The sequence below is a fragment of the Bradyrhizobium sp. 1200_D9_N1_1 genome (assembly GCF_052075915.1).
Classification (GTDB): domain Bacteria; phylum Pseudomonadota; class Alphaproteobacteria; order Rhizobiales; family Xanthobacteraceae; genus Bradyrhizobium; species Bradyrhizobium diazoefficiens.
The window spans coordinates 3,902,087-3,957,377 of the sequence record NZ_CP197226.1 but is presented as its reverse complement, the minus strand read 5'-3'; the positions used below and the strand labels follow the sequence as shown (position 1 = coordinate 3,957,377).

The 55,291-nt window shown below is 62.1% G+C and carries 57 protein-coding genes, 2 tRNA genes and 2 pseudogenes (2 of these 61 cut by a window edge); 31 read left to right on the top strand and 30 right to left on the bottom strand.

Going from position 1 to position 55,291, the window contains the following annotated elements:
• Positions 1-16, bottom strand: the beginning of a protein-coding gene (locus AB5K84_RS18975) for a hypothetical protein (RefSeq protein ID WP_027549099.1). 170 nt of this gene lie to the left of the window's left edge; only the first 16 of its 186 coding nucleotides appear in the window; the start codon lies at positions 14-16; its stop codon lies off the left edge, out of view.
• Positions 17-217: 201 nt separating this feature from the next.
• Between AB5K84_RS18975 and AB5K84_RS18970 the strand changes: the two genes are divergently transcribed.
• Entirely contained in the window at positions 218-592 is a 375-nt protein-coding gene (locus AB5K84_RS18970) for a YciI family protein (RefSeq protein ID WP_028176003.1), read from the top strand.
• Between the two features lie 15 nt (positions 593-607).
• Here AB5K84_RS18970 and AB5K84_RS18965 read toward each other — a convergent pair whose 3' ends face one another.
• Positions 608-1,198 (bottom strand): TMEM175 family protein, encoded by a 591-nt coding sequence (locus tag AB5K84_RS18965; RefSeq protein ID WP_097532322.1) that lies wholly within the window; start codon positions 1,196-1,198, stop codon positions 608-610.
• A gap of 128 nt (positions 1,199-1,326) precedes the next feature.
• Here AB5K84_RS18965 and AB5K84_RS18960 point away from each other — a divergent pair, with 128 nt between their 5' ends.
• Positions 1,327-3,384: an ATP-dependent helicase gene (locus tag AB5K84_RS18960; protein WP_110116417.1), complete on the top strand. Its 2,058-nt coding sequence runs from the start codon at positions 1,327-1,329 to the stop codon at positions 3,382-3,384.
• A 6-nt stretch (positions 3,385-3,390) separates the two neighbouring features.
• Here the strand turns inward: AB5K84_RS18960 and AB5K84_RS18955 are convergent, their stop codons facing one another.
• The 3 genes from AB5K84_RS18955 to AB5K84_RS18945 are packed head-to-tail and all read right to left on the bottom strand — an operon-like array spanning position 3,391 to position 6,510.
• The gene (locus AB5K84_RS18955; protein WP_110116418.1) at positions 3,391-4,638 is read right to left on the bottom strand and encodes a metal-dependent hydrolase family protein; all 1,248 of its coding nucleotides are present in this window, start codon (positions 4,636-4,638) and stop codon (positions 3,391-3,393) included.
• Between the two features lie 13 nt (positions 4,639-4,651).
• On the bottom strand, positions 4,652-5,155 hold the full coding sequence (locus AB5K84_RS18950) for a GAF domain-containing protein (protein ID WP_110116419.1): 504 nt from the start codon (positions 5,153-5,155) through the stop codon (positions 4,652-4,654).
• Positions 5,152-6,510, bottom strand: a complete 1,359-nt coding sequence (locus tag AB5K84_RS18945) for an MFS transporter (protein ID WP_110116420.1) — start codon at positions 6,508-6,510, stop codon at positions 5,152-5,154. The genes AB5K84_RS18950 and AB5K84_RS18945 overlap by 4 nt, the downstream gene beginning before the upstream one ends.
• A gap of 114 nt (positions 6,511-6,624) precedes the next feature.
• On the opposite strand from AB5K84_RS18945, the gene AB5K84_RS18940 reads away from it, so the two are divergent.
• The 18 genes from AB5K84_RS18940 (at position 6,625) to AB5K84_RS18855 (ending at position 22,430) form a co-directional block, all read left to right on the top strand.
• Positions 6,625-7,548, top strand: a complete 924-nt coding sequence (locus AB5K84_RS18940) for a LysR family transcriptional regulator (protein ID WP_110116421.1) — start codon at positions 6,625-6,627, stop codon at positions 7,546-7,548.
• Between the two features lie 140 nt (positions 7,549-7,688).
• Entirely contained in the window at positions 7,689-8,720 is a 1,032-nt protein-coding gene (locus tag AB5K84_RS18935) for an LLM class flavin-dependent oxidoreductase (RefSeq protein ID WP_110116422.1), read from the top strand.
• 343 nt (positions 8,721-9,063) lie between these two features.
• Complete coding sequence (locus AB5K84_RS18930) at positions 9,064-10,347, top strand: tyrosine-type recombinase/integrase (RefSeq protein WP_441232572.1); 1,284 nt, start codon at positions 9,064-9,066, stop codon at positions 10,345-10,347.
• 3 nt (positions 10,348-10,350) lie between these two features.
• Positions 10,351-10,806, top strand: coding sequence for a hypothetical protein (locus tag AB5K84_RS18925; RefSeq protein WP_441232571.1), 456 nt, complete (start codon positions 10,351-10,353; stop codon positions 10,804-10,806).
• Positions 10,807-10,917: 111 nt separating this feature from the next.
• Positions 10,918-11,118, top strand: coding sequence for a helix-turn-helix transcriptional regulator (locus AB5K84_RS18920; protein WP_158672275.1), 201 nt, complete (start codon positions 10,918-10,920; stop codon positions 11,116-11,118).
• Positions 11,119-11,126: 8 nt separating this feature from the next.
• Complete coding sequence (locus tag AB5K84_RS18915; RefSeq protein WP_155255840.1) at positions 11,127-11,288, top strand: hypothetical protein; 162 nt, start codon at positions 11,127-11,129, stop codon at positions 11,286-11,288.
• A gap of 183 nt (positions 11,289-11,471) precedes the next feature.
• Complete coding sequence (locus tag AB5K84_RS18910) at positions 11,472-11,669, top strand: hypothetical protein (protein WP_049826111.1); 198 nt, start codon at positions 11,472-11,474, stop codon at positions 11,667-11,669.
• Positions 11,670-11,727: 58 nt separating this feature from the next.
• Positions 11,728-12,069: a hypothetical protein gene (locus AB5K84_RS18905; protein WP_158672273.1), complete on the top strand. Its 342-nt coding sequence runs from the start codon at positions 11,728-11,730 to the stop codon at positions 12,067-12,069.
• Positions 12,062-13,069, top strand: coding sequence for a bifunctional DNA primase/polymerase (locus AB5K84_RS18900; RefSeq protein ID WP_158672272.1), 1,008 nt, complete (start codon positions 12,062-12,064; stop codon positions 13,067-13,069). Before AB5K84_RS18905 ends, AB5K84_RS18900 begins: the two co-directional genes overlap by 8 nt.
• A 3-nt stretch (positions 13,070-13,072) precedes the next feature.
• On the top strand, positions 13,073-14,236 hold the full coding sequence (locus AB5K84_RS18895; RefSeq protein ID WP_441232570.1) for an AAA family ATPase: 1,164 nt from the start codon (positions 13,073-13,075) through the stop codon (positions 14,234-14,236).
• 584 nt (positions 14,237-14,820) lie between these two features.
• Positions 14,821-15,255 carry a hypothetical protein gene (locus AB5K84_RS18890; protein WP_441232569.1) on the top strand — a complete coding sequence of 145 codons (435 nt, stop codon included), beginning with the start codon at positions 14,821-14,823 and terminating at the stop codon, positions 15,253-15,255.
• Between the two features lie 80 nt (positions 15,256-15,335).
• Positions 15,336-15,572: a hypothetical protein gene (locus AB5K84_RS18885; protein WP_441232568.1), complete on the top strand. Its 237-nt coding sequence runs from the start codon at positions 15,336-15,338 to the stop codon at positions 15,570-15,572.
• Between the two features lie 34 nt (positions 15,573-15,606).
• On the top strand, positions 15,607-16,587 hold the full coding sequence (locus AB5K84_RS18880; RefSeq protein ID WP_441232567.1) for a GTP pyrophosphokinase: 981 nt from the start codon (positions 15,607-15,609) through the stop codon (positions 16,585-16,587).
• 249 nt (positions 16,588-16,836) lie between these two features.
• On the top strand, positions 16,837-18,144 hold the full coding sequence (locus AB5K84_RS18875) for a hypothetical protein (protein WP_441232566.1): 1,308 nt from the start codon (positions 16,837-16,839) through the stop codon (positions 18,142-18,144).
• A 429-nt stretch (positions 18,145-18,573) separates the two neighbouring features.
• Complete coding sequence (locus tag AB5K84_RS18870; RefSeq protein ID WP_441232565.1) at positions 18,574-19,095, top strand: hypothetical protein; 522 nt, start codon at positions 18,574-18,576, stop codon at positions 19,093-19,095.
• 327 nt (positions 19,096-19,422) lie between these two features.
• A complete protein-coding gene (locus AB5K84_RS18865) occupies positions 19,423-19,623 on the top strand; it encodes a hypothetical protein (RefSeq protein WP_441232564.1) in 201 nt (66 codons plus the stop codon).
• A gap of 5 nt (positions 19,624-19,628) precedes the next feature.
• Entirely contained in the window at positions 19,629-20,474 is an 846-nt protein-coding gene (locus AB5K84_RS18860) for a hypothetical protein (protein ID WP_441232563.1), read from the top strand.
• Between the two features lie 342 nt (positions 20,475-20,816).
• Complete coding sequence (locus AB5K84_RS18855) at positions 20,817-22,430, top strand: reverse transcriptase domain-containing protein (RefSeq protein WP_441232562.1); 1,614 nt, start codon at positions 20,817-20,819, stop codon at positions 22,428-22,430.
• Between the two features lie 38 nt (positions 22,431-22,468).
• On the opposite strand, the gene AB5K84_RS18850 is transcribed toward AB5K84_RS18855, so the two are convergent.
• The 8 genes from AB5K84_RS18850 to AB5K84_RS18815 all read right to left on the bottom strand — a co-directional run bounded on the left by AB5K84_RS18850 (position 22,469) and on the right by AB5K84_RS18815 (position 33,431).
• Complete coding sequence (locus AB5K84_RS18850; RefSeq protein ID WP_441232561.1) at positions 22,469-23,095, bottom strand: AbiU2 domain-containing protein; 627 nt, start codon at positions 23,093-23,095, stop codon at positions 22,469-22,471.
• A gap of 309 nt (positions 23,096-23,404) precedes the next feature.
• A complete protein-coding gene (locus AB5K84_RS18845) occupies positions 23,405-24,739 on the bottom strand; it encodes a UvrD-helicase domain-containing protein (protein ID WP_441232560.1) in 1,335 nt (444 codons plus the stop codon).
• Positions 24,736-26,565, bottom strand: coding sequence for an ATP-dependent nuclease (locus AB5K84_RS18840; RefSeq protein ID WP_441232559.1), 1,830 nt, complete (start codon positions 26,563-26,565; stop codon positions 24,736-24,738). The genes AB5K84_RS18845 and AB5K84_RS18840 overlap by 4 nt, the downstream gene beginning before the upstream one ends.
• Positions 26,566-26,719: 154 nt before the next feature.
• Positions 26,720-27,409: a hypothetical protein gene (locus tag AB5K84_RS18835; protein ID WP_441232558.1), complete on the bottom strand. Its 690-nt coding sequence runs from the start codon at positions 27,407-27,409 to the stop codon at positions 26,720-26,722.
• Complete coding sequence (locus AB5K84_RS18830) at positions 27,406-29,097, bottom strand: restriction endonuclease subunit S (protein ID WP_441232557.1); 1,692 nt, start codon at positions 29,095-29,097, stop codon at positions 27,406-27,408. Before AB5K84_RS18830 ends, AB5K84_RS18835 begins: the two co-directional genes overlap by 4 nt.
• The gene (locus AB5K84_RS18825) at positions 29,094-30,548 is read right to left on the bottom strand and encodes a type I restriction-modification system subunit M (RefSeq protein WP_148777107.1); all 1,455 of its coding nucleotides are present in this window, start codon (positions 30,546-30,548) and stop codon (positions 29,094-29,096) included. Before AB5K84_RS18825 ends, AB5K84_RS18830 begins: the two co-directional genes overlap by 4 nt.
• A 3-nt stretch (positions 30,549-30,551) precedes the next feature.
• Positions 30,552-32,987 (bottom strand): EcoAI/FtnUII family type I restriction enzme subunit R, encoded by a 2,436-nt coding sequence (gene hsdR, locus AB5K84_RS18820; protein WP_441232556.1) that lies wholly within the window; start codon positions 32,985-32,987, stop codon positions 30,552-30,554.
• A 358-nt stretch (positions 32,988-33,345) separates the two neighbouring features.
• A tRNA-Tyr gene (locus AB5K84_RS18815) sits at positions 33,346-33,431 on the bottom strand.
• Positions 33,432-33,638: 207 nt separating this feature from the next.
• On the opposite strand from AB5K84_RS18815, the gene rlmB reads away from it, so the two are divergent.
• Positions 33,639-34,469 carry a 23S rRNA (guanosine(2251)-2'-O)-methyltransferase RlmB gene (rlmB, locus tag AB5K84_RS18810; protein ID WP_162603601.1) on the top strand — a complete coding sequence of 277 codons (831 nt, stop codon included), beginning with the start codon at positions 33,639-33,641 and terminating at the stop codon, positions 34,467-34,469.
• Positions 34,470-34,584: 115 nt separating this feature from the next.
• Here rlmB and AB5K84_RS18805 read toward each other — a convergent pair whose 3' ends face one another.
• Both AB5K84_RS18805 and AB5K84_RS18800 read right to left on the bottom strand, forming a co-directional pair.
• Positions 34,585-35,064 carry a hypothetical protein gene (locus AB5K84_RS18805; protein WP_028175994.1) on the bottom strand — a complete coding sequence of 160 codons (480 nt, stop codon included), beginning with the start codon at positions 35,062-35,064 and terminating at the stop codon, positions 34,585-34,587.
• 44 nt (positions 35,065-35,108) lie between these two features.
• Positions 35,109-35,594, bottom strand: coding sequence for a hypothetical protein (locus AB5K84_RS18800; protein ID WP_011088249.1), 486 nt, complete (start codon positions 35,592-35,594; stop codon positions 35,109-35,111).
• A 306-nt stretch (positions 35,595-35,900) separates the two neighbouring features.
• Here AB5K84_RS18800 and AB5K84_RS18795 point away from each other — a divergent pair, with 306 nt between their 5' ends.
• Both AB5K84_RS18795 and AB5K84_RS18790 read left to right on the top strand, forming a co-directional pair.
• Complete coding sequence (locus tag AB5K84_RS18795) at positions 35,901-36,353, top strand: hypothetical protein (protein ID WP_011088250.1); 453 nt, start codon at positions 35,901-35,903, stop codon at positions 36,351-36,353.
• Between the two features lie 163 nt (positions 36,354-36,516).
• Positions 36,517-36,591: transfer RNA gene (locus AB5K84_RS18790), tRNA-Thr, on the top strand.
• 19 nt (positions 36,592-36,610) lie between these two features.
• Here AB5K84_RS18790 and AB5K84_RS18785 read toward each other — a convergent pair.
• The 5 genes and pseudogenes from AB5K84_RS18785 to AB5K84_RS18765 form a co-directional block, all read right to left on the bottom strand.
• Positions 36,611-37,024, bottom strand: coding sequence for a GFA family protein (locus tag AB5K84_RS18785; RefSeq protein ID WP_038967514.1), 414 nt, complete (start codon positions 37,022-37,024; stop codon positions 36,611-36,613).
• 276 nt (positions 37,025-37,300) lie between these two features.
• Complete coding sequence (locus tag AB5K84_RS18780) at positions 37,301-39,136, bottom strand: outer membrane protein assembly factor BamB family protein (RefSeq protein WP_162603602.1); 1,836 nt, start codon at positions 39,134-39,136, stop codon at positions 37,301-37,303.
• Between the two features lie 102 nt (positions 39,137-39,238).
• On the bottom strand, positions 39,239-39,952 hold the full coding sequence (locus tag AB5K84_RS18775; RefSeq protein WP_110116425.1) for a class I SAM-dependent methyltransferase: 714 nt from the start codon (positions 39,950-39,952) through the stop codon (positions 39,239-39,241).
• Positions 39,953-40,032: 80 nt separating this feature from the next.
• A pseudogene (locus AB5K84_RS18770) lies at positions 40,033-40,753 on the bottom strand (class I SAM-dependent methyltransferase).
• Positions 40,754-40,998: 245 nt separating this feature from the next.
• Positions 40,999-41,343, bottom strand: a pseudogene (locus tag AB5K84_RS18765) (methyl-accepting chemotaxis protein); the annotation flags it as partial.
• A 213-nt stretch (positions 41,344-41,556) separates the two neighbouring features.
• On the opposite strand from AB5K84_RS18765, the gene AB5K84_RS18760 reads away from it, so the two are divergent.
• Positions 41,557-41,775 carry a hypothetical protein gene (locus tag AB5K84_RS18760; protein WP_038967516.1) on the top strand — a complete coding sequence of 73 codons (219 nt, stop codon included), beginning with the start codon at positions 41,557-41,559 and terminating at the stop codon, positions 41,773-41,775.
• Between the two features lie 3 nt (positions 41,776-41,778).
• Here the strand turns inward: AB5K84_RS18760 and AB5K84_RS18755 are convergent, their stop codons facing one another.
• The gene (locus AB5K84_RS18755; protein ID WP_028175886.1) at positions 41,779-41,958 is read right to left on the bottom strand and encodes a hypothetical protein; all 180 of its coding nucleotides are present in this window, start codon (positions 41,956-41,958) and stop codon (positions 41,779-41,781) included.
• A gap of 103 nt (positions 41,959-42,061) precedes the next feature.
• On the opposite strand from AB5K84_RS18755, the gene AB5K84_RS18750 reads away from it, so the two are divergent.
• A complete protein-coding gene (locus tag AB5K84_RS18750) occupies positions 42,062-42,451 on the top strand; it encodes a hypothetical protein (RefSeq protein WP_038967517.1) in 390 nt (129 codons plus the stop codon).
• Between the two features lie 306 nt (positions 42,452-42,757).
• The gene (locus tag AB5K84_RS18745) at positions 42,758-43,012 is read left to right on the top strand and encodes a hypothetical protein (RefSeq protein ID WP_011088256.1); all 255 of its coding nucleotides are present in this window, start codon (positions 42,758-42,760) and stop codon (positions 43,010-43,012) included.
• A 21-nt stretch (positions 43,013-43,033) separates the two neighbouring features.
• Here the strand turns inward: AB5K84_RS18745 and AB5K84_RS18740 are convergent, their stop codons facing one another.
• From AB5K84_RS18740 to AB5K84_RS18725, 4 genes are all read right to left on the bottom strand, one after another.
• A complete protein-coding gene (locus AB5K84_RS18740) occupies positions 43,034-43,276 on the bottom strand; it encodes a DUF6719 family protein (protein ID WP_011088257.1) in 243 nt (80 codons plus the stop codon).
• Positions 43,277-43,530: 254 nt separating this feature from the next.
• Positions 43,531-44,238 carry an outer membrane protein gene (locus AB5K84_RS18735; protein ID WP_441232555.1) on the bottom strand — a complete coding sequence of 236 codons (708 nt, stop codon included), beginning with the start codon at positions 44,236-44,238 and terminating at the stop codon, positions 43,531-43,533.
• A 286-nt stretch (positions 44,239-44,524) separates the two neighbouring features.
• On the bottom strand, positions 44,525-44,959 hold the full coding sequence (locus tag AB5K84_RS18730) for a hypothetical protein (RefSeq protein ID WP_171463780.1): 435 nt from the start codon (positions 44,957-44,959) through the stop codon (positions 44,525-44,527).
• A gap of 196 nt (positions 44,960-45,155) precedes the next feature.
• Positions 45,156-45,524, bottom strand: a complete 369-nt coding sequence (locus tag AB5K84_RS18725) for a His-rich protein BRANT (protein WP_162603604.1) — start codon at positions 45,522-45,524, stop codon at positions 45,156-45,158.
• Between the two features lie 252 nt (positions 45,525-45,776).
• Between AB5K84_RS18725 and AB5K84_RS18720 the strand changes: the two genes are divergently transcribed.
• Positions 45,777-46,319: a tetratricopeptide repeat protein gene (locus AB5K84_RS18720; protein WP_028175881.1), complete on the top strand. Its 543-nt coding sequence runs from the start codon at positions 45,777-45,779 to the stop codon at positions 46,317-46,319.
• A gap of 108 nt (positions 46,320-46,427) precedes the next feature.
• A complete protein-coding gene (locus AB5K84_RS18715; RefSeq protein WP_162603605.1) occupies positions 46,428-47,813 on the top strand; it encodes a serine hydrolase domain-containing protein in 1,386 nt (461 codons plus the stop codon).
• Here AB5K84_RS18715 and AB5K84_RS18710 read toward each other — a convergent pair.
• Complete coding sequence (locus tag AB5K84_RS18710; protein WP_028175879.1) at positions 47,803-49,365, bottom strand: S10 family peptidase; 1,563 nt, start codon at positions 49,363-49,365, stop codon at positions 47,803-47,805. The genes AB5K84_RS18715 and AB5K84_RS18710 overlap by 11 nt on opposite strands.
• A 247-nt stretch (positions 49,366-49,612) precedes the next feature.
• Between AB5K84_RS18710 and AB5K84_RS18705 the strand changes: the two genes are divergently transcribed.
• From AB5K84_RS18705 to AB5K84_RS18695, 3 genes are all read left to right on the top strand, one after another.
• Positions 49,613-50,392: an NAD kinase gene (locus tag AB5K84_RS18705; protein ID WP_038967522.1), complete on the top strand. Its 780-nt coding sequence runs from the start codon at positions 49,613-49,615 to the stop codon at positions 50,390-50,392.
• A gap of 109 nt (positions 50,393-50,501) precedes the next feature.
• Positions 50,502-51,047 carry a response regulator gene (locus AB5K84_RS18700; RefSeq protein ID WP_008549760.1) on the top strand — a complete coding sequence of 182 codons (546 nt, stop codon included), beginning with the start codon at positions 50,502-50,504 and terminating at the stop codon, positions 51,045-51,047.
• Positions 51,048-51,074: 27 nt separating this feature from the next.
• Positions 51,075-51,653, top strand: coding sequence for an Hpt domain-containing protein (locus AB5K84_RS18695; RefSeq protein WP_011088266.1), 579 nt, complete (start codon positions 51,075-51,077; stop codon positions 51,651-51,653).
• Between the two features lie 179 nt (positions 51,654-51,832).
• Here the strand turns inward: AB5K84_RS18695 and AB5K84_RS18690 are convergent, their stop codons facing one another.
• The 4 genes from AB5K84_RS18690 to folE form a co-directional block, all read right to left on the bottom strand.
• Positions 51,833-53,008, bottom strand: a complete 1,176-nt coding sequence (locus tag AB5K84_RS18690) for a DUF2336 domain-containing protein (protein WP_097532335.1) — start codon at positions 53,006-53,008, stop codon at positions 51,833-51,835.
• A gap of 171 nt (positions 53,009-53,179) precedes the next feature.
• A complete protein-coding gene (locus tag AB5K84_RS18685; protein ID WP_162603606.1) occupies positions 53,180-54,259 on the bottom strand; it encodes a lytic transglycosylase domain-containing protein in 1,080 nt (359 codons plus the stop codon).
• Between the two features lie 174 nt (positions 54,260-54,433).
• The gene (gene hisI / locus AB5K84_RS18680) at positions 54,434-54,856 is read right to left on the bottom strand and encodes a phosphoribosyl-AMP cyclohydrolase (protein ID WP_110116431.1); all 423 of its coding nucleotides are present in this window, start codon (positions 54,854-54,856) and stop codon (positions 54,434-54,436) included.
• Positions 54,857-54,883: 27 nt separating this feature from the next.
• Positions 54,884-55,291, bottom strand: partial view of a GTP cyclohydrolase I FolE gene (gene folE, locus AB5K84_RS18675; protein ID WP_110116432.1) — the 3' portion only. 282 nt of this gene lie beyond the right edge of the window; only the last 408 of its 690 coding nucleotides appear in the window; the start codon falls outside the window, past its right edge; the stop codon is at positions 54,884-54,886.

Sequence of the window (55,291 nt, the reverse complement as noted above, 5' to 3'; positions counted from 1 at the left end):
TGGTGTGACCCGACATTGCCGCCTCCGATGGCCTTCCGTGTTCTTGTGGCCATCAGTCGCCTCGGCTTTGGGCAGCGTTCACACCGCAAGGCGGTAATCGGGTTTCAGGACGGTTTCGTCGAGGCCTGCACGACGCAATATTCTGCGCTCGGGGATTGTCGGCGCGGGCCGTCGTGATACGTCCTTTGGACCCGCGCAGCAAAAAAACGAGGTGACGATGCTCTACGCCATCCTGGCCTATCACGTGGAAGACGAGATCTTGTCCTGGACTCCGGAGGAGGACGCCGCGGTCGTGGCCAAGGTCATCGAGGTTCAGGCGCCCCTCAGGGCAAGCGGACACCTTGGGCCGGCCGCCCGTCTGGACGAGACCCGAAAGGCCCGCACCTTGCGCGGCCCCGGCGCGGGCGTGGTGATGGACGGCCCGTTTGCCGAGACCAAGGAGCAGCTTCTGGGCTTCCACCTCGTGGAATACGACACGGATGACGAGGCGATCGCGGCGGCACGGAAGCTGCGTCAGGTCAATCCGAGTGCCGTCTACGAAATCCGCCCGGTCAAGCTTTATGTGCCGGCCGACGGGTTCGGCGCGACATAAGGGGAAGCGACCACCTTACGCATCCGGTTCGGCTTGCGCACTGTAGAAGCGCTGGATCAGCAGGCCGCCGAAGGCGATGAACCACACGAAGGGTGCGACGTGCGGCGCAAACGCCGCCACGATCGTGCCCGGGATGAACACGAGCAGCGGAAACAGCGATGCCATGATCTCATGGCGCCAGCCGCCCAGGATCGTCCACCACAGCCAGGCATTGAGGCCGGCGATCGCGGTTAGGTGCAAGCCGTAGAGCACGGCAACCGCGCTGCTCATGGCGTAGTTGGTATAGAGGCCGTTGGTCACCGGCAGCAGCACGATCGAGAGCAGGAAGAACAGGTTGAGGATCACCGCGCCGCGGCTGCCCACCGGCTGGCGCGCCAGCCGCCGGTGATGGCTGATCCAGAACACCCCGGCGATGATGAAGCTGAGCGCAAAGCCGGCAAGCTTGCCGGAATAGACATGGGCGAGATCGCTCCAGCCGGGTGCGCCGGTGAAGACGGCGGCCTTGGGCAGATCGTAGGCCAGGAGCGTCATGGCGACGCCGAAAATGGTGTTGCTGAGCGACTCCAGCCGCCGCATCTCGAACTGGTCGGGCTTGAGCTCGGTCATGCCGGGCGCGCTCTTCTCGGGCTGGAACCTTGGGCCGTCTTTTCCCTAGGTATTAAATAGGGTTCCGTCCAGCCGCATTGCGATTCGCGAGGAGATCGCCGAATCTCACGGTTTCACCGGGGCGATTCGTGGCAACATATCTGGACACGCTCAATGCGGAGCAGCGCCGCGCCGTCGAGCATGGCGTGGCCGATGGCGCGACCGTGGGCGCGCCCCTGCTCGTCATCGCCGGTGCCGGCTCCGGCAAGACCAACACGCTGGCCCATCGCGTCGCCCATTTGATCGTTGCGGGTGCCGATCCGCGCCGCATCCTGTTGATGACGTTCTCGCGCCGCGCCGCGGCCGAGATGGCCGGCCGCGTCGAGCGGATCGCCCGAAAGGTGCTCGGGGAGAACAACGCCGCGATCATGCGAGATGCGCTGACCTGGGCCGGCACGTTCCATGGCATCGGCGCGCGCCTCTTGCGCGAATATGCCGAGCGGATCGGCGTCGATCCCGCCTTCACCATCCACGACCGCGAGGATTCCGCCGACCTGATGAATTTGGTTCGGCACGAGCGCGGCCTGTCCAAGACCGAGAGCCGCTTTCCAGCCAAGGGCACGTGCCTGTCGATCTACTCCCGCTGCGTCAACGCCGAGATGGAGATCGAGAAGGTGCTGGGACAGCACTATCCCTGGTGCGTGGGCTGGGCCGCCGAGCTGAAGGGCCTGTTCGCGGCTTACGTCGAGGCCAAGCAGGCCCAGCACGTGCTCGATTACGACGACCTCCTGCTCTACTGGTCGCAGATGATGAGCGACGCGCTGATCGCCGAAGAGATCGGCGGCCGCTTCGATCACGTGCTGGTCGACGAATATCAGGACACCAACCGCCTGCAATCCTCGATCCTGCTGGCGCTGAAGCCCGACGGACGCGGCCTCACCGTGGTCGGCGACGATGCGCAGTCGATCTACTCGTTCCGCGCCGCCACCGTGCGCAACATCCTGGAGTTTCCGCAAAGCTTCTCGCCCCGCGCCGAGATGATCACGCTCGACCGCAACTACCGCTCGACGCAAGCCGTGCTGGCGGCGGCCAACGGCGTCATTGGCCTCGCGCGCGAGCGCTTCACCAAGAACCTCTGGACCGACCGCACCTCCGCGCAAAAACCGCAGCTCGTCACCGTGCACGACGAGGCCGACCAGGCGCGCTACATCGTCGAAGAGGTGCTGGCCAACCGCGAGCAAGGCGCGCTCTTGAAGCACCAGGCGGTGCTGTTCCGGACGTCCTCGCATTCGGGACCGCTGGAAATCGAGCTGACCCGCCGCAACATCCCGTTCGTGAAGTTCGGCGGGCTGAAGTTTCTCGACGCCGCGCACGTCAAGGATGTGCTGGCGCTACTGCGCTTCGCCGAAAACCCGCGCGACCGCGTTGCGGGCTTCCGCATCCTGCATCTGTTGCCCGGCATCGGCCCCGCAACCGCGCAGCGCGTGCTCGACCAGATGGCGGAGAGCGCCGATCCGCTTGCTGCACTCGGCCAGCTCCCGGTGCCGCCGCGCACCGGCGCGGACTGGACCGACTTCGTCCGCACGACCCAGAATCTGCGCTATTCGGAATGGCCGGCGGATCTCGAGCGCGTGCGGCTCTGGTACGAGCCGCATCTCGACCGCATCCACGAGGAGTCCGAGACGCGTCGCGCCGATCTGATGCAGCTCGAGCAGATCGCGAGCGGCTACGCCTCGCGCGAGAAGTTTTTGACCGAGCTCACGCTCGATCCGCCGGACGCGACCAGCGACAAATCCGGACCACCGCTCCGCGACGAGGACTATCTGATCCTCTCCACCATCCATTCCGCCAAGGGCCAGGAATGGAAGTCGGTATTCGTGCTCAACGTCGTCGACGGCTGCATGCCCTCCGATCTCGGTGCCGGCACCAGCGCCGAGCTCGAGGAGGAACGCCGCCTGCTCTATGTCGCGATGACGCGCGCCAAAGACGATCTCCATCTCGTCGTGCCGCAGCGCTTCTTCACCCACGGCCAAGCCGCCAAGGGCGACCGCCACGTCTACGCCTCGCGCACCCGCTTCATCCCGGAGCAGCTGGTCTATCTGTTCGAGCGCACCGCCTGGCCCAAAGCCGCCGCCGGCGGAGCCCGTACCGCGGCGCAAGGGCCGAAGATCGACATCGGCGCGCGCATGCGCGGGATGTGGCGGTAGGGCCGACTACGCGTTCAGCCTGTCGAACTGGACCTTGCCGGCCTTCAGCACCAGCGGAATGTGCTCGCCCTGGCCGAGCAGGCAAGCGACATCGCGCAGCGGATTGCCGTCGACCACCAGCAGGTCTGCGAGAGCCTCGGGTGCGATCCGGCCGAGCTTGCCCTCCATGCCGAGCACCTCGGCACCAATCACCGTGGCGCTGGCGATGACGGCGCGCGGGCCGAGAATCTCGGCGCGGATGCGGAATTCATCGCTCTGGAGACGCTGGGACGGCCCGAGCAAATCGCTGCCGAACCCCATCTTCACGCCGGCATCGCGATAGATCGCGAGCGACCGGAGACCCGCGTCGCGGACATCGGCGATCTTGGCGACGCTCTCCGGCGGCAGGCCATACTGCGCGCCCTCGTTGGCCAGCGCCTCATAGGTGACGAGCGTCGGCACCACATAGGCCCCCTTCTCGGCCATCAGGCGCGCGGTCGGCTCATCCACGAGATTGCCGTGCTCGATGGTGCGCACGCCGCAGCGAACCGCGCGCGCGATGGCGGCCGCGGTGTAGGCGTGGGCCAGCACATAGGTCTGGCGCCCGCGCGCCTCCTCGACGATGGCGCGGATCTCGTCCTCGGAGTAGCCGAAGGCGCCGACCGGATCGGTCGGCGAGGCAACGCCGCCGGAGGCCATGATCTTGATCTGGTCGGCGCCCATCTGGAGCTCCTCGCGCGCGGCCCTGCGCACGCCGTCGACGCCGTCGGCGACGCGCGCCAGTGCGCCGACCCGCACGCAGCACGGACATGGTGCGTCACTCGCCAGATAATCCGAGCGCGCCCGCATGTCGCCGTGGCCGCCGGTCTGGCTGAGCGCGCGGCCGGAGACGAACAGCCGCGGGCCGTCAGTGAGGCCGGTCTCGATCGCCTGCTTCAGCGCATGGCCGGCGCCGCCGGCATCGCGGACGGTGGTGAAGCCACGCCGCAGCATGCCGCGCAGCAGCAGGGTCGAGCGCAGCGTCACCAGCACATTCGGCATATGCACCTGCTGCGCCAGATTGAGCTCGACCGCCACCGCGTGCACATGCAGGTCGATCAGGCCGGGCATCAGCGTCTTGCCCTTCAGATCGATGGTGCGGTCGGCGGTGACCTGCAGCGGCCGGTCCGAGACCTCCTTGATCAAATTGTCTTCGACCAGCACGTGATGTCCGTCCATCAGGTCCGCCTGGAGCGGATCGAGCAGAGCGGCGTTCTTGAAGAGGATGCTGGGCATCGCGGGCGTCCTGTCAGAAGTGGGCCGGCGCAAGCAACGCCGGCAATGTGAGCTGGGCAAAGGGAAGGCACGCGGCGACATCATCCTCGCCGTACCAGCCCGCCTCATGAAGCAGATTGAGCGAGCCGAGCGTACGTCCGCGCCAGCGCACAGGCATGTTGAGCACGCTCTCGCAGCCGAGCGAGGCGATCAGCTCGTGGTCGGAGAACACCATGCGCAGATCGGCCTGGGTGCGGCCGATATAGGCCTCGCCCCGATCGAGCACGGCCTCGGTCCACGGGCCCGGCGCGAGGCGCTTGCGTCCGCCGGTCGGATATGGGCCGGGGAGATTGGAATAGATTCGCGCCGCTTCACCGCTGTCGCCGTCATAGGTCAGGATCGTGAACAGCTTGTGCCCGATCGCCGACTTCACGGCTTCGTCCAGCGCCACGAACAGCGCATCCGGCTGATCGACCCTGCCCTGCGCCGCCGCGACGGCACAGAGCAGCGGATCGGCCTGGCGTTTGGTCCGCGTCATGCAACTTCACCCGCCGCGATCTCTTCCAGCGAACGGCCGCGCGTCGGCACGCCCATCAGCACGACGGTCACCGCCCCGAGCAGCAGCACGGTGGTGGTGACGCCGAACACGCCGGCGAAGCCGAAATTGGGATAGAGATAGCCGACCAGGATCGGCGAGACGATCGCGCCGATGCGGCCGATCGCGGAGGCAAGGCCGGCACCGGTGGTCCTGACCGGCGTCGGAAACACCTCGGCCGTATAGGCATAGACGCCCGCATAGGTGCCGTTCATGAACAGGGACAGGAAGATTCCCGCCGCCATGATCTGCTGGTCGCTCTGCGCGAAGGCGAGCCCGAGCGCGCTGGCGCCGCCGAGCACCATGTAGGTCGCGATCGTCGCCTGCCGGCCGATACGCTCGTTGAAATACGCGGCGCTGAAATAGCCGGGAATTTGCGCGCAATAGATCGCGATCGAATAGGCGAAGCTCTTGGTGATGCTCATGCCGTTCTGGACCAGCAGGCCGGGGATCCAGACGAAGAACGAATAATAGCTGAAGGTGATCGCCAGCCACATGATCCAGGTCATGATCGTGATGCGCGCCTGCCGGCCTGCGAGGAGCGCGGCGAAATTGGCGAGCAGCGTTCCGGTCGTGCCCTGCGGTGCGACGGCTTCGACGACCGGCTGCGGCAGGACATGGCCCTGGCGCGCAAAGCCCGCCTCGATCGTGTCCAGCAAGGCTTCGGCTTCCTTCTCCCTGCCGCGGCTTTCGAGCCAGCGCGGCGATTCGGGCAAGGCCCTGCGCCACCACAACAGCATGACGACCGGCACCGCGGTGATGACCAGCACGATGCGCCAGCCGTTCTCATAGGCGGGCACGATGAAGTAGCCGAGCAGCGCCGCCGCAACGAAGCCGAAGGAGAAGAAGCCGGCCAGTGCGCCGGTGAAGCTGCCGCGGTAGCGCCGCGCGACGAACTCCGCGAGATAGGGCGCGATGATCGCGCTCTCCGCGCCGGTGCCCATGCCTGCGACGACGCGGGCGGCAAAGAAGGACGGCCATGTATCGACCATCGCGCTCACGATGGACGCCGCGCAATACAGCGCAAGCGCGGACATCATCACGGCGCGGCGGCCGATCAGGTCACCCAGCGTGCCCGCCAGCAACGCGCCGAACAGGAAGCCGATATAGGTGCTGCTGCCGAGCACGCCGATCTGCACGCTCGACAGATTCCACGCGGTACGCAGCACCGGCAGGATGAAGGCCAGCACCGCCGCATCCATCGCGTCGAACATGTAGCCGAGCCCGCCCATCAGCAGCAGATGCGTGTGGAAGCGTGCGAACGGAAGGCGCTCGATGCGCGCCGATATCATCGACATGAAAGTCCCCTCAGTCTGGCGGCCCGGCGCTCCGCGTGTCCCTGGGGGGAACCATAGACAAGGAGATATTATCGTCATAATTTATAATCATGATCTAATATATCACCATGGTGAATGTTCGTGTCGTTCCGTGCGCTCGACCTTAACCTCCTGAAAGTCTTCGAGGCGCTGATGACCGAGGGTAGCGTCACGCGCGCGGCGAGCGCGCTGACGATGACCCAGCCCGCGGTCAGCAATGCGCTGGCGCGGCTGCGCGACGCGCTCGGCGATCCCCTATTCGTGAGATCCGGCACCGGCATCCGTCCCACCCAGCGCGCCGTGGTGCTGTGGGAGCCGATCGGCGAGGCGCTGGAGAGCGTGCGTGGTGCGCTCGATGAGCAGGTGTTCGATCCCGGCCGCGCGCAGACCGAGTTCAGCCTGTCGATGTCGGACTACGTCTCCTCGCTCGTGATGCCGGACCTCCTCGGCCATCTCAGCAAGGTCGCGCCCAAGGCGCGGGTCCATACCGTCCCCAACACCATCCTGGAGATCGCCGACCAGCTCGAGGACAACAGGGTCGACTGCGTCATGAGCGTCTATGTCAACGAGGCGCAACAACCGGCCGCCATTCGCTCGCGCTCGCTGTGGACCGTCGACTATGCCTGCTTCATGCGGCGCGGCCATCCGCTCGCGGGCATGAAGCGGCTCAGCACGCGCACTTTCCTCAACGCGGGCCACGTCGATGTGAGCCTCGCGGGCAAGACCATGCCGTCCTACGACCTCTTTCTCGCCTCGCGCGGGCTGTCACGCAACCTGGTCGCGACCGTCAATCACTACAGCGCCGCCTACGAGGTCGTGCGCCAGTCCGACCTGATCGCCGTGCTGCCGAGCGACCTGCGTTCGCAATCAAGGCATGCGCCGTTGCTGCACGCCATGCCGCTTCCGCTTCAGGCGCCGCCGCGCATCGTCAGCCTGTTCTGGCACCAGCGCAACGACACCGTGCCGGCGCAGCGCTGGCTGCGCGAGACCCTGGTCGAGATGTTCGCCAGATCCGATTGAACCCGCCGGCGTGATGCAAAACCGGAAACCGTGCCTTTCCCGGAGCGGCATTGCCGAAGCGGCCTCCGCGCCCTAGCTGCACGGCGAGCCATTTCCTCCCACATGACGGGCGCCGCCTGCGTCCTGCAGAGACCCGATCGATGACCGCATCGCTTCAATTCGGACTGGATACCTTTGGCGACGTCACCAGGGACGCCGACGGCGCCATGCTTTCCCATGCGCGGGTGATCCGCAACGTCGTCGATGAGGCGGTGCTGGCCGACGAACTCGGCCTCGACTTCATTGGCCTCGGCGAACATCACCGTTCTGATTTTGCGATCTCCTCGCCCGAGACCGTGCTCGCCGCGATCGCATCGCGCACCAGGCGCATCCATCTCGGCTCGGCCGTGACGGTGTTGAGCTCGGACGATCCGATCCGCGTCTTCCAGCGCTTTGCCACGCTCGATGCGCTCTCCAACGGGCGCGCCGAGGTGATCCTCGGCCGCGGTTCCTTTACCGAATCCTTTCCGCTGTTCGGTTTCGACCTGCGTTCTTACGAAGCGCTGTTCGAGGAGAAGCTCGATCTGTTCGCGGCGCTGCTGTCGCAGAAGCCGGTGACATGGCACGGCAAGCTGCGCCCGCCACTGAAGGATCAGCAGGTCTATCCCCCTGTCGAGAACGGCCAGCTCAAAACCTGGATCGGTGTCGGCGGCAGCCCGCAATCCGTGGTCCGCGCGGCGCATTACGACCTGCCTTTGATGCTGGCGATCATCGGCGGCGATCCCACGCGCTTTGCGCCTTACGTCGATCTCTATCACCGCGCCTTCAAGGAATTCGGCCGCCCGGCCCAGCCGATCGGCGTGCACTCACCCGGCTATGTCGCGGAAACGGATGGAGAGGCGCGCGAGGAGCTCTGGCCCGACTACAAGGCCATGCGCGATCGCATCGGCAAGGAACGCGGCTGGCCGCCGATGGGCCGCGACGAATACGTGAGCGAAGCCGAGCACGGCTCGCTCTATGTCGGCTCGCCGGAAACCGTGGCGCGCAAGATCGCGACGACCGCGAAGACGCTCGGGATTTCACGGTTTCAGTTGAAATATTCGGCCGGCCCCCTGCCGCACGAGAAGCTGATGAAGAGTATCGAGCTTTATGGGCGCAAGGTGGTGCCGATGGTGCGGGAGATGATGGGGTGACTTACGCTCCGAGGCAGTCCGCCTACGCCCTCCGGGCTACGGCGTGACAGCCTTCGCTAGCTTCGCGTGACGATGATTTGGGCTGGCTTGCCCAGCCGTAGCTCGCGAAGCGAGCGAAGGCTGGTGGGGGAGGCAGGACTCGAACCTGCGAAGCCATGAGGCGGCTGATTTACAGTCAGGCATCTTGTGGTTTCGGCAACTACCGCCAAGCCCCACATGCGTCAAAAAATCTTATTCTAATCAATGATATAATCCTCTATTGGTAGCTGACGACATCCCAGGAAATACCGCTACAGCTAGGTATTTGTTGGGGCTTGGAGTGGGGCTCAGAAAGGGGGCGCTAATGAAAAAACCGCTGACTGCGTTGGCGATCGAACACGCAAAGCCGCGAGCGAAGCGCTACGCCCTGCCGGACGTGGGGCATCCCGGCCTGCGCGTGTTGGTGTATCCGTCTGGGGCGCGGACGTTCGTCTACAGGTTCCGACGTGGCGAGAAGGAAGACGCGCAAGACGTGACTGTCGTACTCGGTCCGGCCAGCGGTCCCGGCGCGCTTACGCTGGCGCAGGCCCGTGATGCGGCCGGCGACGCACGACGGCAACGTGCGATGGGTGCGGACCCCGCCGACCAGAAGCGCGCTACTCGCCGGGCAGAAGCTGCCCGGATTGCGGCCGAGGAGCAGGAAGCCCGACGCCGCGAGGATACGGTCGCGAACGTGCTGGCTCGCTACTACGCCGACCACGCCGATGGATTGAAGTCCGGCCAGGAGGTACGGCGGGTTCTCGACAGGGAACTGAAAGGCTGGGCCAAGAGGCGGGTGGATGACATCCGGCGCAGCGACGCAATCCGGGTACTCGACACGGTCAAGGCGCGTGCGCCGATCCAGTCGAAGCGGCTGCGAGCCTATGGGCGGCATTTCTTCCAATGGTGCATTACCAAGGAACTGGTCGAAAAGAACCCGTTCGACGGAACTGCGGTCGTCAAGGAAGTCCCTCGGGATCGAGTCCTCACTGATGATGAATTGCGGCTCGTGCTGCGGGCAATCGACCGCCTCGAATGGCCCCGGCGTCAATTCGTCCATCTGCTCTTGCTGTCGGCGCAGCGGTTGAACGAAGTCGGCGACATGGAATGGTCCGAACTCGACCTGATCGGCGAAGCGCCGACATGGACGCTCCCCGGCGCTCGCGCGAAGAACGGTCGAGCACACGCCGTTCCGCTCGCCCCAATCGCCGTTGAGATTCTGAGCACCATGGACCGAGTCAAGGACTCGCCGCGTGTGTTCGCGTCATTCTCTGCCGCCCATGCGAAAACACGCGTTGACGAAGTGATGCTTGAGATCGCGCGCGAGGATGCAGTGGCGCGCGGCGTTGATCCTGACGCGGTTACAATCGAGCCGTGGCGACTCCACGATCTTCGCCGCACTGCCGCCACCACCATGCCGCGACTGGGCGTAGACGTAGTGACGGTTGAACGGGTGCTGAACCATCAGATGCGCGGCGTGATGGCTGTTTATCAACGGCATTCGTTCGCTCAAGAGAAGCGCCACGCGCTCAACCTATGGGCGGATTTCCTCGCCAATCTCTCGGCGGCACGCGAATCGAATATTGTGAAGTTCAGGATGGGCGCGTGATCAATGGCGAAGCTGCCCACAAAGGCCGAACTTGAACTAACCACACTGACGGGAGTGTTCAACGTCAACAAGAATCCTGCGGCGGCTTGGGCCGCATATAGCTTGGCGCGACGGCACGGACTACCCGTGCCGGATGTGATCCAAGCTGAGGTTGATAGGTTTGCTAGCTGCATCGGAAAGGTTGCCGAACAAGCGATGCAGACCGAGTTGGGCGCACCGCCAATCCGTTTTCGGGCGGAAGAGTTGAGCCAAGCGTGGCGCAGCTCCGGCGGAGACAATCCCGTCGGATCGCTGCAAGGCGAATGGCGGGACTATAAGATTTTCCTAGCCGTTTACGAGCGCGTTGAGGGCGGCATGAAGGTTGGGGCCGCTCAAGCCGCCGTCGCGGCCGATAAGGGTGTTGGGGTCGGGGTTGAATCCATCAAGAAGATCTGGAAACGCTTGAAGCGTGACGCGTAGCGACACGGCGTCCATTGTTTTGGGGTAACGAGCGTCAGTCAATTTCTACCGCGATTTTCTAAGCCGCCGTTTGTACCTCTTGAGCCACCATCAAATCTCAGGAGGTACAAAATGAAACAACTGATTAAGTCCGAAACCGTGCGCGGCAAGCTCGACATGCCGCAGTCCACTTTCGAGCGACTGGTTAAGCTGCGGACGAGCAATTTTCCGACGCCAATCTACATCGGCCGTTCTCGTTTCTTCGATGCGGCAGAGATTGACGCATGGCTCGCGACTCGGTCGGCGGCCAACTCCAATGAACGCCCGGCGTAGGGCTGACCATGGACGACAACAACCCCAAAATTGGTTCGCCCGAATACCTGCGCCTGCTCGCAGACTGCCTCGGACGCAATGAAGAGGCCACGCTTGGCCCGACCGATCAGGCCTTGTGCAAGCAGGCGCTTCTCGACCGCGCCGACCTGATCGACGCCGGGCTCGCCTGATACATTCCAGTAACAAATATCAACGAAACGTTGCCACCGACGCGGCGTCTAGCTTCGCGTCGGTGTTTTTTTGCCTTGTGCAAGAGGATTTTCGGCGAGGGATACTCGAATAGACTCCTAACCACTCCTACGCGCGCCTAGCGTTATCCCTAACTAACCCGACCCCCTACGTGGAGAACCAAAATGCGAATTGAATTGAACGGTAAGACCTACATCGACCAGAAGGCATGCGCGGGAATTTTGTCTCGGACCGAGAAGTGCCTGGCAGCATGGCGCGTGCGCGGCTACGGGCCGGCATATCACCGAATTGGCGGCCGGGTGATGTTCTGTCTCGACGACGTCGTTTCGTTCATCAACGGCACGAAGGTCGATGCCGCGTAACCCAAAAGCGAAAACCCGCCCTGCTTGGGAGAGCAGGACGGGCTAGAAGGAAGCAACGATGACGAGCAAGATCATTAATAGCGCATTCAACGATGCCCCGAAGGGGCATTTGAACCCTCGATATCTCAAATCGTGCGCAGAGTACTTCGCGAAGAACCCTCAAGCGACCGTCAGAATCGTCGCGCGCCGTCGTCTCGGGCGCGATTGGGTGAATATGACGTTCTACGCCCGCGACGGCTTCGTTTTCGAGTTGCTTGGCGAGCAGATCGCAAAACTCGTTGCTGGCGCTCTTGGCTGCGGGACGCCCCTTGAACGCCTGACCGGCATTTATGAGTTGGTACGCTCGCAAGATTGCCGCCCCTCGCCCCCGCCTGCAACTTGGCGCTACACTCATGGGTGAATCTGCTTTCGCGACGACGGCCCCGGCGCTACTTGCCGCTGGCTTTTCGCCGATCCCGATCATGCCGAACAGCAAGTTGCCGGGCACCGATTCACCCATGAAAAACTGGCACGGTTGGCGTCGCAAAGTCCCGCCGCCGAACGTTATTGCCGGCTGGTCCCGCTATCCCGATTGCGGAATTGGTGTTTGCCTTGGGCGCGACTTGATCTGCATCGACATCGACTTCGAGCCCGCGATGGACGCGCTGCTCGCCATGCTGCCGCACTCGAACGTGCAGAAGAAGGGCCGCAAGGGGATCTCGCTCTTCTATCGCGGCAACACGGACGCCATTCGCTCGCGCAACTTCCGCACGCCCGAGCGCGTTGGCCTTGTCGATCTGCTCGCGGAAGGAAAGCAGACCGTGTTGCCGCCCTCTATCCATCCTGACACCGGCGAGCCTTACTATTGGTGGACCGATGACACGCTGCTCGACGTGCGCCTCGACCAACTGACCGAGTTGCCCGACGACATCGCCGAACGTATCGGCGAGGCGCTGAAGCCTTATGGCTATGATCCCCAGGCGGAACGGTTCGCACGGTCTCGCGAGACGCCCGCCACTCACTGTGCTGTGGACGCTGGAAGCTTTGACGCGGCGTCGGTGTTCCGCAAAGTAAATGATTTCGCGCTAGCGAACCTCGCCGCTTGGGTGCCGCATCTCGGTTTGCAGCGATGTCATCGCGCCGGCAGTGGCTTTAAGGCCGTCGCCGAATGGCGTTCGTCCGGCACCGGCCGGCCGCTCCAAGTGCGTGCTCTAAACTTGTCGTTCAAACCTGACGGCATTCGCGACTTCGGAGACGCGCGCGGATACACGCCTGTTGATGTCGTCATGGAAGCTCGCCGCTTGTCTGCGCCCGAAGCACTGGAATGGCTAGCCCTCCGTCTCGGAGTGACGCTTGGCGACCCTGAGGCGTCCGCGCTGGCGGATCGCATCATTGCAGCCGCGATGAAAAAGAAAGCCTGACAAATGGCCAAGATCACTATCTTCCCCGCACCGAAGCCCAGCCCGATCAACACCGTATCGCTGCGGGCCATCGGAGCGACCTCGCCGGAACCGCCGCAATGGCTGGTAAAAGGCATTCTCCCCCGTACCGGAGTTGCGCTGCTCTCCGGACAATACGCGGCGGGCAAGACCTTCGTTGGCGCTGACCTGTGTTTGTCGCTGGTGTTTGATCGAGAGTTTCTCGGGCGCCGTGTGCGCTCGGGCGGCGTCCTCTGGATTGCCGCTGAGGGTGGTGGCGAGATCGACTCGCGAGTTGAGGCGGCCCGCGCAGAGAAGTTTCAGGACGGCCACGCGGGTGAGATTCCGTTCTTTGTCGCCGAGCCCCCGGCCGGGTTGTCGCAGAACCACATTATCACCTGGCTTGAGCATGCCGTTGCTGAAGCATCGTGGGAGGCTGCCGGAAAATTCGGCGCAGATCTCCGTTTGGTTGTGATCGACACCCTTGCGGCGTGTTTCAACATCGCCGACGAAAACGACAACGCTGAAGCCGCGCGCCTGATGAAAGAATTAGCCCGAGTTGGCAACGCCAGCGACGTGCTGGTCATGCCGATTGCCCACCACGGGAAGAACGCCGAGACGGGCGTTCGCGGCGCTTCGGCATACGGTGCTGGAGCGGACGCTATCCTTTCCGTGCTTGGAGTCACTGATCCCTTGTCTGGCAAGACCTCTAAACGATCTTTGGCACTGACTAAGTCTCGGCGCGGCGGCACCGGTTCGCTGGGATCATTTGAAGTGCGGAACCATGTGCTCGGTCTCGACGAAGACGGCGACCCGATGACCGCCGGTTATATCGAGTTCTTGGAAAGTGCCGGAGAAGCCGCCTCGCAGGTAGTGGTGGCCAAGGTGAAGAGTAAGATTCCGCGCGACTTCAGCGAGGCGTTCAATGAGGCGCTGGCAGCCCGCGGGCAGGATTATAGAATCCCTGAAGGTCCGACCGTTACGGCGGTGAATGTCACCGAGGTGCGAAACCTCTTTTTGCGTCGATACATCACCGGCAACCCGGAAACCAAGCCCTCGGCAAAATACAAGGCCTTTGCCCGGGCGATTGAGGCCGCAAAGAACGAGAGCATGATTGCGGGCACCTCCCTTTCCTCAAACGTCGAGTTAATTTGGGCACTGCGGGATTGAGTGGACAAAGTGGACAGGTTGGACATTTGTCCACTTTGTCCAACGGTCCAACGTCTACCCCCACACCACCCCCAAAGGGGTGTGGGGAGTGGACAAAGTAGACAAGTGGACAAGACCCTTAGGGAGAATGTCCACTCTGTCCACTTTCGTTGAGGTCTTTGTTAGAGGTGTTGCAGGCCGCAAACGCTCGCCGTGCTTCAGGGCAGCGCAACGATCAATGAGCATTGGGACTTCCTGGGCACCGTGTCCGGCGTTGTCCAGGCGCGCTTCCCGCAACACTTCTACAGGGCAGTCGTCAATGCCTCGGCGCCCTGAAGGCCCATCGCGCGGGCTGGAGGGAAACACTCGCGAGAGACTTCTAGCGTCGTCACTGAGGGCGTCTCACCGAAACGTCCCGACCCCTGTCGAGCGCAGCAATGGCGAGTAGCATCTGCGCAAGTGCCGAAGTCCGCTTAAGACCCCCTTAGCCGACAAATTGGCGTTTCCGATTCTCCAAGCTCCGCTGAGTTGCCTTCCAAAATTGCAGTCGTTGTGTTTCTCTCTTTGGGTGATATCATTGCCTCTTTCCAACCCAAGGTGTAGCAATGGCCGTTCCGGTTCCTATCGATACACACATGCGGCTTGCTTCGATGCGCCAGATCCACTGCGCAATAGATCACTTGCATAGAGGCGATTACGAATGCGCCATCACCTTGGCTGGTGCCGCTGAAGGGATAATGCCGGACGCATGGAGACCGCACTTTCGCCAGAAGGTAAAGGCGTTTGCTAAGACAGCCGAAATTCAGGAAGTAGGCGGAGCAATTGGCGAGAATGACTATATCAACTGGCTGAAACACGGCAGCTTGAAGCGCGGAGGACCGCGATTTGAAACGGCGACTATTCCCGCCGAGGAGAGTCTTGTTGTGGTCTATCGTGCGATTACCAAATACAGCGCAGTGTACGATGATTTATCTCCGCAAATGTTGAGCTACCTGAGTTGGGCCAAGGTATGGTTGGCAACTGGAGTGAACGACAGGTAGCGGTTATGACCCGGGGGCCCAATTGGGGCCGGCATTTTTGGCACGCCGAATCTGCGATGTTACAATTTTGGAGACCTTACATGGCATTGAAACAGCCAATCCTGCTATTCTTGACACTGGTACTTACGTTCCTGAATCTCGCTCTACCAATCATCAATTTCACGGCAGGCGCAAAGGCCGAAGTAGCAGGTATGGACTGGTTCGAACTTGCAAAGGACGGTGATTTCAGACAGGCGGTCGGTTACGTAGTCAGCAAGTGTACAATAGACATGGATCAGCCGCCCGCCGTGTCCCCAAAAATACTTTGTGGCCGATAGGATTTTACGCGGGCGAGCGACGGGAGCGAGTTACATGAGCGAGCCTGATGATATCGAAGTGGCGCGCGACGCATATGCGCAGGTCCAGCCCCTTTACACGAGACTCGCCTCGGAAATTCGGGACATACTTGAAGTCAAACTCGCGGCGGCTAGGCTTACACCAGTCTCACTTACTTTCCGGACTAAGACGCCTGATAGCTTTGTGGCGAAGATTGGGCGCAAGAAGTATAGGAATCCGCTCTCGCAAATGATCGACCTCGCTGGCGTTCGCGTGGTCTCCGCCTATGAATCGGAGCTTGCTAAGATCACGGAAATCATTGAAGCGGTGTTCGATGTGCAGGACCGCATCGACAAAGCGCGTGATCTCGGCGTGGATAGGATGGGTTACAACGGCAAGGCATATGTTGTCAGACTGGGCGCCCGCTACGCCGGCGGACGATATGAAGGCATCACAGATATTAACTGCGAGATTCAGGTTCGGACGGTCCTGCAAGATGCTTGGGCGATCATCAATCACCAGCTTGTCTATAAGAACGAAGAGTCGACGCCCGAGCGACTGCGCAGGGATTTGAACAACGTTGCTTCCCTCCTAGAGATTGCGCAGGGGATATTTGACTCTGTTAGAGAAAAGAGGAACGCCTATGTCAGCGAGATCCAGCTAAAGGAAAATGATCAGTCGGCTTTCCTTGCCCAGCCGCTCGATTTCGACACGGTGATGGCGTATACGCGCTGGAAGTTTCCGGACCTCGATGCGTCTGTTAACCTGACGCAGATGTTGCTCAAAGATATCGACCTGAAGACCTATCCGACACTGCAGAAACTCGATGCAGTCGTGGATCATGCCCGCGCTGCGGTCGCAGCCTATCAGAAGGAAAATCCCGATTGGTTTAAGACCGGCACTGACTTCCTGACGAAGTCGCTGGGCTTCGTTGATCCGAAGTTCCGGGCAAAACACGGCTTTGCAACCAGGACGCGGGCTGCATTTGATAAATTTCAGAATTTAATCGCAAGATAGCGAGATAGCTGCAAAGCGGTGTGCGTGGCAGTATCGGGCCACGTCCTGATGTGGCCCCGATTCGGATGCGCGCTGAAAAAGCGCGCCACCTCCATGAACCATCCTTGAGGAAACGGACACCGTCTGCATCCGCGCCGGCAGAGACCGCCACCCGCTGGGGGGGAGCCCCTGGCGCCACGCACCGGCCCCCAGTCTTGGCTCTCCAAAAATTCATGATATCTAGGGTTTCGATCTTAGAGCGCGGGCACCATGCCATCCGTTTATGACGTACTAGACCAGTGGAAACTATTAGGGGAAAGCCAAAGTATAAGCACGCTTCGGCCGGCGGATTGGCGGCAGATAGATGCCGCACTGAGGCAGCTATACGATAGTGATTTCTCTGGTCGGCTCGGCTCTTCGTTCCTCGGTACTCATCTAACGACGAGGATCGCGGATGGAGCCGTTGGTCCTGAAGCTCTGGCCATGCCGGCGCTAGTTTTCGACTCGGTCTGGCTATTTGACCCGGTATATAGCCTGATTAGCGTCGCAGCGTCCGACGTATGGAATTTGCTGCCGGAGCGCAATATGCAGTTCTTTGGAAAAGGACCTCATATCTGGCGCGATTGGCGGCCACTTGGTCATCAAAAAAAATATGACCGTCATGAATTTCTCCTCAAAGAGCTTCCGCGCAGGCTACAGCGGCTTCGCGAACTCAGGCCGCTTCACGATGCAGGAGCGATTCGTTTCGTATCGTGGGAAGCGCTCTTGCTAAAGCATAAGGATGGATTGAAATCATCGATAGACGTCTTGCGAGCACCGTCATCCAAAATGCAGATGCATTACCCACAGAGCGAATACAACATTGGCGTGCGGCTCGATCCTATCAGAATCCAAGTTAAAGATGGGCTCAATTTGACGCCGGGAACGGATCTTCATATTGGTGACCGTACACCGATGTTGCTGTATGGCCTCGTGAATACGCTTGTTTCAACTCGCTGTGGTGCAGTTCTGCATCCAGAACTTCCTGGCGACGCCGATGTGTATGAGTTCGTTATGTCAGGTCTTAATTCCACGCCGAAAAAGGCACCAATAGCCGAGCAGATCGAGTTGCCGCAATTTTCACGGGCGGTCTGGGACGACATCTTAACGATACGAAAGGACTCTGAAGCTCTGGCCACAGTTCGCGAATTGATACAACTAGCTGCGAACTCGAACGAGGCGGCGGTAATCGGAGATGTTCGAACTCGACTAGAAGGTGCAGCCGAAAAACTTCGAGAGGAAAACGGACTTTTGCCGTTCTTTCGAAAAGGAAGTACGAAGCTCGGTTTCGATGCGGTGAAGGGATCTGCAAGCAGAGTCGCGGGAACCATGGCAACTGGCGCGGTGACAGGCGCTATCTCGGGCGGTCCCGCTGGTGCAGTTGTTGGTGCGGCTGCCGGGGGAATCGCGGGTGCTGGGTTGGATTTCTTATGGAATCTCGCCACACGGTCTTTCGACAAGGATTTCAAAGCCAAAGCAGAACGAGCGGAGCTTTTTGTTCGAATCGCTGAAAGGCTTCCTGCCTCCAACAGAGATTAAGGCCCTCAGTTGGGCTGCTTTCAGCCACGAGTCTAACCAAGCTAACGCATTGCAAGCGTTGTGGCACACACCGACTGACCACTTATGGCCCATCTGCGACAACAACATCCGCCATTGCGCCGCCGCCTGCTGAAGAGCGGACATGGACGAGCCTAGCAAGACCGCATTCTACCTCTTTGCGCACGCACCTGACGCGGGCTGCGCCATCTTGCAGACTGCAATGCTTTGGGTCCTCCCAGCGCCCCCATAGCATCGGGTGACGCGCGACCGCCCGATCCCGCTAGACATAGAATTTCAAAAGTGGGTTTCTGTTCTCGAATCGGTTGCAGGGGCAACGCGGGGGCGCTGCCCAAGGGAGACTACAATAGGCTGTAGCGGAATATCTCGGCGCCTGATCTTGGGTCAGTTTCAACCTCAGGATTTCCGCCGATGCCCGACGCTCTTCCGCTGTATCCCTCCGACTTCCGCGCCGCGCCGGTCGCGCCCCTGAACCGAAAGCGTCGCAAAAACCCGCGCACGGTCACGATGCCCGACAGGGTGGGTCCGCATGTGAAGCTGGTCTTCGCCGAAATGGCGCGGCAAAAGCTGCGCTATCTTGACGTGGCCGAACGTAGCGGCGTGCAGCACGCTACGCTGAAGGCGTGGAGAAAGAAAAATCGACCGGGTTTGGAGTCCGTTGAAGCCGTGCTGGCAACGCTTGGATACGGCCTTGTGCCGGTCCCCGCTCTCGAAGCGCTCCCGCCGGTACTCGCTGGCGAACTCACCGCGCTCGCTCTCAAGATGCGAGTGAACATCCCGCAGGCCTGGGCCGCACTGATCGATATCGGCGTCGAGCAAAAGCTTCTCCGCATGCGGGCAGACGAGCGCGGCGCCATTCTGGCCGAGCATGAAGCGCGCCTCGCTCGCATCCCCGCCAACGACAACCAGAAGCGCCGCCGTAAAGTGGCTTAAGGGATACCGAAACAGTCCCGACAGCCGCCCCTGATTTTCCCATACTGATCCCGTTGCTTGGTTCTCCTCCACACCAAGTAACGCCGGTCGTCAGCCTTGGCCGGTGCGTTTGGTAGCCAGATGCACCGGCCATTTTTTCAGATGGATGCCCATGTCTAAAGTTTTTCTCTCGCGCACCCAGGCCGCAAAGCAGATCGGCCGATGCGCGAAGACCCTCCGCAATCTGGCCAAGCGTGGCGATGGTCCCCCGTTTTTGTTGATCGGTGACCGACCTGCTTATCCGGCCGATCAGCTTCAAGTCTGGCTCGCAACCGGTGGAGATGCCGCATGACCCGCCGCGAGGAACTTATGCGCGCCGTGCAAGACGCGACCGCGACCTACGCTGCCGCAAAAGAGCGTCATACTTACGCACGCAAGATGGCCGCGCTCGGCATGGGCGCCGATGTATTCGGCACTTGCAATCTTGAGGCGCGCGCCTACTCGGAATGGCTCCGCGCGAGCGATGCTCTTCAGAATTATCGAGGCTGATACCAATGAATATGATCTCCAAGCTCTTCGCCCCCAAGTCCGCTATCACCTCCGCAACGATCCGCGCCGAGATCGAACGGGCTGAATCTGAAATCACTGCACATCGCGCCCAACTTGAGGGCGTCCTTGCTGGCATTGCCGTCATGAATGATAGCCAGCACGCGCAAGCTGAGGCCGACGCCGCAGCGATCAAGCGTGCAGTCATGCGACTTGAAGCCCGCGCCAATCATCTGACCGCCGAGCTTCCGAACGTGATCGCGGCTGAGGAAGCCGCCGCGAAGGTCGCCGCCGACGACGCATTGCGCCAGCGTGCGGAAGCCGCGCGGAAGGCGAACACCAAGGAAGCCGCCAAGCTGCTCGCGGACTACGCCGTCCACGCTGCTCGGGTTGCGGATGTGATCGCGAAGCTCGAAGCGCTCGACATCGAAACGACGGCCGTGAACGCCGCATTGCGATCCAATCCCGTCGCCGAGAACGTCGCGGGATACGGCGAAATCCACCGAAGGAGTCCCGACCGCCCGGCCGGCGAGCGACGCGCGGTGCGGAAGTGCTGGGTCTATCGTTACCCCGGCTCCCCGCGCAATACGGACAAGGCCAAGTTTCAGTACGAAGCGCCGCACGAAGTAGTTCGGCAGGCGGACATCGGCCGTGACGGCAAGGCAATCCCGGTTTCGGCAGTCCAGCACGACTACTATGGTCACGTGCTTACCATCATCCCCACTCTTGAAGATCGCGAGGTCGTTACGGAACGCGTGTCTTTCCGCCCCGGTCAGACCGAAGCGCCGCTGTCATCGGTCCGGCTCCCGCCTGCATTCTCCGGTGAGCCCTCCGTCTGGCCGCGAAAATATTAAAGGCATATCGCTTGCGTCTCGATTTACACCATCCCGCCCAATCGACGGGATGGCATGCGAGATACCCAATGCGAGATTGAGTGCGCGACGGTGACTTAGCTTACGACGATTTGATTTTAGACGGTCGAAACAACGTAGGCGCAAGAACCTGATGTCTGCATGTTCGCTAGTAGCGCCACAAAACGGAAGGTCTCTGAAGTCGCGGAAAGGCGAATAGAAGACATCCTACTTCCTTCGTGCCGCAAAGCTTTGTTCTGCCTATTTGCAACAAGGCTCGTCCTAAACTAGGGGTTGAAACATTATCAGCAAGGCCGCATCTTGTCGCAATATGGAGCGGACAGCATGTCGGACAAGATACCTCTCGGCCTAGACGGCGCGGTGATGGCTAAGATCGATTGGCAACTCGCACTCAAGCGGATTAGCCACGACCTTCGATCCGACTTCATTTACGCGCCCCACATCGGCTTCATCTACGCAAAGGCGGGCGATGAGCTGATCCAGGAAGTGAGGACCGCGTTATCCAAAGGCGCATACAGCCCCGGCCTGCCTATAACGATCGAAGTCCCAAAGTCGTTTCGCATTCAGGTCGCGGTGAACCCCGTGCGACTGGGGCCGAGCTTCTCGCGCCCAGGAAGCATTCTTCTTCCCCACGATCGGTTACTATATCAGGTTCTAGCTGACCAAGCAGCCCCTATCGTTCAGAAGAAGACAGACCATTCACGCTCGTTCAGCCACCAACTTGCGGCGCTCGATACTCCCGCGATGTTCATGCCTACTAGGACTTGCTGGAGCGCTTTGCAGAGCGCCCTAGCGAAGCATTCGCAGCACCAGGGGATCAAATACATCCTCAAGATCGACGTTGCCAACTATTTTGGCTCGATGAACCTTCACACGCTGATTAACGTGCTGAACGACTCCGGATACGCGAGTGAGCTATTGAACCGACTGGAGACACTTTTAACCAGCTATACAAGCAACCGTTCTTCGCGTGGGATACTGCAGGGAATGTCTCCATCAGACCTCTTCGGAAATTTCTACATGGAGCCCATTGATCGGTTCTTGAAGGACAATGGGGTGCTGGCAGCTCGTTATGTGGATGATTTGTACATTTTCATGGAGAGCGTCGAGGCTGCGGAGAGCTTGCTGCGACTGCTTATCCCTCGGCTCCGCAGCTATGATCTCGTACTGAATGAGGCGAAGTGCAAGATCATCCCGAAAAACCAACTCCATTCCGAAGAGCCGGACCTGCAGGAGCTATTCGACGAAGCCGTTGAGGAGATCCGTGAACAGCTGAACGACGATGACTTCGATGCCGATTACGGCTTTCAGTCTGAATGGGAAGAAGATGGCCAAGAGGAAGAGGACGAGGACGAGCTAAGTTTGGAGGCGACGAAACAGCTCTTCGATTCACTCGAAACATATCTCGGGCAAGAGGAGAACATCGAGCGTTTCTGCCTGCCCTTGCTTGCCAAAGCCGATTCAGACCACGCACTTCAGCATGTGCTGGAGTCATTCAAAAAACGGCCATCGATGGCCCAGATATATGCGTCGTACGTTGCCAAGTTCCTGAAACACCAGAGCGTTCTCAATGCCCTTCTGTCCCTGCTGGCGGATTCGGAGCTGACCGACTGGCAGAAGATGTGGATTCTTGCTGCGCTCTCTCAATCGGACAAGTACGATGATGCGTCCGTTAAGATCGCGCTGGACATCCTTCAGGATGCTAATCGGCACGAGACACTCCGGGCAGTAGCGGCGATATTCGTCGGTCGATACGGGGATCATTCCCGACGGATCACCTTGCAGAGCGCATATAGTACCTCATCCCCCTACATTCAAAGCGCCATCTACTTCTCGTCGCGCAAATGGCCGAAAGTAGAAAGGCAGAATGCAAGGACGAACTGGGGGAACCACGGATCACTAAACAAGCTTCTAACGGCCGCAATGGAGAAGAAGTAGGGCTTTCGCCTACGAGCTTGAACAAAGCCGGCCGAAAGTCACTTCCTAAGTCCGTCAATCAACGCACGCCCGTTTCGATGATAGCTGTCGATGGCCTCTTGGTAACGGCAATCTGTCTGAGCAAAAACTAATTGGATACCCTCGGCGACCCTGAGCGTGGCTTTCACCAGAGTCCACAATTCGTGCAGTAAAGCGCGGTTCTCTTTCTGAAATCCGACCGTAACGTGCCCGAGCTTCTTGTTACGCAAATGACGAATCCTATCCAACGACTCGCTGTTGCTTTTTAAGGTGTCCCACCGCTCTCTCAAAGACCGCATGTTTGATGCCGCATCTGGAACCATACTCGCGCGTGCAAGTACCTTAGCTCGCCACAGCCGATCTTTTGCAATCAAAGCCTCGCAAAAGCTCGGATCATCCAGGGCCTTCAATACTAACGAGATATTGGCATCATCACGCCTTTTACTCTCTTCGCAAAGCGCGCAAACGCGAAAAGCGACCATGCGGATCAGGTCACCTTGAATGACCCCGACAGCCTGAGACGGTCCGCCAGACTCAACACGCCCTTGCCCAAGGGCGTCGTTCATGCCGTGAAAAACCCCATACGACGCCGCTAAATCCAGCGAAGCGAGGTGGATTTCCGTGACCATCTCGGAAAGAGTTTCCATTTGGGCACCTTTTGTTGTCAACGCTCTGACCACTGCTGCGATGTTTCGCGTTTGCCTGCCACACCGGCCCTAAACAACCTGAAATCACCGTGCGCGGAAGCAACATCTATCGCAAGAACAAAGGTGCCGGCAATTCCCCTACGCGTCCCCTAATCATGTCGCGGCACGCGATAAAGCCCTCATTGCGGTCGTGTATGTAGCCAAGGAACTATTGCTCACATCTGGCACAGTTTACACGCAAGGTACGCGCTGGTGAGACCGACATTCCCATGGCCGTATGGAGTCCAGCCAGAAATGCCCACGCGCGGCCTATGGCGCGAACGGCGCACTATCTAGTCGGCCCTGTCCCAGCACGATCACAGTGCAATTCTGTTGGGCACGTGTGATTGCGTTATAGAGCAATCTGCGCAAATGCTCCGGGCCGCCTTTAACGGTATGCGGCCAGAGTACGACAACGTTCGGAAACTCTCGGTTCTTGGCACGTTGGATCGTCATGGCAAGATGGCCGCGCCGTTGCTGAAACCCGAGACGCGTGCGGTTGCGAACGGCCTCTCGCACCAACTCGATGACTTGCGCTGCGGTGAACTCGGTTTGTCCGTGTGCCTTGCGCAAGCGATCCATACGACTGATCGCCCGCGCAATAGCAGCGTGTTCGGCCAGCGGCGTCAAAAGAGTGCGAAGGTCGGCGCAAGACGCCGCTTCCGGCAACACGGTGTCGGCCAGCAATGCGTCGGCTTCCTCATTGTCATCGCGGTCCCAGACGTGGGGATATGGACCGAAGGTCGCGCCACTTTTCTTATACGTTTGCTGCTTGGTTTTGACGGTATTGAGTGCGGCACGGATGATCTCGTTGCTCGCGTGCGGGGTAAGAATAGCAACTTGGCCTTTATGCTGATTGAACTCGTTAGCAATCACCCATGCTAGAAGCCCGGAATTTTTGTTCCTGACCGATGCTTCCAAGAGCCGAAAGCCTACACCACTCCAAATCGTCCTGTTGTTGAACGTCTTTGCGGCCAGAACAGACTTGATCTCCCGTCCCTCGCGCACGGCCAGCGCGGCGGCCAGAAGGCCCTCCTGTTTGGTGCGCCGCGGCTGTGTGAGGCGGTGGGTTCGCCCCGCTCCTTCAAGCCAGCTCATAAGAGGCGCGGTGTCGCGCCCGTTGTGAAGACACTGAAACGCGTCCGCCGCTGCTACGATCCGGCAGGTTTGCGAAAGCCCCTGAAGGACACGCATACGGTGCTCATCGAGGTCCTGCGCCTCGTCCACCAAGATCAGCGGGAAGCCTCTTGCCACCCATTGTCGAACCGTGTCGATTTCCAGCAGACTCGCCGCTAAAAAGCACGGCCCGTCAAATTCATTCAAGGCGACCGCCAGTTCCCGCATCGTCGGCGTAATCAGACTCCGGCGGCGCGCGGCAAGTGTTCGGGCAAATACATCAAAAGTCTGACATTCAAAACGCCTGCGAAAAGCCGGGTTCTCGCCAAGACGCGCATCCAGACGGCGCCGCGCGCCGTTCATAAAGGTGAGCGCCAAGAGCTTGTTCCCAACGCCGAGTGCACCATCCTGAACAAGTTCTGCTGCCTTGCCCACAAGATTGTGCGTCTTGCCCGTCCCGGCTGCACCTTCGAAGAAATCGAACGTCATGGCGGCGTAAAACAAAAAACGTGCATGTCGGGGGTCGAATCCGCTTGCAAGCGCGTGAATTGCACCTCGTTCGCATTCATCGGATTGCGCAACACCTTACAGAGGGCATTAAGTAACTGCGCGGCACGCTCTCGGCAGGCTGCGTTAGCCATGAGCGTGATAGCGGCGCTCTCATGGGTCGGCGCGTAGGATTTTCTAGCCAGCAAATGGGCGGTGAGCGCCTGACGGTCAGCAAACGGTGTTCCTAGCACTAGTCCAAGCGCGGCTAGCGTCGCCGCCTCATCAGCGCTTGCGATCCACGAAACGATATGCTCCATCGCCCAGCCGTCGGGCCAGAACACAACACAACGCGGGGGTGGACTACTAGCTTTCACAGCATCGAAATACGTACGCCCATCACTGTCCCCATCAACGAGAACACACGGATGCGCATGTACGGCACTAACGACCGCGAATGTATCGGCAATCTTGGCGTCTATAGTCGGCACTACGCCGATGAATGTGGAGAGGTCTGACGCACCTCCTGCGTCCTGCCAGCCCTGATGCAATTCAAGCGCAGTTTGCAGAGCCTCAAGCCACGCTACATCCGAAACCCCTTCGGGAATCAAGACGCATTCGTGCATGAGTGCAGCCACTAGTTTTTGCCGCCAAGCGTAGAGCAAATGTTGCTGGTGATTGGTCGGCTGCGCTGGCACGGTGTCCATCAATGGCTTGGCATTTAAGACACCTGCACGGGTTTCAACGAACAGCGTGTCCTGGGCCGGAAACATCGCAGCCACTATCGGAGAATGCGTTGTGATGACCGTTTGATCACAAAGCGCATTGAGGCGGTTGACCAGCCGCTTTTGCTGCGAAGGCTGGATATGCAATTCCGGCTCTTCTACGGCCAACACAAATGACTTGCCCGTTTCCGCGCGAGCCTTGCCGAACTGCATGAGCAGAAGAAGGCTTTGTAGAGAAACAAGACCCGTGCCGTGTCGTTGCGAGGGGAGAGTTGGCCCTTCCCCATGTGCGAAGTGGGGCACGACGCTTTCGAGAACAGAAACGCTATCAGTGGCCGTCAAACGTAATTGCAGCTTTGGCGCACTTGCCATCAGTCCGCGCAGTTCGTCATTGGCGTCGTTGACGATCTCGAAAAGCCCTGGCTGGTCTTCAAGCCGCGCGTCCTGGGGTGGTGTCCAGAGGCGCTGGCGTTCCGTGCGCACAGCCTGGGCGGGCATGTCCCCCCGCGTTGCCACCACGCGGCGGAACAACTCCGAGGAAAACGAAATCCAACGATCCCATGTGCGCGAAGCCGGAACCAGAAAGAACCCCAACTCCTGCAACACCTTGGTATGTACGGTGCGCAAGTGCGCGTCTTCGGCGAATGGGTCGCCAAGCGCAACTTCGTCATCTACGAAGAAGCGGACGCCTTCTGCTTCGAGTTCGTCCAGATCGAACCGCGCGGCAAACCCAATCTGCACGGCTAGGTCAGTATGCTGCTTATCCGCTGCAGCGCTTAACGTCTTGGCGTTGGGATTGTACCATTTCTCGACGCCGCGCTCAGGACTGAACCAAGAGGAATGGTGGTGAGGGTCATTGGGTGCAAAACCCGTTACGGTAGCGACGCACAGGATTCGCGCAGTTGCATTCGGCGCGCTGCCGTAAAAATCGTGTTCGGTTAAGCGGCGCACAAGGCGATCGCGCCCGAAGAGCAATGCCAAGGCCTCTATGATAGTGGTCTTGCCGCTATTGTTCGGACCGACAAGAACGGCATGACGGCCCAGCGCAATGTCCGCTGAACGCACCCCTCGAAAGCCGGAGATCTTCAAGCGGACAATATGCATTTTAGCCCCCGAATCTTCAACACCTGAATCTCGACGCCTGCCTAATCCCCTGAACTGCCTGTCCGTTCGCGTTCCTGACCGTGCTCTCCACAGATAGGCGCATTGCGCCTTCTCACGTCCGCCAAGGATGAAGCTATCATCCTTGCCGCCAGCGTTAACTTCGGCCTTCTATCCCCATGAGGCGCAATGCATCTCGCATAAAATCTACCGGGCTATTCGACAGATCGGCGAGCTCTTTGATCTTGAGGCCCTCCGAGTCCCATTGATCCACCTGCGCCTTCTGGCGTCGATATCGATGAAAGCGTTCCCAGATGAACGCCAGCATTCCCGCCCAGCACAATTGAGTGACGTGGGGATACGCCTTCGTAATGTTATCGCTTCGATCGCGCCCCACCGCCACAAGACGAATACGAAGCGCGGCGCTCCGGTGGGAGCCCGCCCGATAGATATCTGCCGCCGCAGCTTCGATCCGGCCGGATGGTAGGCATCCGATCGCTGCCAGTACCCGATGGACGTTCTGCCGATCAGCTCGAGTCCACGGACCATTCAAGGTGCAAGGTTGATTTGTCTTCACTTCTGCAATGACGATATCGATCAGATCGTCAGAGAGCGCGAGCTTCTGTACGTCGTCCGCCATGATGTCGTTCGGATCATCGAATAGGCGCTCGGCACGAAAGGGGAAACGAACCGCCAGCAGATCGGCGTCAGTCCGCTGGCCGCCACGCCCTTCGGGGTGAACCACAAAGTTCTCAATCTGGAAAAACCCATTCAATCGGAGATACCAATAGGCCACCTTCTCAGGATCGAGGCGGTTCATTTCGGGGCGCGCCGGCGCGCGGCTCATTCCGCCGCCTCCAGTTTGCGATCATCGGTCGGCGCCAGCGCTTCGGCCAGCAGCGCGTCGAGCAAGCGTCGGCGGGTGGCGGCCGTAGCGGTGAGGCACGCCTCTAGACGGTCGCAGAGCGCCACCAGCGAATCGACCTTGGCGACGATGCGGTGTTGTTCCGCGAGTGGTGGGAGGGGCAGAGGCATCGTGGCGACTGACTTCGTGTTGAAGTGTGTGAGAGCCACGCCGACCGACCCTGCTTCAACGTGCAATGCTGCCAATGAGTTCAGATAAAAACATAGAAAAGTCGGCAGAACGCATTGAGGGCGCTGAACCACAACCAGATCAGAACAGTTTGCTTCCGGAATTGTCTCCGGGATAACGCAGGCCGTCCCTACGTTGCCCGATCTCACGACGACAACATCGCCTGGCACCAAAGCTGACTTGATTATCTTCTTATGAAAGTGCGGCGAGATATAAATCAGCCCTTCTTCTCGAAACCGGTTGGCGCGAACATTCTGGCTTCGAAGAAAGGGGATACCAATATCGACGTATTGGTCCTTCATCGGTCCGACGTATCCAACAGTCACCCGTTCACACGTGTCGGCGATCCGGGTCCACGCCCAACCGACTGGAGCCTTAAACATCTGCCCACGTGCGTCGGACATGCCCGCTGTCCAATCGCGTCCCCTCTGTCCCTTCGACTTTTGAGCTAAAAGTTTATCAAGCAGTTCCGACGCTGGTTCGTCTTTCGGGTCCTGCGGTACCAGCTTTCCGAAAACTGCGAGCTTGAGGATGGTTTGGCGCAGTTGCTGGATCTGGTCGGGGCGTGTGGTGAGGGCGGGCAGCGCGTCGAGCGCAAAGCGGGCATCGGCCTGGAAGGTTTCGGAATCTGGTGCGCTGAGGCGGGTGAGACTCGCCGCCTCCAGCCGATCGCGCACGCTCTCACGGTCTCCCCGCGCCGCCTCCAGCCGATCGCACAAACGCATCAACTCATCGAACTTGACCACGATGCGGCGCTGCTCGGCGAGTGGTGGAAGGGCGATCAAAAGGGCTTCGAGTTTGCCTTTCGTAATATGTTGAAGACCAACACCCCCGTGCGCCTTGGCAATCATTTCGTCCAGACGGCCATTGATCGCCAAGCGCAGGTAGAGTGGATCAAAGGCATTGAGGCGGAAATCGCATCGAAAGATGTGCTGGTTTAATACCGCTTCGCCACGTTCCCAGATGAAAGCCCCGAATGAGGTGCCGGGCGTACCTGACCAGCTTATTAGAAACGCGCCGTCGTTGATTAAGAACCGATCTCGTACCATCGTCGGATCGCAATAGTTAAACGGCGCGTCGGGCCGATTAAGATTTTGAATCCGAACAATTTTGATGCCAGACGGTTTCCAATCGGTCGGCTTGAAAGCCATGCCATTAATTAGCTCAAGATGGTCTCCAATCCGTACCCAGAGCCAATTGGCGGGAAGATCGTACTCGGGATCTGACGTTTCGTTGTTGTCCGTTCGGCTTTCTTTAAATGACGCTTGCGGTCGACCTTTGTCAGACCGCCTCAGCAATTCCGACGCCGGCTCGTCGCCCGCATCTTGCGGTACGAGTTTGCCGCGCACGGCCAGATCCAGAACGAAGCGGCGCAGGCGGGCGATCGCGTCGGGCGCGTCGGCGATCTCGTGATAGTGCGCCAACAGGCGTTCAGCGTTCATCGCGCCAGCGCCTCGGCGAGGATCACCTTTAATTGGTCGCGCAATGCACCCGTCTCAGCCTCTGCGGCGGCGAGTTCCGCCAATAGCGCTTCTGGGTCTCCATGATCATCTGCCACGGCATGCGGATTCTTGATGTCGAGATTATAGCCGCGCGCTTTCACCTCGTCAGCTGTCACGCGCCATGCCTGCGGAGTTTCCTCGCGGCCCTTCCGCTCCTTGCCACCCCACCAATCGATACAATCTCTGAAATGCTCCAGTCGGATTGGCTTGGTCATGGAATAGGCCTTTTGGCCTTCGGGCACGCGGTGTTCGTAGAACCAGATGTCCTTAGTCGGCGTGCCCTTCTCGAAAAATAAGAGATTGGTACCAATCGAGGCATAGGGCTTGAACACGGAGTTGGGTAGGCGAACGATGGTGTGGAGGTTGCATTCCTCCATCAGATGTTCCTTGAGCCGCGTCTTCACGCCCTCACCAAACAGTGTGCCGTCGGGCAGCACCACAGCGGCGCGGCCATCTGCCTTGAGCAGGCGCACGATCAGGGCGAGGAACAGATCGGCCGTTTCCTTGGTGCGGAACGTCGGGAAGTTGTTCTCAATGCCGTCTTCCTCGCGGCCGCCGAACGGCGGATTGGTGAGCACAATGTCAACGCGCTCATCCTTGCTCCATGAAATCAGCGGCCGGGCCAAGGTGTTGTCGTGGCGCACGAAGCTCGGGTCCTCGACGCCATGCAGCAGCATATTGGTGACGCAGAGCATGTGTGGAAGTTGCTTTTTCTCTACCGCTCGCAATGCGCCGTGCATCTTTTCGCGCTGCTTGGGCGTTTTGACGTAGTTCTTCTCCATGTGACGGATAGCACAGGTTAGGAAGCCGCCAGTGCCGCAGGCGGGATCGAACAGGATTTCACCGGGATGTGGGTCAATTCGGTCGGCCATGAAGGCGGTGACGGCGCGTGGTGTATAATATTCGCCAGCGTTGCCCGCCGATTGCAGATCGTTGAGCAGTTGCTCGTAGAACTCGCCGAAATGCCTTCGCTCGTCGAGATTGTTGAAGTCTACTTCATTGATCTTGTTAACGACCTGCCGGATGAGGTGGCCGGACTTCATGTAATTGTAGGCGTCCTCGAACACGTCACGCACCACGCGGCGACGGTCGCCCGGCTTGCCGGTGAGTTTCAGCTCTTTCAGCGCCGGAAACAGCTCGTCATTGATGAAACTCAGCAGCGGCTCACCGGTCATACCCTCGGGGTCCGCCGCCCAGCTGCGCCACCGATATTGCTTCTGGATTGGCGAGCGGTAGCCGTCTCTCGTCAGTTCGAGTTCCTGATCCTGATCGTCAATGATCTTAAGGAAGAACATCCAGGTGAGCTGGCTGATGCGCTGTGCATCTCCATCGACGCCCACGTCCTGGCGCATAATGTCTTGAATCGATTTGACGGTGGTACGGACGATCATTGCCTACGCGGTCTCCTGATACAGTGCGGCCTGCATTTCGTGGACGGCCTTTTCGAAGCCCTCGCGGCCGCCGAACACGTTGATGAGTTGAACAACGCTGCCCATCGCGGTGAAGGGCGTCACCTTCAGCACGTTGGCATCATCGAGATTGAGTACGCCCTCGTCGCGGTACTTTTCAAGCAAGGCATCGAGCACGGCGCGGGCCTGTGGACCGTATTTGGTGAACACGTCGCGCTTCTTGATGTTCTCGGCCCGCTCGCGGCGCGTCAGCGGCCTCTTATCAAAGGCGACATGGCAGATCAGATCGAAAGGGTCAAGATTCTTGCCGAGTTCGTCCGCAATGGCGTCGAGCGCCAGGCCCTCGGCTTCAAGTTCCTCGATGATCACCTGTTTCCTTTCCGCCGATTTCCAACGCTTAAGGAAATCGTCGAGGCTGGCGAAATGCTTCTTCAGCGCAGTCTTGGTAAAATCGCGCAAAGTTTCCGTAACGAGCTTGCCATTCTCGTCGAGGTATTCGACGCGCTCGGCGATGATGCGCGCACCAACCCCATCGACATAAATTTTGCGGATCGAATCACCAGGCGGCAGCTGCAAGTCCGGCTGATCGACGACGGTTTCGTCTTCGTCTGGCGTGGGCGGGATTGTGTCGTCACCGGTTGTCGGCGTTGCGTCGGGTGGGATGATCGGATCGCCTTCACCCCGCTCATAAATTGGTACATCGCCATCGAAATCCGGGTCGGCAAAATGGCTTGTCGCGCCGCGAAAGTCGATCAACGTGAAGTAAAACTTCTTCATATCCTCATGAACGCGGGTGCCGCGCCCGACGATCTGTTTGAACTCGGTCATCGAGCCCACCGCGCGATCAAGGACAATCAGGCGACAGGTCTGCGCATCCACGCCAGTCGATAGCAGTCGCGACGTCGTGACCAAAACGGGATATTTCGATTCCGGGTCGATAAAATTGCCGATCTGTTCCTGGCCTTCCTTGTCGCTCCCGGTAATGCGCATGACATAGCGTTGGTTCTCGGCGACCAGATCGGAGTTTTCGTTGACGAGGGCTTGGCGCATCCGCGCCGCGTGCTCCTCGTCGACGCAGAAAATGATGGTTTTCTGAAAGCGGTCACCGCTATCCTTGAGAAATTCGGTGATCTTTTTCGCCGTCAGCACCGTGCGGTCGTCGAGCACGATGTTGCGGTCGAAATCCTTGGCGTTGTAAATCCGGTCCTCGATCACGTTGCCTTCGCGGTCGAGTTGGCCGAGTTCGGGGCGATAGCCTTCCACGTCGCGGTCGATGTGAACCTTAATGACTTTGTAGGGCGCAAGAAAGCCGTCGCTAATCCCCTGCTTCAGCGAATAGGTGTAGATCGGCTCGCCAAAATAGTCTGTGTTGGAAACATATTCGGTTTCCTTCGGAGTGGCGGTCATGCCGATCTGCGTCGCGCCGGAAAAATGGTCGAGAATTTCCCGCCATGCAGAATCCTCGGCGGCACTGCCACGATGACATTCGTCAATCACGATCAGATCGAAAAAGCCGGGCGAGAACTCGCGATAGAGTTTTTGGTGTTCCTCCGGCCCCGTAATCGCTTGATAAAGACCGAGATAGACCTCGAAGGCGGTGTCGATGCGGCGTTTCTTGTCGAGTGCCAGGGGCAGGTCTTCTTTGGTGCCGTCCTGCCGCTCGATGGTTTTGGCGTTGGTCGATAGCTTTGCCATCGCCCCGCCGAACGGGCGGAAGTCGTTCACCATCGTCTGGTCGATCAGCACGTTGCGGTCGGCGAGGAACAGGATACGTTTCTTGCGGCCTGCTTTCCACAGACGCCAAATGATCTGAAAGGCGGTTCTGGTTTTCCCGCTCCCTGTAGCCATCACGAGCAAAACACGGTTTGCTCCTTTCGCTATGGCCTCGATGGTGCGATTGACTGCGGTGACTTGGTAGTAGCGTTTGGCCTCGCCGCTGCCGTCGTCGTAATAGTCCTGAAGCACGATCTGTTCAGCTTCGGAGCTGATGCCCTTCCAGACGCGATAGCGCGTCCACAGATCGGCTGGTGAAGGGAAGGCATCGAGCCCAAGGTTCGCCTCGATCGGCAGGCTCTGGCCGGTGCGGTCGTGGAAGACGAAGCCGTCGCCGTTTGAGGCGAACACGAACGGGATGTCGAGCGTCGCGGCATAGTCGAGACCCTGCTGGATGCCGTCGCCGACGCTGTGGTTGTTGTCCTTCGCTTCAATCAGCGCCAGCGGGATGTTCGGCTTGTAGTAGAGGATGTAGTCAGCGCGCTTGGCCTTCCCACGGGTGACGAGTTTGCCGCGCACGATGATGCGGCCTTTGGTAAAGCCGACCTCCTCGCGGATTTGCAGTATTTCGTCCCAGCCAGCGTCGCGTAGCGCTGGCGTGATGTACTTCGTGCAAATATCTCGTTCGCTTAATGAGCGTTTGTCCATTGGTGGCAAGCTTTGTTGCGGCGCGAGGCGCGACAGGCGAATGCAATTTCAGGAAATGACTTGCCCCCGACCTCTCGCACCCCTCAATGAGCGAAAGTTGAGCATGAAACAACTTCATGCTGAAGCCCCCCCGCGACTGTCCTGCACTAGACAGTATGGATGATGCAGCGACTCGCCGTCGCCCTCGAGACCCACATCTGGGCTGGCGCATTCGCTCTTAGTCGAGGATCGCCTCGCGCGCGGAGCGATCTTAGTTCAACAATAAGTGGGGCTTGGAGTGGGGCTTGGAAGAAGGATTCTGATGGAGACGCTCTTCAGCGCCAGCTAGAAAATCGAAAATTTCCTAGTATTTTCAAGATGGTGGGGGAGGCAGGACTCGAACCTGCGAAGCCATGAGGCGGCTGATTTACAGTCAGCTCCCTTTGCCACTCGGGACACTCCCCCGCTCGACGGCAGCACAATCGGGCCGGACCTTGCCGGCGGACCGAAGACGGCCATGGAACGTGAAGGCCGCGACAGCCCGGATGGGGGCGCGACCGGGCGCGTTTATGGGCGAAGCGGTGGGGCAAAGTCAACCGAGGCGAACAGCTAAAATCGCCCTCGGAGGCGCTCAAATTGCCATATTCCGGGACCCGTGACACAAGCGAGCCCATGAAGGATCGAAAATTCACCTCCAAGGGCTCCCGCGGCGGGGCTAAGCCCTTCAACAGGCCCGGGAAATCGGCCGGCCGGCCGGCCTGGCGCGACCGTGATTCGGCACCCGACGGGCCGGTCATCCTCTATGGCTGGCACAGCGTCACCATGGCGCTGCAAAACCCGGCGCGGCGGATCCGCAAGCTGACGCTGACCGAGAACGCCGCAAGGCGCCTCGCCGAAGAGAATATCGAGACGCGCGTCACGCCCGAGATCGTCCGGCCCCAGGAGATCGACCGCCTGCTGTCGCCCGACGCCGTGCATCAGGGCCTGCTCGCCGAGGCCGATCCCCTGCTCTCACCCGACATCGAGACCTTGACGCCGGAGGGCATGGTGCTGGTGCTCGACCAGATCACCGATCCGCACAATGTCGGCGCCATCCTACGCTCCGCCGCGGCCTTCGCGGTGAAGGCGATCGTCACCACCGCGCGCCACAGCCCGGAAGCGACCGGCGTGCTCGCGAAAGCCGCCTCCGGCGCGCTCGAGCTGGTGCCCGTCGTGACGGTGCAAAACCTCGCCCGCGCGCTGACCGCGCTGAACGAGCGCGGCTTCCAGACCGTCGGGCTCGACAGCGAAGGCAGCGAGGACCTCTCAAACGTCGCACTGCGCGAACCGCTGGCGCTCGTGCTCGGTGCGGAAGGAAAAGGCCTGCGGCAATTGACGCGCGAGACCTGCAGCGTCGTGGCGCGGCTCGACATGCCCGGCGAGATCAAGAGCCTCAACGTCTCCAACGCAGCCGCGCTCTCGCTCTATGTCGGTGCGAGCCGGCTCGGGCTGATGAAGCGGTAGCTGCGGCCGCGGACGCAACTACGCTCCCTCGCCCCGCAAGCGAAGAGACACAAACAAGAAACGCCCGTCCGCATGACGCGGACGGGCGCTTCGAAAAACTCAACCGATCAAGTGATCAGTAGTAGCGGCGCAGCACGCGGTGGCCGCCATAGTACGGCGCGGGCGCGTGGCGATGGGCGTAACCATAGCGCGGGCCGTAGCCGTAATGCACGCGCGGCAGATAGCCGTAGCGCGGGCCATAGCCGTAGCGATACGGACGGTAGTACGGGCGGTGATAGGGATAGGCGGCGGCGCGATAGCCATAACCATAGTTGGCGGGGGCGACGACCGCGTCCTCACGATAGGTCGGATACGGCGCGAAGGCGCCCGGGCCGGTGTAGGTCGGGCCCTGGTTGACGTAGTAATACTGCGTGGTCGGCTCGGCGAGACGCTCATAGGCGCCATAGCCATAGCCGTAACCACCGCAACCGGTGTTGCAGCCGGAATAGACGGGCGCAACCGGCTGGCACGGATTGAAGCCGCAAGCCGCGGCCGGCGCGGCCCCGACGAACATCACGGCAGCCGCCGCGACCAGTCCCGAAATCATCTGACGCATTACTCTCTCCTGTTGATTTCCGTATCTCGGATTTTTGACGTTTCTTAACCCGGCGGCTTGCCGGGCACCTCGGCACGCGGCCGGGGCCGACGATGCTGCGGATTCACATTGATCTCCGGCGCCAGGATCACCGGCGGCGGATCGGCGGGCACGTCCATCTGCGGCGGCAGCGGCGCCGATTGCGCGCCCCAGCTCTGGTGGTAGCTCTCGGCCGGCTTCGGCAATCTGCGGTTCGCGGGCGGCTCGACCTCGAGCCGGCCGTAGCCGGGCCGCAGGCCCAGTGTCGGATAATAATGGCCGACGTCGTCGGGCTGCCGCTCGGCGATATAGCGTCCGCCATAGATCGTCGGCTGCACCTGGACGTTCTTGCCGAGGCCCCAGACACCTTCGACGACGCTATAGGACGCGTCGATGCCATTGATGATGATCGGCACGCCGGGGCGGCCGGGCACGACGATATCGAAGCCGCCGCCGGCAAACGCCGTCGCGGGCAGTCCGATCAGAAAGGCTGCGAGCGCCAGAGCGCGCATGGTGGGATCCCGGTTGTCTGGAACACAACCTAACCGATCGCGGCACAGAGAGGGTTAAGGCCGGCTCACCAAATGCCGGTAAGCCTAACGCGCAAGGGGCGCGGGCCGCTCAAATGCCGCAAGCTGCGCTAGCGAAGCGTTAACGCGGCGCAAGCTCGCGGCAGGTGCCGGAGCGAGCAAGGTTGCGTGGCACAAACTTCACATCCTGGGCGGGCTCACGTCGATGTGACCTCACAGGCGAGAATCCGCGGAACGACTGCCAGAGGTCGCACTTAGCACAGGTCTCAACAACATGGAGAAAATGCCATGACGAGCCTGAAGCTTCTTGGCTTGGCCGCGATCGTCGCGTCCACGCTGGCAACACCGGCCTTCGCGCAAGCGACAGTCGACAATTCGGGCCGCTGCACGGGGCTCTTCCAGGATCCCAATTGCCAGAATCTCGGTCCCGGCAATGCGACCGCCGACCGCGCCTATCGCCGCCGGCACATGGCCCGCGGCCAAGTGAATCCGAATGATGGAACACAATCGGGCTTCTGGCCGCTCGATACCGCGGGCGCGGTGGCTGGTGCGGCAGTCGGCACCGCCGCAACGATTGCGGCTGCACCGTTCCAGGGCTGGGGCAATTCCTACGCGCGCTATGACAGCGGCGGCCCCGCCTGGTACGGCAACTGGGACGCCTACGCAGCCCGCAACGGCATCGTGTGCAGACCCGGCACATGGTTCAAGGGCGAAGACGGACGGCGGCACCTCTGCCAGTAAGGCCCCGGCCATCAGGCTGAAAGCTTGCAGGCGGCCCGACGGGCCGCCTGTTTCTTGCCGGCGAAACGCCACTGCCAGGTTCTGGCACTTTCCGACCAAGTCTGATATTGCGACGCCCGAGCGGGCGGACAACTCCGGCACATGCCGAGCCCTGCCCCGCGTCGCCGGCTTAGCTCAGCGGTAGAGCAGCGGTTTTGTAAACCGAAGGTCGGGGGTTCAATCCCCTCAGCCGGCACCAGCGCTCGAGGCGGGAGCACTCAGTCCGAATTCTTCTGCGCGCTGCTCTGCTGGAAATGCTGGGCGCCGGTGATTTCCACCCAGGCATGTTTCGACTGCTCGAAAACCGATCTGATCGGTGCCGGATAGTTTGGATCCGCGATGGCGCCAACGGCGACGCCGATCATCGCAGGCAGATTGTCGGGTTTCCACCAGACCGTTGAACCGCAGTCGGGACAAAAATAGTTGCGGACCTTGCCGCCGCTTGCGGCTGTGCGGACGTATTCCTTCGACGCGCCTGAGATCGTGACGGCCTCTGCCGGATAGAAGGCACCGACACCGAACGGCGCGCCTGTTCGCCGCTGGCAGTCAATGCAATGGCAGGCAGCGACGAGGCTTGATGGCCCCGGAAGCGACAGCGCAAGAGCGCCGCAATTACATCGGGCGTCGATCATCGAAATTCCTTCCTCTGGGTTGGCCGGCGGGTCCTGCGGCCCGGATGGAGTGGAGCGCAATACGGGACGGTGTTCCCGCATTCCGCTGCTTGGAGCGCGCTACGAAAGAGCTGTGCCCGTGTTTGAGATGCGAGTTGGATTGACCATGACTTCTCATCTTGCTCCGTCACTGCGAGCGCAGCGAAGCAATCCAGACTGTCATCGCGGAAAGACTTTGCGGTTGTTTCGCTACGCTCGCGATGACGAGTTGGTGGAGCGATGCACCTATGCTCGCCCTCACTCCTTCCCGACCTCGAACGCCAGCAGCACGTTGCCGGCCACGCCGCTCCACTGGCCGTAGCCGGAATTGGTGTAGAGCATGCCGCCGGCGATGACCGGCCCGGGGCCGTCGATCGCGCCGCCATGGGCGGGGACGCCGTTCACGGCCGTATAGTCTCGCGCGGTATCGAACTCCCACAGCAGCTTGCCATCGGCTGTGGCGTAGGCGCGCAGGAAGCCGCTGACGCCGCCGGAGAACACGACGCCGGGGATCAGGCTGACCGCCGCCGACAGCGCGGGGCTGCATTGGAGGCGATCGCCGCAGGCGACGGGAGGCACTTCCATCGCAATTTTCCCGCTGGCGAGATCGAGACCGAACAGGCCTCCACCTTGGGTGGAATCCAGCCGCCGCGTGCCATCGTGCAGGAAACGCACGTCGGAGTTCGCGACGTAGATGCGGTCCTGATCGGCGGCCGAGCCCCATTCGCTGCCGCCGAGCGCACCGCCCTTCCCGATCCGCGTCTGCCACAGGATCTTGCCGCCATCATCCGGGTCGAGCGCATGCACGACACCGGACTTCTGCGCGATGGCAAGAACACGCCTGCCATCGCGCAAGGTCACGAGGATCGGCGACTGGCCGAAATCGTGATCGGGGCCGTGCTCGTCAGGACAATTGGTCCTGTCCGCGCCGTAGCATGCCACGATGAAGGCGTCCTTCGGGGTCGCCTGCTGCTTCCAGAGCAGCTTTCCGGTCGCAAGCTCGAACGCGAGGATCGCATCGGCGGTTGCGGCCGGCGGATTCGAGTAGGAATTGCTGGTCGCGACGTAGACGGCGTTGCGCTTCGGATCGACCGTCGGTGCCGACCACACCGCGGCGCCGGACGGGCCGAACAGCTGCGTGCCTTTCGTATTCTTGCCGGTCGGATGCGGCACTTCCGGGATCGTGTAGGCCTGCCACACCGGCTTGCCGGTCACAACCTCCAGCGCCACCACGCTGCCGCGGAATGTGCAGCATTCGTAACTGGCTTGCGAGCCGGCGGCCTCCTCGAGCGAGGACACCGGGACGTAGAGCACGCCGGAGTGCAGCGTCGGCGCGCCTGTGATGCGCGCGGCCGGATGCTCCTCGACCTTCGTTTTCCAGATCAGTGCACCGGTCAGCGCGTTCACGGCATAGGCATTGGCGCGCAAGTCACCGAAGAAGATCACGAACTGATCGGTGCCGGGAAGCGGCGCGAAGCTGATCGCTGCGCGCACCGCGGCATCGGTCGCGAATGTCCACAGCGTGCAGCCGCTTCGCGCATCGAGCGCGTGCACCTTGCGGTCGGTGCCGCCGATGAACAGCAGGCCGCCCATGATCGTCGGCGGCGCAAAGGACACCGAGGCGCCGGGAAAGGCGTAAGCCCATTTCAGCCGCAGGCGCGGCACCTCTTCCGCGGTCAGCCCCGCCATGTCGGCCGGCTGGAAGCGGCTGTTGCCAGCGTCGACGCCCCACCCGTTCCAGCGTGGACCGTCAAGCGGCTCTGGAAAGCCGCGGACCTGCGTGCAGCGTCCTTCCGCATCGGCTGCGACGCCGCCGGTCGCAGTCTTGCCAGTGACGAAGGAAGCAATCGCGCGGCGTTCCTCGTCGCTGCGCTCCTTCGCCATCGCTGCCATGCTGCCGGTGGTCAGTGTCCCCAGCACATGATCGAACGACATTCCCTGCATGGCGCTACGGCCCGGCACACGGCTTTGGGCATCGCCGCCATCGTGACATTGCGCGCAGTGGCTTGCGTAGAGCGCAGCGCCCTCCTGCTGCGCCAGCGCCGGCGCGCAGCACCAGATCAGCATGGCGGCAATCGCAACACTCGGTCTCATGGCGTGCTCCGGAATCGTCACCGCAACGCGAGATGGCTTCATGCAACCCAAAGTGTAGCGCGACGGCATTCGCGGAGGCAACGGGCGTCCCGCGTGCGTCCGTCACATCCCCGTGGCAATGCGGATGCGATCGGGCAATTCATCCAGCCGCCAGAGCCCGAGGCTCTTGTCGCGCCAGCCACCGCCGCCCTCCTCGCAGCGCTCGTTGATCAGTTCGCGCGGCGCCGGCCAGTTGAACGGCGCCGTCGCCATGTTCAGCGCGCGCCAGTCGCCGTCCTCGCAGTCGCGATTTGCATCCCATTCGGGAAACGTCGTGACCAGCAGGAAGCGCGCGCCGCTCGCACGAAAGTTCGTGACGGCGCGAGCGATGTTATCGAAGCTCAAATGAACCAAGCAGTCACGGCACAGGATCAGGTCGACGGCCGGCAGCGCATCGCGCGTGATGTCTGCAATGAGAAAGCGGCCGGACAATTCACCGCGCGCCACACGCTCTTTGTTGGCCTCGATCAGCGACGGCACGATGTCGATGCCGGTGTAGTCGAGATCGAGCTTCATGCGGCCGATCCAGCCCGCATCGCCGCAGGGCGCATCCAGCAGCGAGCGCGCGCCGAGCCGTTGCAGCAGTGCAGGAAGCACGTCCCGGATCGCGGCGGTGGCGGGATCCTCCGAGCCGAGGCCCGAGACCGAGCTGGCCGCGCCCCACAGGTTCGTCTTCTCGATCCGCTCGAACCGCGCGGCGAGATCGAGGCCCGCAAAATTCTCGCGGTCGGCAGCAAAGCGTTCGCGGGCGAGCACGGGCGGACGGTTGGGGATCATCGGACGCTTCCAAATCCAGATTCCATCGCGAGCGCAGTCTACACGCGAAACGTCGCGTCAGAAATCACAGGCCTTTCCACTCAAGCCGGCTTCTGCCACTCCATCATGTGAAAGTAGGGTCACCCGGCGATGAAGGTCGTTTCTGCGGGGGTCGCCGCTTGTGGGCTCCGGTTCGACAAACAGTCGCAGCTGGAGGCCGTGGTCGAGCAGCAGCGTCATGTAGGTGCCGAGCGGACGATGCCAGTTCTGGAGCCGGATGCCGCGCCAGCTCAGCCAGATCGGGCGCTCGTCCATGTAGTGATCGATGGCGAAGCGCATCTCGCCCTTGCGGTCACGTGCCCAGCCGTCGGGCTGGCCCGCGGTGTTGAAGCTGGTCAGATTGGCGATGAGCAGCGTGCCGCCCGGCCGGAGCGCCCCCACCATCTTCGCGATCGCCGTACCGAGATCGGGAATGTCAATCAGGCTGAGATAGCTGACCACCAGATCGAAACACGCATCGATATCCATCGTCTCGGCACGACCGAGCCGATAATCCCCGCGGGGGTCGAGCTCCCTAGCGCGCGCGAGTAGCGCCTCGGTCGGATCGATGCCGGTGGTGCGGATGCCGGCGCGCTGCATGATGCGGCAGAAGCGTCCCTCCCCGCAGCCGACGTCGAGCGCATTGCGGAAACCGCGGCCCTCGATCCGCGCGCGCATCGGCGCATCCAGCACGAAGCGGCGGCCGTAGTCGCCGTCCTCACCCTGCTCGATGATCCAGGCGGCCGCGGACGCGGCCCAGCCGTCGTCGACATCGTCGGTCATGGGCTGCCTTCGAAGGGGCGCGGACGCCGAACGCCGCGGGGACGGCTACTGATCACAGATTGGATCAGAATTCAACATCAGGTAGCATGCGCACCCGATGCGCCCTACCACGCCCAAAGAGAAGGCCAGGATCGCCGCCGGCGCGATTACGGCCGTCGTCATGACGGCCATGCTGTTCGTCATCGCGCTAGCGTTGCTGCTGCCGCAATAGAGACTCTTGGCGCGGCGGATGCCGCCGCGCGGACTCAGGCGGCACGCACCGTCCGGAGGAATTTTCCGACTTCGTCCTTCAGCCGGTTGCTGTCGGTCGCCAGCATCTTTGCGGTCGAGAGCACCTGCAAGGAGGCCGAGCCGGTTTCGGCCGCGCCGCGCTGCACGTCGGTGACGTTCGAGGAGATCTGCTGGGTGCCGTGGGCGGCCTGCTGCACGTTGCGCGAGATCTCCTGAGTCGCGGCGCCCTGCTCCTCGACCGCCGCGGGAATGGTCGAGGACACTTCCGAGAGCCGCTCGATCGTCGCGGAGATGTCGCGGATCGCGTTCACCGATTCCTGGGTCGCGGTCTGGATGCCGGAAATCTGCAGGCTGATCTCGTTGACCGAGCAGGACAGCTCTTCCGTGGCGGTAGCAACCGACTGCACGGACCATGTCGCGGCGACGCTGCTCGGCCGCCTGCTTCTCGGCTTCGGCCTGCGCCGCCTTGAGCCGCTCCACTTCGAGTCCGTTGGACTTGAACTCTTCGACCGTCCTGGCCACGTCGCCGATCTGGTGCGGAACCAAGCACGTACGTCGCTCGTTCTTGCCCCATGCGGATCAGGGCAGACCATCGAGACATATTCTTGCTGGGGGCGGTGACGCTGTGCTGCGTCGTCGTAGCCGGCGCTCTTGCGCTGTACGAGCCCGTCTTTGGACAGGCTCCGGAGAGGCAGGTCGCCGACAGCAGGCCGGTCGAGGCCGCAGCCCCGGCGGCGGTCCGGGTGGTCGGTGCGCCCTTCGTGCCCAACGTCAACCCGCGCGAGCGATAGCACTCACCTCTGGGATGTGCCCTTCGGAGACGTGCCCTCGCCCTCCCCGGGCTGGCCATGGGCCCGCGCCAATTCCTCGGCGAACGCGATCACCTCCGCCCGCTTGTCGGGCGGCAGCGACAGGAACGCGCGAACGAGCCTCAATCCTTCGGCTTCATCCGCCTGCTCTTTTCCGGCATCCATCCGCCCACTGTCGGGCGACCGGGAAAAATATGCAATCCCTCGGAGGATATCTTCTTGATTCGTCCCTCGAGCTTTGGTGGAGTACCCCTAACGGGGGTGGCCCATGAAGTGGATCCGAGAGCGCGACGCACTGATCGCGCAGACACTGGCCTTCGTCCAATCGGTAACCGGCAAGAAGGATGACCTCCATCCGCCGGAAAGCCCGCCTGCTGCATTCGCGGTGACCACGGAAATCGTGACCGTGCAGGCCATCGCGATCGAAACCGACCCGCCACCGGCCGTATCTCCGCCCGCCCCTCAAGCTCGGCCCGTCCAGGTCCCGCCGCCCCGCACGGGTGGCGATTTCCGTACCGAGATGCAGGCCAGGATCGCAAATTTCCGCAAGCATCAGGAGCGGTTCGAGCGCGAGCGCGAGGAATATTGTGCGGCGACCCTGACAAAAGTCCGCGCCGCCATCCGCGACGCCGGCCCTCCTCCACCGGCCGCCAAGTAAGGCAGGCCGTCCGTCTGGGGACCTACAGCCAGGACCAAACCAGCCAAAGATTGGCTGCGCAGGCGCCGAGCAGCGCCACCGTCAGCGGCAGGAGCATGTGCCCGCAGGAGGTTTTCAGGTCGCTCGTCATGGCCGAAAACATCCGCTGATTCCGGCCGGAGAGTCCCAGGGATTCTTTTTTTGGAGATTCAGGACTCGTTTACGACTCAAGGACCCCGGGGCACCGCGATCACGGCGCCGTGATCAGCCGCCGGCCGGAACCCCTCGCCATTGAAGTCGTTAACGCGCTTTCCGGGAGCGGGAAGAATGCCCTACGCCCTGTTTTGCAACGATGCCCAGATCAGCAAGGCCTATCCTGATGAGTCCGACGTCTGGAAATTGGCGCAGCGGAGCGGTCTCGTCGTGGATGTCAGCGCCGACGACAACCGTGCCGGGCCGCGGCGTGTGCTCGACAACGACTACGAGATTAAGCCCTGCCGGGCAGCGCAGGGCGAGGACCCCGCCACGAACAAGGCGGAGGCCGAGCGCCAGTCCAGGATAGAGCTTCAGTTGAATTTGTGAGGTCGGGCCGGAAGCCGGGGTTCAGGGCGTCGCGGTCGCCAGCGATGCCTGCTCGCCGGCCAGCGCCACGCAGGCCTTGCGGCGGTGCAGCCCGCGGATCGCGCCGGTGACCTTCAACACCTTGCCGGACGGACAGGACGCGTCCTTGACGAAGGCCACCTCGTAAGGTGCCAGCATCAGAGGCTCGGATTTGAGGATTGTTTGAGCAGTGCACGGCCCGCCGACGAAGCACACGAGCACCGCTGCCGACACCAAGATACGCATGACCGTCGTCCCACCAGCCCGATAATTCTCATATAACGCGTTCCGGAGCGCGAGTTCCGTAAGCGGCAAAAATTATTTTTGCTTTACGCCAGCCCCATGACACGCGTGAGAAGGCGCGCGCCGGAATGTTTGCTTGCAAATGACGCGCCAGATGGTTCACGCAAAGCAAAGAACCGGCCGCCAGCACGGGCCGGCACACGAGAAAAGGCCGGCGGGAGCCGGCCTTTGTCGGAGCTGGGATTGCCGCTGGCGGGTCAGTAGCGCGAGGCTGACGGACCACCCCAGCCGAAGCGGTAGTTCACACCGACCTTGACGGTATGCTCGTCCTCCCGGCCGCGGACGCCGACGATGTCGGCCGGCCCGGAGGTGAAGGTGGTGCTGCCGAAATTGTAGTACTGGTACTCGGCCTTGGCCGACCAGCTCGGCGCGAACATGTATTCGAGGCCGGCACCGACGGTGTAGCCGTCCTTGTTGTTACCGGTGGCGGTGAAGCCCTGCGGCACGCCGGCGACGTTGACGCCAAGGCCGCCATTGCGCCAGGCGTAACCACCCTTGGCGTAGACCAGCGCCGGACCCCAGGTGTAGCCGATCCGGCCAGTCACCGACCCGAGCTGGTCGGTATTGGACGTCACCTGCGTTCCCAGCGGGAACGTGACACCGTTGTTGTTGGTCGGCAGCCAGGAATACTGGGCCTCGACACCGACGACCCAATTGGGCGCGAACTGGTAGTCGAAGCCACCCTGCACACCGCCGAGGAAGCGGGCGTCGCTCGACTGGAAGCTGCTGTCGCCGGCGAACGCGCCGCCGACATGGCCGCCGATGTAGAACCCGGTCCAGTTGTAGATCACCTGCGGCGGCGTATAGGCCGGTGCCTTGGTATAGGCGTGCGGCTGCATGTCGGCCGCTGCGGCCGGCGCGGCCAGCGCAAGCAGAGCGACTGCGCCCAGCAAGATCGTTTTCATGATCATCCCCGTTCTTTCAAATTCGACACTCAGGAAACAACGTGGCGTGAATTAGGTTGCTTCGCGGCGATGCCGGAACGTTGATCGTTCGCTACTGTGACGGGGTGGCAACATCGCGATTTTGTTCCGTCACGTTGCCCTGCACCGGCTGTTTTGTCGCCTGCGCAAGGCTTGCCGTAACAATCTGTCGCAAGGCGAACCCGCCCCGTTCAAAGCTCGCCAAAATGTGATCCAGCGGCTCCGGCGACTGCAGTCCTAGCACCAGCCGATGAAGGCGGGCTTTGCGCTACCGCATCATCTTTTCCAGTTCCGGAAAGGGTGCGTAAACCGCACCGGTACAGAGCTCGCTGGCGCGATCGAGGACACGGTCGGCCCGTCCGTTGACGAAGACGACGACGCGCTCGCGCATGCCCTTGTAGCTGCCGTCGGTCTCGCGGGGCGTGAAGCGCAGGCAGCTCACGTAGAACTGCCGGCCGCCGAGCTCGCGCAACACCGGCTCGGCCATGCCGGCCTCGCGCACGCCGACCGGATTGTTCAGATAGGCGCGCATCAGGGCGAGCGTGTCACCGCGGAAATTGTCGGGAAAAGGCTGAGGACCTCCAGCCTGGGTCCCATCCATCAGGGTTGGACGGTCACCGTCGCTGCCGAAACACGCTGCGAGCGCCAGCGGCAATGCCAGGATCAATAGCAGGCTCACCGCACGTTTCGCCAATCGCCCCACAGGTCACGCTCTCCGCTCGCTCAGACTCGGAGATGTTCTAGCCCCAAGGTTGCACGAAGGGAATTCGCTTGCAGGCGCACCGGCCCGCCGCCGGTGCCTTGCGCTTTCGCGCAAGGCACCAAGACAGCGGACCGGGCCTGAATTCCGCACGCGGCGGCGGGGCAATGCCAGGGATGCCGCCGCGCGGGATCAGTCGTTAGCTGCGCTTCTCGGTCGTCACCGGCTTGGTCGCGTCCGGCTGCGCCTTCAGCGACTTCTTGGCCGACAGATGCTTGTGGTGATGGCGATGCGTCCGCACGGTCTTGTGCTCGTCGGGCGTGACCGCGGCGTTCGCATTCATCGTCTTCGACTTGGTGTCGACCTTGGCGTCCGCCTTGACGTCGGCGGCCTTGGTGTCGGCCTTGACGCCGGCATCCGGTTTCGCGGCGGTGTTCGACACCTTGGTCTGGCTCTGGTCCGCCTTGATCACCGGCGCGGTCGTGGTGGTCTTGTCGGCCTCGGCGGCGAAGGCCGGGGCTGCGATCACGGAAGCTGCGAGCAAGGCTGCGGAAATGGTCTTCAACATGGTTGATCTCCTCTTGGAAGGATCTTCAGGCGGGCGCCCTCTCGCCAACCCTTCGATCGTAGGTGGGAGCCTAGGCCTCGCGCGCTGAACCCAGTCTGAAGCCGGTTGCAGGCTTCCGTTCATCTGGATGACAAGTTTGTCATCTGCCCAGAGGCGAATAGATCGTGCGAAGCGGGAATGTTTTCGCCCGTTGGGTGTTCCGGTCTTCGGGCAATCGTGTAGGATCGCCACGTTCCATACGGGAGAACTTAGATGCGCAAACTCTCAATGCTTCTGCTGCCGGGGCTCGTTTCCATGACGCTCGCAGCCGGGCCGGTGCTGACCAGCGCCTATGCCGCGGGGAGCGACGAGCCCTCGTCGCCGCCGAAGTCGGACACTTCGACCAAGAAGGGCAAGAAGAAGAGCTCGTCCGTCAGCGATCCGAAATTCCTTGCTGCCTATCGCACCGCCTACACCACGATCTACGACAATCATGACTACACCGGCGCGATCGATCAGTTGAAGTCGCTCAAGCGCGACGACGTCGCCGACGTTGCCAATCTGATCGGCTATTCCTATCGCAAGCTCGGCGACTACCAGTCGTCGAAGGTCTATTACGAGCTGGCGCTGAAGGACGATCCGAACCACGTCCGCACCTGGCAGTATTACGGCCTCTGGCAGCTCGAGCAGGGCAACCGCGAGCAGGCGCAGTATCACCTGAACAAGATCGCCTCGCTCGCCGGCACCGACAGCTCCGAGTATCGCTCGCTTGCCGCGGCGCTGGACAAGCCGACCGGCGCGACGCTCGTCTACTAAGCCATCCCGTTTCCGAACGACGCGAACCGGCACAACCTAGGGGTTGTGCCGGTTCTGCTTTCTCGGCTAGCCTCGCGCACCAATCCTCCCCTCGCAAATCGGTGCGCAATGGACACGTGGCTGCGATCCGCGATCGACTACATCAGCTCCTGGATCGAATTCCAGCAGACGACAATCCAGCAGCCTGGTGTGATCGTCGCCTTCGTCAATCGCGGCGATGTCGTTGCCGAGCACGCCTTCGGCCTCGCCAATCTCGACACCGGCGAGAAGCTCACGCCGCGCCACCGCTGCCGCATCGCCTCGCACTCCAAGAGTTTTACCTCGGCTGGCATCATGAAGCTGCGCGAGCAGCGCAAGCTCCGACTCGACGATTCCGTTGGGCAGTATGTCGGCGGCCTGCATCCGCGCGTCGCCGAGACCACGATCGCGCAACTGCTCTCGCACAGCGCCGGGCTGACGCGCGACGGCGCCGATTCCGGCCAGTTCATCGATCGTCGTCCGTATCTGAACGCGGACGAGTTGCTCGCGGAGCTGAAGCTACCGACCGCGATCGAGCCCGGCACGCGCTTCAAATATTCCAATCACGGCTTTGGCCTGCTCGGTCTCGTGATCGAAGCGGTGACGAAGCAGCCCTACACCGCCTGGATCAAGCGCGAGATCATCGAACCCGCGGGTTTGCGCGAGACCGAGCCGGACGCGCCGCTCCCCAAAGGTGCGGCGTTCGCACGCGGTCACACGCGAAAAGTGCCGCTGGGCGAGCGCTGCGTGATCCCCGGCGACAATCCCACACACGCGATGGCGTCCGCCACGGGCTTCGCCGCCACCGCCGCCGATACGGCGCGTTTCTTCGCGCAGCTCGCGCCCAACGCAAGAAAGAGCGTGCTGTCGGTCGCCAGCCGCCGCGAGATGACACGACATCATTGGCGTATCCCGCAGAGTTTCGAGGCCTATTACGGCTTGGGCATCGGCGCCGGCAAGCTCGACGGCTGGGACTGGGTCGGCCATGGCGGTCACTTCCAGGGCTATATCTCGCGGACCTGCGCCATTCCCGCCTGCGAGCTCGCGATCAGCATCATCAGCAACTCCATCGACGGCGCTGCGCCGTTCTGGATGGACGGCGCGATGCAGATCCTGCGAACGTTCAAGACCCGCGGCGCACCCGACCGGCGCGTACGCGACTGGACCGGCCGCTGGTGGACGATCTGGGGCGCGACTGACCTCGTGCCGATGGGCGACCGTGTGCTCATCGCCAACCCGCAGTTCAACAATCCGTTCATGGATGCCGGCGAGATCGAGGTGACCGGCCGCGATACCGGCAGGATTGCCGCCGCCGCCGGCCATTCAAGTCATGGCGAGCCGGTGCGCCGCGTCCGCGATGCTCGCGGCAAGGTCAGCGACATCTGGCTCGCCGGCGCCAACGTCAAGCCTGCGAGCGTCGTCGCCCGCGAGATCGCGCGCCAATATCCACCGCGCAAGCGTCGGCCTACTCCCTGATCAATCCCTCGACCTCGCCACGAAGCGCCTGCCGCGAGCCGTCGCGCGAATAGAACATGTGGCCGCCGGGATAGACGACGAACTTGATCCGCTGCGTCGCGAAGGCCGGCAACTGGTCGAGCACCCGCTTGGATCCGTAATAGGGCGTGGCGAGATCGAACAGGCCATGCGCGACCAGCACGTTCAGCTTCGCGTCGGCGGCGAGGACCTGCCGCAGATCCGACACCGACTGCGGCGGGTTGATGCCGCGGCCGAAATCCCACTGCCCCTCGACGGCGCCGTTGAGGACTTCATAGGAGCCGTCCGGCCGCCAGTTGAGCTTGCGTGTCAGGACGTCCACCGCGGCGCTCGTCAACGGCGCCTGGAGCGCGTCGCCCGAGGGATCGCCGAAACGCGAATTGCCCGAATCCGGATAGGGATCGAGGCCGCGGACAGAGGCATCGTAGCGTCCCGTCACCTTGCCGTTCTTGCGGTCGAACTCGCGGCGGAATTCACCGATGTCGAAGCGGCCGGCGAGCCTGCGGCTCACCGCCCGGTCGATGCCGGTGAGCTCGGCGACCTTGTCGGCAAGGCGATTGGTGGCCTCCCTGTCGGCCTCGCCCTTGACGAGGTCGGCCAGGAATTCGCCGCGCGCGTAAGCCTCGACGTCGGCGAGATCGGCGCGCTTGACGGGTCCTTTCGCCTCGCGCGCCACCGCCACATAGCTCGGCAGCGTTGCGACATATTGCAGGAGGCTGGTGCCGGTGAACTCTCGGAAGTCGAGCAGCGGCGACACCAGGATCAATCCCCTGACGCCGACGCCGTGCTGGATCTGCAGCTGGCGCACCACCTTCGGCCCGCGAATGCCGCCATAACTCTCGCCTGCAACGTATTTCGGCGAGACCAGCCGGTCATGCCTCTCGAGCCAGCGGCGGATCACCAGCGCGATCGCATTGACGTCACCGTCGACGGAATAGAAGGACTTGCGCGCGTCCTCGCCGGTCGCAACGAACCGGCTGTAGCCGGTGCCGACGGGATCGATGAAGACGAGATCGGTGAAATCAAGCCAGGTCTCCGCGTTCGGCTTCACCTCGGGCGAGGCCGATGGCGAAAGGGCTTCGCCATCGAGCGGCAGCCGCCACGGGCCCGCAGCGCCGAACTGCAGCCATGCCGAGGACGCGCCGGGTCCGCCGTTGAACAGGAACGTCACGGGACGCGTCGCGCGGTCTGAACCGTCGAGCTCATAGGATGTGTAGGCGATGTCGGCCAGCGGCTCGCCCTTGCCATCGAAAACGCGGATCGAGCCGGCGGTTGCGGCGAAGTTGAGCGTGCGACCGGGCAGATCGAGCGTCTGCTTCGTGGTCGAATCCGAGGGAAGACGGTGCGGCTCGGCGGCCGACGGCGAAGCTTGCGGCGCGCTTTGCGTGCCGCCGCCGCGTCCGCCTTTCTGTCCGGCCGGCGCCGCCGTCTCAGATCGCGGCTGCGGCGGATCGTCCGCACGCGCAAGGCCCGCAAGCGCGAAGGCCGACACCGCCAGCACCAGGATCGCGCGGCTCGGCAAACTCGTGGTCATGATCGTTCTCCCTGCCGGCTGTGAGCGCCCGGCGAGGCCAAAAGCCTAGCGCAAAATTGCGACGGTTTGGGGGATTGTGGACTCGAGGGCGCCCAAGGAGGCCGATCGGGCTCGAAACGACCCGGTTTCGTCCCGAATCGGCAGCCGCCCGTTTGCCTTGAAGGGCGGTCATCCTCGACAATGCAGGCCCGGGTGTATAGACGAGCCCGGCGGAACTTACTCGAGCCAGCGGCCCTGCCCGGAAGCCATGACCAAGCCAGCGCGCTACGACCGGATCGCCTTCGTCGCCAGCCCGAGCAGCGAGGCGCAGGCCGCCTTCGGCCAGCTCACCAGCGACTATGGCAATTGCGACCCGAACGAAGCCGACATCGTGGTCGCGCTCGGCGGCGACGGGTTGATGCTCCAGACGCTGCACCAGAACATGCACACGGGAAAGCCGATCTACGGCATGCACCGCGGCACGGTCGGCTTCCTGATGAACGAATACTCGACGCACGATTTGCGTGCGCGGCTCGAGGCGGCACAGGAGTCCGAGATCAATCCGCTGCTGATGCGCGCGACCGACGTCAACGACCGCGTCCACCTGCACCACGCTATCAACGAGGTCGCGCTGTTCCGTCAGACCTACCAGGCGGCACGCTTGCGGATCCTGATCGACGAGCGCGAGCGGATGCCCGAGCTGATCGCCGACGGCATCATGGTGGCGACGCCGGCAGGCTCGACCGCCTACAACCTGTCCGCCCAGGGACCGATCCTGCCGATCAACGCCGCGCTGCTGGCGCTGACCCCGATCAGCGCCTTCCGCCCCCGCCGCTGGCGCGGCGCGCTGCTGCCCAACACGGCCTATGTCGTGATCGAGGTGCTGGAGGGCGACAAGCGCCCCGTCGCCGCGGTCGCCGACCACGATGAGGTGCGCGACGTCCGCCGCGTCGAGGTGCTGTCCGACAAGACCATCTCGATGCGCATGCTGTTCGACCCCGGCCACAGCCTGGAAGAGCGTATTTTGCGCGAGCAGTTCGGGTACTGAGCCCCCTGCCCGGCGCCTTGACCGGCGCTTTGGGACGCCCGGTCGCAACCCTTCGTTAACCCCCGCCACGATATGGTTAACGAAGGTTGACCGCTCTGGCCCAGGCGTCATGTTCCGCATCGATTTCAACAAGCTGCGCTTCCTCGTCTGCGACGACAATCCGCACATGCGCCGCATCCTGCGGACGCTGCTGCATTCCTTCGGCGCGCGCGAAGTTTACGAGGCCGAGGACGGCGCCACGGCGCTGGAAATGTACAGCCACTACGTGCCCGACATCGTCATCACCGACTGGGCGATGCCGATCTTCGACGGGCTCGAGCTCGCGCAGATGATCCGGCAGCCGGAATCCAAGGGCAATCCTTACGCGCCGATCATCATGCTGACCGGCCATTCCGAGAAGCGCCGCGTCACGGTCGCGCGCGATGCCGGCGTCACCGAATTCCTGGCCAAGCCGATCTCGGCCAAGGGGCTCTATCAGCGCATCCTCAACGTGGTCGCCAATCCCCGGCCCTTCATCAAGACCAAGACCTATTTCGGTCCGGACCGGCGCCGCAACACCAACTCCGCCTATATGGGCCCTGAGCGCCGTGTCGGCGAAAAGCACGAGGTGCTGCAGCAGCCCTCGCTGCTCGACAAGGCCCGCTCCTCCATCTAGCGCAACGTCTCACGCGAGGCAGGTATCATGGCGAAGAACAGCGCAAAGGACATCGAGGTCACGGCCTTCGCCACGCATCAAATCATCACGCAGCCCAATCCGCTGCGCAGGGTTCTGCGTCGTGTCGAAGAAAAGGACCTGGACGACCCGGTCAGCCGCGCCGAGCAGGCGCTCGCCGGCCTCGCCGGCGAGTTCAAGGACTGGATGACGACAGAGGTCAACCGCCTGTCCGCCGCCTACGTCGCCATCCGCCATGACGGTTTCACCAAGGACAGGCGCGACGAGCTGTTCCGCGCCGCGCACGACATCAAGGGCGACGCTGCGACATTCGGCTATCCGGCCGCGGCGGGAGTCGCCGAGAGCCTGTGCCGCGTCATCGAGCACGCGCCCGATCTCGAAAGGGTGCCGGCCGAGCTGTTCACGCACCACATCAACGCCATCCTGGCCATCGTGCACGAGAACACCAAGCTCGACAGCATCAGCGTCTCCGCCGAGCTCAGCCGGCGCCTGCGCAAGGTCGCCGACGACTACCTCGCCGACGTCAACCGCGACCGCCCCGAGCACCTTGAGGTGATCCTGGCGCCGAGCATCGTGCCGGCGGAGTAAACACTCTCGCGTCTTGTCATTGCGAGCGCAGCGAAGCAATGACAGAGCCTCAGGCTGCTCCATCGACACGACCAGAACGTAGGGTGGGCAAAGCGAAGCGTACCCACCAATCAACATGAGCTGCGTGGAGAGATGGTGGGCACCGCGCTACGCGCCTTTGCCCACCCTACGGCGTCTCGTTACGCCGCGATCAGATCGTCATAAACCGGATCGACCGTGTCGTCCGCGACCAGCTCGTCGCAGAACAGCCTTGCCTCTTCGCGCGCAGACTCGGTGGCGAAGCGGCGGAGCAGGACCATCAGCGGCTCGGTGGCGCCGCGGTCGGTCTCGCAATGGGTGAGCACGCGCTCGACCATGCGCCGGCGCAGCCGCACCGCGCCGTCGTCGCTGTCGACGAAGCCCTGCTCGTGGCAGGCATCGAGCGCCACCTGGAACGCCGCAAACGTCGCCTCGGGAAGCCCGGCGCGGCGGAGCAGCGCGTGCAGGCTGTTGCCGCCGCGGTCGTGCAGCAGCGCGGTGACGCGCGCCAGCGGCAAATCGGCGAGTTCAGCCAGCGCGGCGTCGAACAGGTCGAGATTGCTCGACAGCAGCGCGCGCAGGATCAGGCCCGCGGTCAGCTGGCCGGTGACGCGCAAATGATGTACCAGCCCCTGCATGTCCTCGCCGCGCGAGCGCGCCGCGATGTTGATGGTGGAGCGGTCGCGCGCCTCGATGGTGATGCGGTCGGCGCGATCGGCACTCAGCCAGTTCCGCGCGACGACGAATTGCGCCAGCGTCTCCGAGAGCTTTGCCACCAGCGCCGCGCGCGTTACGGCCGGCAGATCCTCCAGCACCAGCATCGCCTCGCGGATCGCGGCGAGATGGCCGTGACGGTCGACGATGCGGTTCCAGGAGAACGGCGCGAGTTCGGCGTGGGGATTCTCGATCAGCTCGAGCGCAGCCGCTGCACAGCCGACTTCGGCGATGGCAGCGCAGACCGACACCGGCAGCGCGATGCGGCGCGCGACCGCGCACTGCACCTCATCATTGCCGGTTGCGACGATGTCGACGAGATCGGCATCGATCAGCAGCGGAGAATGCTCGAGCACGGGCAGCGCGACGGTCGGCTGGTCCGCCGACAGCGCCCGCACGATCGCCGCCGGGGCATCCGTGCTGCGCGCAAAGGCCTCCGCCATCGCCTGCCGCACCAGCGGCGAGGGATCGTCGAGCAGCATCAGAAGCGCGCCTTCGGCGGCGACGCGATCGTCATGGGACAAGTCTGAGATCAGCCAGGCCCGGGCCAGTGCCCGTGTTGCCTCGGCCCGCTCGCCGGCGGGCGCCGTCCTGATCCAATTGATGAACTGCCGAACAATCATGCTGCTTCCGGCTTACACAACAAACGAAAATGGTGACGGCTCGTCACCTGCAACACAAAATAAACCACGACGCTTAACAAAGCGTTCACCATAACTGGCTGGTTTTATTGACGTTTTGTTAAGGGAACCAAGGCGGCCTGTTGACGTGCCCCGGACGCGAAAGGCGAAATGTCAGCTCGAGAACGTGCCGCTGCGATCGCTGAAGAGATCGAGCGGCTGCGGCGGCCGCACATCCGGCGTCGCCGATGCGACCGAGGTCGCGGGCGCGACCGAGGTGAGCGAGGCGTTGTTGCCCCACAATTTCTGCACGGTCGTCGAGACCGGCTGCGTGGCATCGCCGGGCTGATAGATTGAACGGAAGGCCGGCGCGACCGGTGCATTGTCCGCGACTGTCGTCGAGGATGTCGCGCTCACCGGCGTCACGCCGCGCGCATCCGGAAAGGTCTGGAGATAAGCGGCGTTGTCGATCACCGGCGTGGTGGGCAGCACGGCATTTACACTCGCGACCTGCGTCGTCGACGGCGTGCCGCCATACATCGCCATCGCGCTGCGCGTGGTCTTCGAATTTGCCGCGCTCGCATAGCGCGCGTCCAGCACCGAATAGACTTCGGAGACGCTGCGGGCGCGGCCATCCCTGGCGTAGAAGATCGAACGGTTGGCGGATGCCGCGTTGGGAAACAGCCGCGCGCCGACCGCTTGCGGATTGTCCTCGGCATTGGCGATCAGTTTTGCGGCGCCGCCGACGCCCATGAAATGCGCCATGTAGAGCTCGCTGTCGGACGGCCTGCGGCCGAGCAGACCGGTGAGCTTGAAGCTGTTCGACTGCGTCAGCGCCGCCGCCATGCTCGAGGCAGCCTCCGGGTCGTCGCGCAGCTTCATGATCGACCGCTTCATGGCGAGATCGTCAACAGTGTAGGAGCCCGACGAGGTCCTGGTGATGGCGTCGGCGTAGTTGCCATAGCCGAGCTGGGTCCCCGCCTCCTTCACCGTGCCGAGCCAGGTCTGGTCGATGAACTGGTAAAGCCCGTGCGCGGACGATGTCGTGGCCCCCGCCGTCGGATCGAAATCCGATTCCATCTTTGCGGTGGTCAGCATGTATTGGAAGCTGACGCCACTGACGTTCGAGGCCTGCTTGATCGCACCGGCGACACGCGCCCGCGACGGATCGAGAACCGCCGTCTGAGAGGCACTGGAATTGTCGACCGACATGATGAAGTGCCCGCCCCGCGCGGCGTTGAGCGACGCCGGCAATTCGGCGTCCTGTCGTCTCACCGTGAGACAGGTATGGTTAATGCGGGGTTAATTCCGACCTCTCCGTCATTCCGGGGCGCGCGTAGCGCGAGCCCGGAATCCATCGAGCCATGCGTGATGCCTAACAATGGATTCCGGGTTCGGCTCTTCGAGCCGCCCCGGAATGACGGAGTGCTACTTCTTATAGACGTCGCTGGGATCGAACAGCCGCTCGGCGTCGGTGAAGACCAGTTTCGCTCCCCCGTCCTCGGCCTCGACCTTGCGGTAGAAGCAGGACCGGCGGCCGGTGTGGCAGGCCGCGCCGATCTGCTCGACGCGGATCCAGACCGCGTCTTGGTCGCAATCGGTGCGCATCTCGACCACGCGCTGGGTCTGACCCGATGTCTCACCTTTGCGCCACAAGGCATTGCGCGAGCGGCTGAAGTACCAGGCCTCGCCGGTCGCAATCGTCCTGCGCAGCGCCTCGTCGTTCATGTGGGCGACCATGAGCACGTCGCCGGTGGCAACGTCGGTCGCCACGCAGGTCACGAGGCCGCTTGCGTCGAAGCGCGGCTGGAAGGATAGCCCTTCCTCGATCTCATGGGAGTGATCGGACACAGGAACCTCGCCAGTCAACTCGCGAGGTCAGCGCGTGCCTCGCACCAGGGACAGGAAACGGGCCTGCTCCGCCGGATTGTCGCGGAACATGCCGGTAAAGCGGCTGGTGAACGTGGAAGCGCCATGCTTGGCGACGCCGCGCACCGACATGCAGGTATGCTCGGCCTCGATCAGCACGGCAACGCCGCGGGGCTTCAGGACCTCGTCGATGGCCGCGGCAATCTGCGCCGTCAGATGCTCCTGGGTCTGGAGCCTGCGGGCGAAGATATCCGTCAGGCGGGCAAGCTTCGACAGGCCGACGACGCGCTCCACCGGCGTATAGGCGATGTGCGCCTTGCCGTAGAACGGCATCATGTGGTGCTCGCACTGCGAGGTGAACTCGATATCGCGCACCAGCACGAAGTCGTCATAGCCGGCGGTCTCGCCAAAGGTGCG

Excerpts from the sequence above, each read along its gene's own strand:
- AB5K84_RS18970 (WP_028176003.1), top strand. The coding sequence starts at position 218 with ATGCTCTACGCCATCCTGGCCTATCACGTGGAAGACGAGATCTTGTCC.
- AB5K84_RS18965 (WP_097532322.1), bottom strand. The coding sequence starts at position 1,198 with ATGACCGAGCTCAAGCCCGACCAGTTCGAGATGCGGCGGCTGGAGTCG.
- AB5K84_RS18955 (WP_110116418.1), bottom strand. The coding sequence starts at position 4,638 with ATGCCCAGCATCCTCTTCAAGAACGCCGCTCTGCTCGATCCGCTCCAG.
- AB5K84_RS18950 (WP_110116419.1), bottom strand. The coding sequence starts at position 5,155 with ATGACGCGGACCAAACGCCAGGCCGATCCGCTGCTCTGTGCCGTCGCG.
- AB5K84_RS18945 (WP_110116420.1), bottom strand. The coding sequence starts at position 6,510 with ATGTCGATGATATCGGCGCGCATCGAGCGCCTTCCGTTCGCACGCTTC.
- AB5K84_RS18940 (WP_110116421.1), top strand. The coding sequence starts at position 6,625 with ATGTTCGTGTCGTTCCGTGCGCTCGACCTTAACCTCCTGAAAGTCTTC.
- AB5K84_RS18935 (WP_110116422.1), top strand. The coding sequence starts at position 7,689 with ATGACCGCATCGCTTCAATTCGGACTGGATACCTTTGGCGACGTCACC.
- AB5K84_RS18930 (WP_441232572.1), top strand. The coding sequence starts at position 9,064 with ATGAAAAAACCGCTGACTGCGTTGGCGATCGAACACGCAAAGCCGCGA.
- AB5K84_RS18925 (WP_441232571.1), top strand. The coding sequence starts at position 10,351 with ATGGCGAAGCTGCCCACAAAGGCCGAACTTGAACTAACCACACTGACG.
- AB5K84_RS18920 (WP_158672275.1), top strand. The coding sequence starts at position 10,918 with ATGAAACAACTGATTAAGTCCGAAACCGTGCGCGGCAAGCTCGACATG.
- AB5K84_RS18915 (WP_155255840.1), top strand. The coding sequence starts at position 11,127 with ATGGACGACAACAACCCCAAAATTGGTTCGCCCGAATACCTGCGCCTG.
- AB5K84_RS18910 (WP_049826111.1), top strand. The coding sequence starts at position 11,472 with ATGCGAATTGAATTGAACGGTAAGACCTACATCGACCAGAAGGCATGC.
- AB5K84_RS18905 (WP_158672273.1), top strand. The coding sequence starts at position 11,728 with ATGACGAGCAAGATCATTAATAGCGCATTCAACGATGCCCCGAAGGGG.
- AB5K84_RS18900 (WP_158672272.1), top strand. The coding sequence starts at position 12,062 with ATGGGTGAATCTGCTTTCGCGACGACGGCCCCGGCGCTACTTGCCGCT.
- AB5K84_RS18895 (WP_441232570.1), top strand. The coding sequence starts at position 13,073 with ATGGCCAAGATCACTATCTTCCCCGCACCGAAGCCCAGCCCGATCAAC.
- AB5K84_RS18890 (WP_441232569.1), top strand. The coding sequence starts at position 14,821 with ATGGCCGTTCCGGTTCCTATCGATACACACATGCGGCTTGCTTCGATG.
- AB5K84_RS18885 (WP_441232568.1), top strand. The coding sequence starts at position 15,336 with ATGGCATTGAAACAGCCAATCCTGCTATTCTTGACACTGGTACTTACG.
- AB5K84_RS18880 (WP_441232567.1), top strand. The coding sequence starts at position 15,607 with ATGAGCGAGCCTGATGATATCGAAGTGGCGCGCGACGCATATGCGCAG.
- AB5K84_RS18875 (WP_441232566.1), top strand. The coding sequence starts at position 16,837 with ATGCCATCCGTTTATGACGTACTAGACCAGTGGAAACTATTAGGGGAA.
- AB5K84_RS18870 (WP_441232565.1), top strand. The coding sequence starts at position 18,574 with ATGCCCGACGCTCTTCCGCTGTATCCCTCCGACTTCCGCGCCGCGCCG.
- AB5K84_RS18865 (WP_441232564.1), top strand. The coding sequence starts at position 19,423 with ATGACCCGCCGCGAGGAACTTATGCGCGCCGTGCAAGACGCGACCGCG.
- AB5K84_RS18860 (WP_441232563.1), top strand. The coding sequence starts at position 19,629 with ATGAATATGATCTCCAAGCTCTTCGCCCCCAAGTCCGCTATCACCTCC.
- AB5K84_RS18855 (WP_441232562.1), top strand. The coding sequence starts at position 20,817 with ATGTCGGACAAGATACCTCTCGGCCTAGACGGCGCGGTGATGGCTAAG.
- AB5K84_RS18850 (WP_441232561.1), bottom strand. The coding sequence starts at position 23,095 with ATGGAAACTCTTTCCGAGATGGTCACGGAAATCCACCTCGCTTCGCTG.
- AB5K84_RS18845 (WP_441232560.1), bottom strand. The coding sequence starts at position 24,739 with ATGACGTTCGATTTCTTCGAAGGTGCAGCCGGGACGGGCAAGACGCAC.
- AB5K84_RS18840 (WP_441232559.1), bottom strand. The coding sequence starts at position 26,565 with ATGCATATTGTCCGCTTGAAGATCTCCGGCTTTCGAGGGGTGCGTTCA.
- AB5K84_RS18835 (WP_441232558.1), bottom strand. The coding sequence starts at position 27,409 with ATGAGCCGCGCGCCGGCGCGCCCCGAAATGAACCGCCTCGATCCTGAG.
- AB5K84_RS18830 (WP_441232557.1), bottom strand. The coding sequence starts at position 29,097 with ATGAACGCTGAACGCCTGTTGGCGCACTATCACGAGATCGCCGACGCG.
- AB5K84_RS18825 (WP_148777107.1), bottom strand. The coding sequence starts at position 30,548 with ATGATCGTCCGTACCACCGTCAAATCGATTCAAGACATTATGCGCCAG.
- hsdR (WP_441232556.1), bottom strand. The coding sequence starts at position 32,987 with ATGGACAAACGCTCATTAAGCGAACGAGATATTTGCACGAAGTACATC.
- rlmB (WP_162603601.1), top strand. The coding sequence starts at position 33,639 with ATGAAGGATCGAAAATTCACCTCCAAGGGCTCCCGCGGCGGGGCTAAG.
- AB5K84_RS18805 (WP_028175994.1), bottom strand. The coding sequence starts at position 35,064 with ATGCGTCAGATGATTTCGGGACTGGTCGCGGCGGCTGCCGTGATGTTC.
- AB5K84_RS18800 (WP_011088249.1), bottom strand. The coding sequence starts at position 35,594 with ATGCGCGCTCTGGCGCTCGCAGCCTTTCTGATCGGACTGCCCGCGACG.
- AB5K84_RS18795 (WP_011088250.1), top strand. The coding sequence starts at position 35,901 with ATGACGAGCCTGAAGCTTCTTGGCTTGGCCGCGATCGTCGCGTCCACG.
- AB5K84_RS18785 (WP_038967514.1), bottom strand. The coding sequence starts at position 37,024 with ATGATCGACGCCCGATGTAATTGCGGCGCTCTTGCGCTGTCGCTTCCG.
- AB5K84_RS18780 (WP_162603602.1), bottom strand. The coding sequence starts at position 39,136 with ATGAGACCGAGTGTTGCGATTGCCGCCATGCTGATCTGGTGCTGCGCG.
- AB5K84_RS18775 (WP_110116425.1), bottom strand. The coding sequence starts at position 39,952 with ATGATCCCCAACCGTCCGCCCGTGCTCGCCCGCGAACGCTTTGCTGCC.
- AB5K84_RS18760 (WP_038967516.1), top strand. The coding sequence starts at position 41,557 with ATGCGGATCAGGGCAGACCATCGAGACATATTCTTGCTGGGGGCGGTG.
- AB5K84_RS18755 (WP_028175886.1), bottom strand. The coding sequence starts at position 41,958 with ATGGATGCCGGAAAAGAGCAGGCGGATGAAGCCGAAGGATTGAGGCTC.
- AB5K84_RS18750 (WP_038967517.1), top strand. The coding sequence starts at position 42,062 with ATGAAGTGGATCCGAGAGCGCGACGCACTGATCGCGCAGACACTGGCC.
- AB5K84_RS18745 (WP_011088256.1), top strand. The coding sequence starts at position 42,758 with ATGCCCTACGCCCTGTTTTGCAACGATGCCCAGATCAGCAAGGCCTAT.
- AB5K84_RS18740 (WP_011088257.1), bottom strand. The coding sequence starts at position 43,276 with ATGCGTATCTTGGTGTCGGCAGCGGTGCTCGTGTGCTTCGTCGGCGGG.
- AB5K84_RS18735 (WP_441232555.1), bottom strand. The coding sequence starts at position 44,238 with ATGAAAACGATCTTGCTGGGCGCAGTCGCTCTGCTTGCGCTGGCCGCG.
- AB5K84_RS18725 (WP_162603604.1), bottom strand. The coding sequence starts at position 45,524 with ATGTTGAAGACCATTTCCGCAGCCTTGCTCGCAGCTTCCGTGATCGCA.
- AB5K84_RS18720 (WP_028175881.1), top strand. The coding sequence starts at position 45,777 with ATGCGCAAACTCTCAATGCTTCTGCTGCCGGGGCTCGTTTCCATGACG.
- AB5K84_RS18715 (WP_162603605.1), top strand. The coding sequence starts at position 46,428 with ATGGACACGTGGCTGCGATCCGCGATCGACTACATCAGCTCCTGGATC.
- AB5K84_RS18710 (WP_028175879.1), bottom strand. The coding sequence starts at position 49,365 with ATGACCACGAGTTTGCCGAGCCGCGCGATCCTGGTGCTGGCGGTGTCG.
- AB5K84_RS18705 (WP_038967522.1), top strand. The coding sequence starts at position 49,613 with ATGACCAAGCCAGCGCGCTACGACCGGATCGCCTTCGTCGCCAGCCCG.
- AB5K84_RS18700 (WP_008549760.1), top strand. The coding sequence starts at position 50,502 with ATGTTCCGCATCGATTTCAACAAGCTGCGCTTCCTCGTCTGCGACGAC.
- AB5K84_RS18695 (WP_011088266.1), top strand. The coding sequence starts at position 51,075 with ATGGCGAAGAACAGCGCAAAGGACATCGAGGTCACGGCCTTCGCCACG.
- AB5K84_RS18690 (WP_097532335.1), bottom strand. The coding sequence starts at position 53,008 with ATGATTGTTCGGCAGTTCATCAATTGGATCAGGACGGCGCCCGCCGGC.